Annotated in this window: 56 protein-coding genes and 1 riboswitch (2 of these 57 only partly in view); of the genes, 28 read left to right on the top strand and 28 right to left on the bottom strand. The window is 67.3% G+C overall.

The features are described from left to right. A protein-coding gene (locus DXK93_RS31210) for a tripartite tricarboxylate transporter substrate binding protein (protein ID WP_233564659.1) crosses the window boundary here: on the bottom strand, positions 1 to 475 show its 5' end (the start). It extends 518 nt beyond the left edge of the window; 475 of the gene's 993 nt are visible here — the first part of the coding sequence; it begins with the start codon at positions 473 to 475; its stop codon lies beyond the left edge, outside the window. A gap of 179 nt (positions 476 to 654) precedes the next feature. Next, positions 655 to 900: a hypothetical protein gene (locus DXK93_RS31215; protein ID WP_054455066.1), complete on the bottom strand. Its 246-nt coding sequence runs from the start codon at positions 898 to 900 to the stop codon at positions 655 to 657. Between the two features lie 197 nt (positions 901 to 1,097). Between DXK93_RS31215 and DXK93_RS31220 the strand changes: the two genes are divergently transcribed. From DXK93_RS31220 to DXK93_RS31275, 12 genes are all read left to right on the top strand, one after another. Then, a complete protein-coding gene (locus tag DXK93_RS31220) occupies positions 1,098 to 2,222 on the top strand; it encodes a cupin domain-containing protein (protein ID WP_119452164.1) in 1,125 nt (374 codons plus the stop codon). An 89-nt stretch (positions 2,223 to 2,311) separates the two neighbouring features. After that, entirely contained in the window at positions 2,312 to 3,223 is a 912-nt protein-coding gene (locus DXK93_RS31225; RefSeq protein WP_013391208.1) for a fumarylacetoacetate hydrolase family protein, read from the top strand. Between the two features lie 51 nt (positions 3,224 to 3,274). Beyond that, positions 3,275 to 4,459: an ABC transporter substrate-binding protein gene (locus DXK93_RS31230; RefSeq protein ID WP_054455062.1), complete on the top strand. Its 1,185-nt coding sequence runs from the start codon at positions 3,275 to 3,277 to the stop codon at positions 4,457 to 4,459. Then, positions 4,456 to 5,370, top strand: a complete 915-nt coding sequence (locus DXK93_RS31235; RefSeq protein ID WP_054455060.1) for a branched-chain amino acid ABC transporter permease — start codon at positions 4,456 to 4,458, stop codon at positions 5,368 to 5,370. The genes DXK93_RS31230 and DXK93_RS31235 overlap by 4 nt, the downstream gene beginning before the upstream one ends. After that, a complete protein-coding gene (locus DXK93_RS31240) occupies positions 5,367 to 6,353 on the top strand; it encodes a branched-chain amino acid ABC transporter permease (RefSeq protein ID WP_119452165.1) in 987 nt (328 codons plus the stop codon). Before DXK93_RS31235 ends, DXK93_RS31240 begins: the two co-directional genes overlap by 4 nt. Then, a complete protein-coding gene (locus DXK93_RS31245) occupies positions 6,343 to 7,113 on the top strand; it encodes an ABC transporter ATP-binding protein (RefSeq protein ID WP_119452166.1) in 771 nt (256 codons plus the stop codon). The genes DXK93_RS31240 and DXK93_RS31245 overlap by 11 nt, the downstream gene beginning before the upstream one ends. Further along, positions 7,100 to 7,792, top strand: coding sequence for an ABC transporter ATP-binding protein (locus DXK93_RS31250; protein ID WP_054455055.1), 693 nt, complete (start codon positions 7,100 to 7,102; stop codon positions 7,790 to 7,792). The genes DXK93_RS31245 and DXK93_RS31250 overlap by 14 nt, the downstream gene beginning before the upstream one ends. Before the next feature lie 72 nt (positions 7,793 to 7,864). After that, positions 7,865 to 8,638 (top strand): GntR family transcriptional regulator, encoded by a 774-nt coding sequence (locus DXK93_RS31255; RefSeq protein WP_119452167.1) that lies wholly within the window; start codon positions 7,865 to 7,867, stop codon positions 8,636 to 8,638. Beyond that, complete coding sequence (locus tag DXK93_RS31260) at positions 8,631 to 9,515, top strand: alpha/beta hydrolase (RefSeq protein ID WP_054455052.1); 885 nt, start codon at positions 8,631 to 8,633, stop codon at positions 9,513 to 9,515. Before DXK93_RS31255 ends, DXK93_RS31260 begins: the two co-directional genes overlap by 8 nt. 31 nt (positions 9,516 to 9,546) lie before the next feature. Beyond that, on the top strand, positions 9,547 to 10,461 hold the full coding sequence (locus tag DXK93_RS31265; protein WP_013391216.1) for a LysR family transcriptional regulator: 915 nt from the start codon (positions 9,547 to 9,549) through the stop codon (positions 10,459 to 10,461). A 150-nt stretch (positions 10,462 to 10,611) separates the two neighbouring features. Next, complete coding sequence (locus DXK93_RS31270) at positions 10,612 to 11,601, top strand: tripartite tricarboxylate transporter substrate binding protein (RefSeq protein WP_054455051.1); 990 nt, start codon at positions 10,612 to 10,614, stop codon at positions 11,599 to 11,601. A gap of 49 nt (positions 11,602 to 11,650) precedes the next feature. Next, entirely contained in the window at positions 11,651 to 12,595 is a 945-nt protein-coding gene (locus DXK93_RS31275; protein WP_119452168.1) for a succinylglutamate desuccinylase/aspartoacylase family protein, read from the top strand. A 15-nt stretch (positions 12,596 to 12,610) separates the two neighbouring features. Here the strand turns inward: DXK93_RS31275 and DXK93_RS31280 are convergent, their stop codons facing one another. The 3 genes from DXK93_RS31280 to DXK93_RS31290 form a co-directional block, all read right to left on the bottom strand. After that, positions 12,611 to 13,132, bottom strand: a complete 522-nt coding sequence (locus DXK93_RS31280) for a lipocalin family protein (protein WP_054455046.1) — start codon at positions 13,130 to 13,132, stop codon at positions 12,611 to 12,613. An 81-nt stretch (positions 13,133 to 13,213) separates the two neighbouring features. After that, a complete protein-coding gene (gene gshA, locus DXK93_RS31285) occupies positions 13,214 to 14,785 on the bottom strand; it encodes a glutamate--cysteine ligase (protein WP_119452169.1) in 1,572 nt (523 codons plus the stop codon). Positions 14,786 to 14,817: 32 nt separating this feature from the next. Beyond that, positions 14,818 to 15,711 carry an alpha/beta hydrolase gene (locus DXK93_RS31290; RefSeq protein ID WP_054455043.1) on the bottom strand — a complete coding sequence of 298 codons (894 nt, stop codon included), beginning with the start codon at positions 15,709 to 15,711 and terminating at the stop codon, positions 14,818 to 14,820. 60 nt (positions 15,712 to 15,771) lie between these two features. Between DXK93_RS31290 and DXK93_RS31295 the strand changes: the two genes are divergently transcribed. Then, positions 15,772 to 16,311, top strand: coding sequence for a hypothetical protein (locus DXK93_RS31295; protein ID WP_054455039.1), 540 nt, complete (start codon positions 15,772 to 15,774; stop codon positions 16,309 to 16,311). On the opposite strand, the gene DXK93_RS31300 is transcribed toward DXK93_RS31295, so the two are convergent. Continuing rightward, positions 16,301 to 16,540 carry a helix-turn-helix transcriptional regulator gene (locus DXK93_RS31300; RefSeq protein WP_082401106.1) on the bottom strand — a complete coding sequence of 80 codons (240 nt, stop codon included), beginning with the start codon at positions 16,538 to 16,540 and terminating at the stop codon, positions 16,301 to 16,303. The genes DXK93_RS31295 and DXK93_RS31300 overlap by 11 nt on opposite strands. Before the next feature lie 199 nt (positions 16,541 to 16,739). Here DXK93_RS31300 and DXK93_RS31305 point away from each other — a divergent pair, with 199 nt between their 5' ends. Next, positions 16,740 to 17,636 (top strand): AEC family transporter, encoded by an 897-nt coding sequence (locus DXK93_RS31305; RefSeq protein WP_054455035.1) that lies wholly within the window; start codon positions 16,740 to 16,742, stop codon positions 17,634 to 17,636. A 1-nt stretch (position 17,637) separates the two neighbouring features. On the opposite strand, the gene DXK93_RS31310 is transcribed toward DXK93_RS31305, so the two are convergent. The 5 genes from DXK93_RS31310 to DXK93_RS31330 all read right to left on the bottom strand — a co-directional run bounded on the left by DXK93_RS31310 (position 17,638) and on the right by DXK93_RS31330 (position 22,314). Then, complete coding sequence (locus tag DXK93_RS31310) at positions 17,638 to 18,645, bottom strand: Ldh family oxidoreductase (protein ID WP_119452170.1); 1,008 nt, start codon at positions 18,643 to 18,645, stop codon at positions 17,638 to 17,640. A 38-nt stretch (positions 18,646 to 18,683) separates the two neighbouring features. After that, on the bottom strand, positions 18,684 to 19,619 hold the full coding sequence (locus DXK93_RS31315) for a hydroxyacid dehydrogenase (protein WP_054455031.1): 936 nt from the start codon (positions 19,617 to 19,619) through the stop codon (positions 18,684 to 18,686). Positions 19,620 to 19,639: 20 nt separating this feature from the next. Next, a complete protein-coding gene (locus tag DXK93_RS31320) occupies positions 19,640 to 20,650 on the bottom strand; it encodes a tripartite tricarboxylate transporter substrate binding protein (RefSeq protein WP_054455029.1) in 1,011 nt (336 codons plus the stop codon). A 179-nt stretch (positions 20,651 to 20,829) separates the two neighbouring features. Continuing rightward, entirely contained in the window at positions 20,830 to 22,005 is a 1,176-nt protein-coding gene (locus DXK93_RS31325; protein WP_119452171.1) for a UxaA family hydrolase, read from the bottom strand. A gap of 27 nt (positions 22,006 to 22,032) precedes the next feature. After that, positions 22,033 to 22,314 carry a UxaA family hydrolase gene (locus tag DXK93_RS31330; RefSeq protein WP_042795507.1) on the bottom strand — a complete coding sequence of 94 codons (282 nt, stop codon included), beginning with the start codon at positions 22,312 to 22,314 and terminating at the stop codon, positions 22,033 to 22,035. 186 nt (positions 22,315 to 22,500) lie between these two features. On the opposite strand from DXK93_RS31330, the gene DXK93_RS31335 reads away from it, so the two are divergent. The 4 genes from DXK93_RS31335 (at position 22,501) to DXK93_RS31350 (ending at position 26,646) form a co-directional block, all read left to right on the top strand. Next, positions 22,501 to 23,256, top strand: a complete 756-nt coding sequence (locus DXK93_RS31335; protein ID WP_054455025.1) for a GntR family transcriptional regulator — start codon at positions 22,501 to 22,503, stop codon at positions 23,254 to 23,256. An 87-nt stretch (positions 23,257 to 23,343) separates the two neighbouring features. After that, positions 23,344 to 23,425, top strand: a riboswitch (SAM riboswitch). Next, the gene (locus DXK93_RS31340; protein ID WP_181953334.1) at positions 23,415 to 24,674 is read left to right on the top strand and encodes a homoserine O-acetyltransferase; all 1,260 of its coding nucleotides are present in this window, start codon (positions 23,415 to 23,417) and stop codon (positions 24,672 to 24,674) included. Its footprint overlaps the riboswitch before it by 11 nt. Further along, positions 24,671 to 25,285, top strand: a complete 615-nt coding sequence (metW, locus tag DXK93_RS31345; protein ID WP_054455023.1) for a methionine biosynthesis protein MetW — start codon at positions 24,671 to 24,673, stop codon at positions 25,283 to 25,285. Before DXK93_RS31340 ends, metW begins: the two co-directional genes overlap by 4 nt. A 104-nt stretch (positions 25,286 to 25,389) precedes the next feature. Then, positions 25,390 to 26,646 carry a muropeptide transporter gene (locus tag DXK93_RS31350; protein WP_119452172.1) on the top strand — a complete coding sequence of 419 codons (1,257 nt, stop codon included), beginning with the start codon at positions 25,390 to 25,392 and terminating at the stop codon, positions 26,644 to 26,646. A gap of 59 nt (positions 26,647 to 26,705) precedes the next feature. On the opposite strand, the gene DXK93_RS31355 is transcribed toward DXK93_RS31350, so the two are convergent. Next, positions 26,706 to 27,575, bottom strand: coding sequence for a universal stress protein (locus DXK93_RS31355; protein WP_054455020.1), 870 nt, complete (start codon positions 27,573 to 27,575; stop codon positions 26,706 to 26,708). 222 nt (positions 27,576 to 27,797) lie between these two features. On the opposite strand from DXK93_RS31355, the gene DXK93_RS31360 reads away from it, so the two are divergent. Together DXK93_RS31360 and DXK93_RS31365 are read left to right on the top strand one after the other, a co-directional pair. Further along, the gene (locus DXK93_RS31360) at positions 27,798 to 28,436 is read left to right on the top strand and encodes a trimeric intracellular cation channel family protein (protein WP_054455018.1); all 639 of its coding nucleotides are present in this window, start codon (positions 27,798 to 27,800) and stop codon (positions 28,434 to 28,436) included. A gap of 109 nt (positions 28,437 to 28,545) precedes the next feature. After that, a complete protein-coding gene (locus DXK93_RS31365; RefSeq protein ID WP_054455016.1) occupies positions 28,546 to 29,247 on the top strand; it encodes a GntR family transcriptional regulator in 702 nt (233 codons plus the stop codon). 25 nt (positions 29,248 to 29,272) lie between these two features. On the opposite strand, the gene DXK93_RS31370 is transcribed toward DXK93_RS31365, so the two are convergent. The 4 genes from DXK93_RS31370 to DXK93_RS31385 are packed head-to-tail and all read right to left on the bottom strand — an operon-like array spanning position 29,273 to position 32,233. Continuing rightward, a complete protein-coding gene (locus tag DXK93_RS31370) occupies positions 29,273 to 30,040 on the bottom strand; it encodes a LamB/YcsF family protein (RefSeq protein WP_054455014.1) in 768 nt (255 codons plus the stop codon). Between the two features lie 13 nt (positions 30,041 to 30,053). Next, the gene (locus tag DXK93_RS31375; protein WP_054455012.1) at positions 30,054 to 31,049 is read right to left on the bottom strand and encodes a biotin-dependent carboxyltransferase family protein; all 996 of its coding nucleotides are present in this window, start codon (positions 31,047 to 31,049) and stop codon (positions 30,054 to 30,056) included. Continuing rightward, on the bottom strand, positions 31,046 to 31,777 hold the full coding sequence (gene pxpB / locus DXK93_RS31380) for a 5-oxoprolinase subunit PxpB (protein ID WP_119452173.1): 732 nt from the start codon (positions 31,775 to 31,777) through the stop codon (positions 31,046 to 31,048). Before pxpB ends, DXK93_RS31375 begins: the two co-directional genes overlap by 4 nt. 24 nt (positions 31,778 to 31,801) lie before the next feature. Continuing rightward, on the bottom strand, positions 31,802 to 32,233 hold the full coding sequence (locus tag DXK93_RS31385) for a VOC family protein (RefSeq protein ID WP_054455008.1): 432 nt from the start codon (positions 32,231 to 32,233) through the stop codon (positions 31,802 to 31,804). A gap of 150 nt (positions 32,234 to 32,383) precedes the next feature. Between DXK93_RS31385 and DXK93_RS31390 the strand changes: the two genes are divergently transcribed. Then, a complete protein-coding gene (locus DXK93_RS31390; protein ID WP_119452174.1) occupies positions 32,384 to 33,250 on the top strand; it encodes a LysR family transcriptional regulator in 867 nt (288 codons plus the stop codon). A gap of 50 nt (positions 33,251 to 33,300) precedes the next feature. On the opposite strand, the gene serA is transcribed toward DXK93_RS31390, so the two are convergent. The 6 genes from serA to phoB form a co-directional block, all read right to left on the bottom strand. Continuing rightward, on the bottom strand, positions 33,301 to 34,500 hold the full coding sequence (serA, locus tag DXK93_RS31395; protein ID WP_054455006.1) for a phosphoglycerate dehydrogenase: 1,200 nt from the start codon (positions 34,498 to 34,500) through the stop codon (positions 33,301 to 33,303). A gap of 168 nt (positions 34,501 to 34,668) precedes the next feature. Then, positions 34,669 to 35,127 (bottom strand): DUF411 domain-containing protein, encoded by a 459-nt coding sequence (locus tag DXK93_RS31400; RefSeq protein ID WP_054455004.1) that lies wholly within the window; start codon positions 35,125 to 35,127, stop codon positions 34,669 to 34,671. 75 nt (positions 35,128 to 35,202) lie between these two features. Next, positions 35,203 to 36,603 (bottom strand): heavy metal sensor histidine kinase, encoded by a 1,401-nt coding sequence (locus DXK93_RS31405; protein ID WP_119452175.1) that lies wholly within the window; start codon positions 36,601 to 36,603, stop codon positions 35,203 to 35,205. Next, a complete protein-coding gene (locus tag DXK93_RS31410; protein WP_054454998.1) occupies positions 36,600 to 37,289 on the bottom strand; it encodes a heavy metal response regulator transcription factor in 690 nt (229 codons plus the stop codon). Before DXK93_RS31410 ends, DXK93_RS31405 begins: the two co-directional genes overlap by 4 nt. 45 nt (positions 37,290 to 37,334) lie before the next feature. Next, on the bottom strand, positions 37,335 to 38,642 hold the full coding sequence (phoR, locus tag DXK93_RS31415) for a phosphate regulon sensor histidine kinase PhoR (RefSeq protein WP_054454997.1): 1,308 nt from the start codon (positions 38,640 to 38,642) through the stop codon (positions 37,335 to 37,337). A 13-nt stretch (positions 38,643 to 38,655) separates the two neighbouring features. Continuing rightward, positions 38,656 to 39,354 (bottom strand): phosphate regulon transcriptional regulator PhoB, encoded by a 699-nt coding sequence (phoB, locus tag DXK93_RS31420; RefSeq protein ID WP_006227196.1) that lies wholly within the window; start codon positions 39,352 to 39,354, stop codon positions 38,656 to 38,658. A 161-nt stretch (positions 39,355 to 39,515) separates the two neighbouring features. On the opposite strand from phoB, the gene ubiE reads away from it, so the two are divergent. The 6 genes from ubiE (at position 39,516) to rfaE2 (ending at position 45,428) form a co-directional block, all read left to right on the top strand. Next, positions 39,516 to 40,292 (top strand): bifunctional demethylmenaquinone methyltransferase/2-methoxy-6-polyprenyl-1,4-benzoquinol methylase UbiE, encoded by a 777-nt coding sequence (gene ubiE / locus DXK93_RS31425; RefSeq protein ID WP_054454995.1) that lies wholly within the window; start codon positions 39,516 to 39,518, stop codon positions 40,290 to 40,292. Positions 40,293 to 40,468: 176 nt separating this feature from the next. After that, positions 40,469 to 41,473 (top strand): Tim44 domain-containing protein, encoded by a 1,005-nt coding sequence (locus DXK93_RS31430; protein WP_119452176.1) that lies wholly within the window; start codon positions 40,469 to 40,471, stop codon positions 41,471 to 41,473. 185 nt (positions 41,474 to 41,658) lie between these two features. Continuing rightward, positions 41,659 to 42,297 carry an SCP2 domain-containing protein gene (locus tag DXK93_RS31435; protein ID WP_119452177.1) on the top strand — a complete coding sequence of 213 codons (639 nt, stop codon included), beginning with the start codon at positions 41,659 to 41,661 and terminating at the stop codon, positions 42,295 to 42,297. A gap of 3 nt (positions 42,298 to 42,300) precedes the next feature. Continuing rightward, positions 42,301 to 43,854 (top strand): ubiquinone biosynthesis regulatory protein kinase UbiB, encoded by a 1,554-nt coding sequence (ubiB, locus tag DXK93_RS31440; RefSeq protein WP_054454990.1) that lies wholly within the window; start codon positions 42,301 to 42,303, stop codon positions 43,852 to 43,854. A 184-nt stretch (positions 43,855 to 44,038) separates the two neighbouring features. Further along, the gene (locus DXK93_RS31445; protein ID WP_054454988.1) at positions 44,039 to 44,917 is read left to right on the top strand and encodes a ferritin; all 879 of its coding nucleotides are present in this window, start codon (positions 44,039 to 44,041) and stop codon (positions 44,915 to 44,917) included. Between the two features lie 22 nt (positions 44,918 to 44,939). Further along, positions 44,940 to 45,428, top strand: a complete 489-nt coding sequence (rfaE2, locus tag DXK93_RS31450) for a D-glycero-beta-D-manno-heptose 1-phosphate adenylyltransferase (RefSeq protein WP_054454986.1) — start codon at positions 44,940 to 44,942, stop codon at positions 45,426 to 45,428. 18 nt (positions 45,429 to 45,446) lie between these two features. On the opposite strand, the gene DXK93_RS31455 is transcribed toward rfaE2, so the two are convergent. From DXK93_RS31455 to DXK93_RS31480, 6 genes are all read right to left on the bottom strand, one after another. After that, positions 45,447 to 46,778 carry a TolC family outer membrane protein gene (locus DXK93_RS31455; protein ID WP_054455867.1) on the bottom strand — a complete coding sequence of 444 codons (1,332 nt, stop codon included), beginning with the start codon at positions 46,776 to 46,778 and terminating at the stop codon, positions 45,447 to 45,449. 79 nt (positions 46,779 to 46,857) lie between these two features. Continuing rightward, entirely contained in the window at positions 46,858 to 47,538 is a 681-nt protein-coding gene (locus DXK93_RS31460) for a protein-L-isoaspartate O-methyltransferase (RefSeq protein ID WP_054454984.1), read from the bottom strand. Positions 47,539 to 47,636: 98 nt separating this feature from the next. After that, complete coding sequence (gene thiD, locus DXK93_RS31465; RefSeq protein WP_054454982.1) at positions 47,637 to 48,479, bottom strand: bifunctional hydroxymethylpyrimidine kinase/phosphomethylpyrimidine kinase; 843 nt, start codon at positions 48,477 to 48,479, stop codon at positions 47,637 to 47,639. Further along, entirely contained in the window at positions 48,476 to 49,279 is an 804-nt protein-coding gene (locus DXK93_RS31470) for a thiazole synthase (RefSeq protein WP_054454980.1), read from the bottom strand. Before DXK93_RS31470 ends, thiD begins: the two co-directional genes overlap by 4 nt. A 149-nt stretch (positions 49,280 to 49,428) precedes the next feature. After that, the gene (locus DXK93_RS31475) at positions 49,429 to 50,367 is read right to left on the bottom strand and encodes a cobalamin-binding protein (RefSeq protein ID WP_119452178.1); all 939 of its coding nucleotides are present in this window, start codon (positions 50,365 to 50,367) and stop codon (positions 49,429 to 49,431) included. A gap of 53 nt (positions 50,368 to 50,420) precedes the next feature. Then, on the bottom strand, positions 50,421 to 52,466 hold the full coding sequence (locus tag DXK93_RS31480) for a TonB-dependent receptor (protein ID WP_054454975.1): 2,046 nt from the start codon (positions 52,464 to 52,466) through the stop codon (positions 50,421 to 50,423). Between the two features lie 442 nt (positions 52,467 to 52,908). Here DXK93_RS31480 and metH point away from each other — a divergent pair, with 442 nt between their 5' ends. Further along, a protein-coding gene (gene metH / locus DXK93_RS31485; protein WP_119452179.1) for a methionine synthase crosses the window boundary here: on the top strand, positions 52,909 to 54,807 show its 5' portion. 1,875 nt of this gene lie beyond the right edge of the window; only the first 1,899 of its 3,774 coding nucleotides appear in the window; the start codon lies at positions 52,909 to 52,911; its stop codon lies beyond the right edge, outside the window.

Consider the following 54,807-nt stretch of genomic DNA (forward strand, 5'->3'; position numbering starts at 1 on the left):
TGCCGGGAGCCTGTTTGGCCGTCGCGATGAATTCCTGGAGATTGGTTGCGGGTACGCCCGGATCGGCCACCCAGACCGTCGGCGTATTGGCGATGTGGACGACGGGGGTCAGATCCTCGACGCGGTACGGCAAGCTGGGATAGAGCGCTGTCGCCACGACCAGGCTGCTGGTCGAGCAGAGTAGCAGGGTATATCCGTCGGGGCGTGCCCGGGCGACCGTCGCCGAGCCTATGGTGCCTCCTGCGCCTGGCCGGTTTTCGACGACCAGAAGCTGGCCCAGCGCCTGGCCTGTCGGGCCGGCGATCTGCCGGGCTACCGTGTCATTGCCGCCTCCGGGGGGGAAAGGCACGACCAGTGTCACGGGTTTGCTTGGCCAGTTGGGGGGCTCGGCCGAGTGCGCCGCAGGCGTCTGGGTGCAAGCCAGGAACAGGAGTCCGGCCATGGCGGAGCCGTGCAAGGGGAGTCGGCGGATCATGCTGCTGCTTGGTGGCAAGAGTGGGTAGGCGAAGCGCGTAACCCAACATCCTGCCGGACATCCTTGCCGTGGTGAAACTAGAAAATATTTAATTCAATCAAAGAAAGTTCATAACCCGGCCCTGCGACGATCAGGCGTCGCCGCTGGGTCGGGTTCGGCGCGGCAGGGCGGGTACGTGTTCAATCGTCCAGCGCAGGCACGGTCCCGATCTGCGCGAGGATGCGCGGCGATTCCATGTCGCCGGTTTCCTTGTCCACCAGCACTTCGTAGGCGGCAACGCCGGCGAACTTGGAGGCCATGGAGTTGGCGATGCGGATGGCGCCGAACTCGCTGCTGGCGGCGCGGATTTCACCAGGCGCGACGCCATCGGCGGCGGCGCGGTAGGGAACGACGATGTACTGAACGAGATGGGCAGCTTCTGACACAGGGTTCTCCTGGACGACAGTTTTTGGGCGAGCGAAATGTATCACGTTGTACTGTGTTTTTGTACAGTATTGTTTGACGCCGCGCCAACAATTTTCAATCAGCCTGGGAAAACCCCTAGCGCGCATTCATTGCCCGATTTTCCGCCGGCCTCTATTATTTTCGAAAATATTTAAATTTTTATAAAAAGAGGCAAGGGATGGAAGCGAACCGCTATGACGCGTACCGCGAGGACACCATAGGCCGCGCCAATGTGGCCGACTCGCCCGAGCTCATCGCCTACTACCAGGAGCTGGCCCGCCTGGAGACCGGCGCCCTGTGGACGGTGGCGAACAAGATCGAACCGTGGGCGCCGCGGTCGGCCTCGGTGCCGGTGGTGTGGCGCTACCAGGACCTGCGCGGCCACGTGCTGCGTTCTTCCGAGCTGGTTTCGCCCGAAGAGGCAGGCCGGCGCGTGATCTACCTGAACAACCCGGGCCGGCGCGACGTGGCCGCCGCCGTGGGCTGGCTGTACTCGGGCCTGCAGGTCATGAAGCCGGGCGAACTGGCTTCCGCCCACAAGCATTCGCATTCGGCGCTGCGCTTCATCATGGAAGGGCGGGGCGCCTTCACCGTGGTCGACGGCCACAAGATGACACTGGGCGCGAACGATTTCGTGCTGACGCCCAATGGCACCTGGCACGAGCACGGCGTGGCCGAAGACGGCACCACCTGCATCTGGCAGGACGGCCTGGACATTCCGCTGGTCAACGCCATGGAGGCCGGTTTCTATGCCGTGCATCCGGACCTGAACCAGACTGTGACCTATCCGGTGGACGACACCACCGCCGCCTGGGCCAACCCGGCGCTAAGGCCTCAGGTGGCCGGTTGGACCAAGCCGTACTCGCCGCTCTTCAAGTACGAATGGGAGCCCACCTACGAGGCGCTGCGCCGCTATGCGCGCACTACCGCCGGCAGCCCCTACGACGGCATCCTGCTCGAATACGTCAACCCGGCCACGGGCGGCCCGGTCATGCCCACCATCGGCGCCAGCATGCAGCTGCTGCGGCCCGGCGAGCACACCAAGGCCCACCGCCATACCGGCAGCTTCATCTACCAGGTGGCCAAGGGCAGCGGCTATTCCATCATCGACGGCAAGCGCTACGACTGGACCGAACGCGACATCTTCTGCGTGCCCTCGTGGGCCATCCATGAACACGTCAATCTTTCATCGAACGACGACGCCTGCCTGTTCAGCTTCAACGACCTGCCCGTGATGCGCGCGCTGGCGCTTTACCGCGAAGAAGCGGTCAAGGAAAACGACGGCCATCAAGTGCTGATCTAGCGCTGCCCGATCCCTCTTGAATTTTTCATCCGCCGCGCGGGCCGGGCCCGCGCGCTTGACTCAACTCGTCCTGAATTTATGGAGTTCTTATGCGCTTGGTAACTTTTCGCGCCCATCCCACCGCCGCTGCCCGCCTGGGCGCGCTGGCCGAAGGCTATGTGATTGACCTGGCCCTGCTGGGCCGCGCAGGCGGCGTGGACCTGCCCGACGACATGCTGGCTTTCATCGACCTGGGCCCCGTGGCGGTGGCGCAGGCCAGCAAGCTGATGGAGGCTTATCGCGGCAACTGGCCCGTGGGCAGCGCGCTGCCGCAGGAAAACGTCAAGCTGCTGGCGCCGATTCCGCGTCCGCGCAAGAACATCTTCGGCATCGGGCTGAATTACGTGGAGCACGTGGCGGAATCCAGCCGTACGCTGGATACCTCGGCCGACCTGCCCAAGCAGCCGGTGATCTTCTCCAAGCCGCCCACCACCGTCATCGGCCCGGGCGACGCCATCGAGCACAACGCCAAGATCACGCAGCAGCTGGACTGGGAAGTGGAGCTGGCCGTGATCATGGGCCGCCGCGCCTCGCGCGTGGCCGAAGCCGATGCGCTGTCCTATGTGTTCGGCTACAGCGTGATGCTGGACATGAGCGCGCGCGATTGCCGCCGCGCCGGCCAGTGGATCTATTCCAAGGGCCAGGACACCTATGCGCCCTTCGGCCCGTGCATCGTGACCGCCGACGAGATCCCGGATCCGCAGGTGCTGGATCTGTGGCTGACGGTCAATGGCGAGAAGAAGCAGGGCTCGAACACGCGCCACATGCTGTTCAAGGTGCCGTTCCTGATCTCGGACATCAGCGCGGGCATCACGCTGGAGCCGGGCGACATCATCGCCACCGGCACGCCTGAAGGCGTGGGCGCGGGCCGCAAGCCGCAGGAATGGCTGTGGCCGGGCGACGTGGTGGTGGCCTGCGTCGAAGGCATCGGCACGCTGCGCCATCCGGTGGTGGCGGTCTAGAAAACGCCTGGCCGCGCCGCGGCGGGCAACGCAGTCTCCAAGGGGAAAAACATGATCAAGAAACAGATACTGGGCGGCGCGTTGTCCGTCGCGCTGGGCGCCGCGGCGTCCATGGGAGCGGCCCATGCCGCGGAACCGGTCAAGATCGGCTTCATCGCCACCTTGTCCACGCCAGCGGGCTACATCGGCGAGGACGAGCGCGATGCGTTCAACCTGGCCATCAAGCAGGGCGGCGGCAAGCTGGGCGGCGTGCCCGTGCAGTTGGTGATCGAGGACGACGGCCTGAAGCCCGCCAACGCCAAGCAGGCGGCCGACCGCCTGCTGCAATCGGGCGTCAAGCTCTATACCGGCGTGAACTTCTCCAACGTGCTGGCAGCGGTCGTGCCCAGCGTGGTGAAGTCCGGCGCCTTCTATGTCAGCCTGAATCCCGGCCCGTCGAACTTCGCGGGCGAAAAGTGCGATCCCAATTACTTCGTGGCGTCCTACCAGAACGACGCCTTCCATACGGCCGGCGGCGTGGCGGCCAACGAACTGGGATACAAGAAGGTCGTGCTGCTGGCGCCCAACTACCAGGCGGGCCGCGACGCCATCGAAGGCTTCAAGCGCACCTACAAGGGCGAAGTGGTCGCCGAAATCTACACCAAGCTCGACCAGTCGGACTTCTCGGTCGAGCTGGCGCGCCTGCGTTCGCTGGCGCCCGACGCCATCTATCAGTTCCATCCGGGCGGCACGGGCATCAACTTCGTCAAGCAGTACGCGGCGGCCGGGCTGAACAAGAGCATCCCGATGCTGATGCCCAGCTTCTCGATGGATGCGCGCATGATCCAGGCCACGGGTGACGCGTCGGCCGGCGCCTACATCACCGGCATCTGGTCGCAGGACTTCGACAACGCGCAATCCAAGGCCTTCGTGCAAGCGTTCAAGGACGCCTATGGCCGTGTGCCGACGGACTACGCCATGCAGGCCTACGACACCGCGCAGCTGATTGGCGCGGGCCTGAAGGCTACCGGCGGCGACCTGTCCAAGGCGGCTGAGTTTCGAGCCGCGCTGCGCAAGCCCGAGTTCACGTCGCTGCGCGGCAAGTTCAGCATGAACACCAACCAGCATCCGATCCAGGATCTGTACCTGATGCGCATCGAGAAAGGCAGCGACGGCAGCCTGTCGCCGAAGCTGGTCCGCAAGCTGGTGTCCGATGACAAGGACGCCTACGCGCAACTCTGCAAGATGCCGTCATGACGCTCCTGTTTGAACAGCTGCTCAACGGGCTGCAGTTCGGCGCCATGCTGTTCATGCTGGCAGCCGGACTGACGCTGATCTTCGGCATCATGGGCGTGGTCAACCTGACGCATGGCTCGTTCTACATGGTGGGCGCCTACTGCGCGGCGTACGCCATCGGCACTACCGGCTCGTTCCTCGCGGGCGTGCTGGCGGCGCTGCTTGGGGCGGGCCTGTACGGCATTTCGGTCGAAGTGGTGGTGATACGCAAGCTGTACAAGCGGGATCACCTGTACCAGGTCCTGGCCACCTTCGGCCTGCTGCTGTTCTCGAACGAAGCGGTCAGCCTGATCTTCGGCCGGCGTCCGCCGCTGGTGGGCATCCCAAGCTTCCTGGAAGGCGCGGTGACGTTGGCGCCGGGATTCCAGTATCCGCTGATCCGCCTGTCGTTCATCGCCATTGGCGCGCTGGTGGCGGTGGGCCTGTGGTGGCTGGTCAACCGCACGCGCATCGGCATGCTGATCCGTGCGGGCGCCGACGACCGCGAGATGGTCGACGCGTTGGGCATAGACATCCGCAAGCTCTACACGCTGGTGTTTGGCCTGGGCGCCTTGCTGTGCGGGCTGGCCGGCGTGATGGCCGCGCCCTTGCTGGCGGTGGAAATCGGCATGGGCGAACGCATCCTGATCACCACCTTCGTGGTCATCGTGATCGGCGGGGTCGGCTCGGTGCGCGGCGCCTTGGCAGGCGCCTTGCTGGTGGGCATGGTGGACAGTCTGGGGCGCGCGTTCCTGCCGCAGCTGCTGTCGACGATGTTCTCGCCCGCCACCGCGGACCCGCTGGCCGCAGGCATGGCTTCGGCAAGCATCTATGTACTGATGGCGATCGTGCTGATCGCCAAGCCGGGCGGGCTGTTCCCGGCGCGAGGATGACGATGGCATACACACTTACGAACCGCGCCCGCTGGGGGCTGGGCGGCCTGGCGGTGCTGATCCTGCTGCCGGCTGCGGCGCTGGCCTCGGGTTCGCCGTTCCTGATCGGCGTGGTGACGCGCTTTCTGATCTACGGCCTGGCCGCGGTCAGCCTGGACCTGGTGATCGGCTACGGCGCCATGGTCAGTTTCGGCCATGCCATGTTCTTCGGGCTGGGCGGCTATGCGGTCGGCATCATCGCCTTCCATACTTCGGAAGCCGGTCCGATCTTCGGCTGGGCTGGCAGCAACGCGGCGCTTGTGGTGTGGCCGATAGCGCTCATCGTGTGCGCGTTGGCCGGCTGGCTGTTCGGCTATCTGGCGCTGCGCACGCGCGGCGTGCAGTTCATCATGATCACGCTGGCGTTCGGCCAGATGGTGTACTTCGTGCTGGTGTCGCTGCAGTTCTACGGCGGGGACGATGGCCTGATGATTCCGCAGCGCAATGAGCTGCCGGGCATCAATCTGGAAAGCCCCATGGTTTTCTACTACCTGTGCCTGGCGCTGCTGACCCTTTGGACGCTGCTGTGCATCCGCGTGACCAACTCGCGCTTCGGCATGGTGCTGCAGGCGCTGCGCCAGAGCGAGCGGCGCGCCATCAACCTGGGCGTGGCGCCCACGCCGTACCGGCTCAGCGCCTTCGTGCTGTCGGCGGTGGGCACGGGGCTGGCCGGCGTGCTGTGGGCCAACTATGCCGGGCTGGTGACGCCCGACATGGCGGCCTGGACCAAGTCCGGCGAACTCATGGCCATCGTCATCCTGGGCGGCGTGGGCACCTTGCTCGGGCCGATCGCGGGCGCGGCGGTATTCCTGGGGCTGGAGCAGATGCTGTCGTCCCTGACCGAGCACTGGCTGCTGTACATGGGGCCCATCCTGGTGCTGGTGGTGCTGTGGGGCCAGAAGGGCCTGTTCGGAAAGCTGCTGGAGACGCGCCATGCCGACTGACGCAAGCGCCAGCCTGTTGCGCCTGACGCAGCTGCGCAAGGCTTTCGACGCGGTGGTGGCCACCAACGGCGTGGACCTGGACGTGCGCGCCGGCGAGATCCACGCCATCATCGGCCCCAACGGCGCGGGCAAGTCCACCCTGATCGCGCAGATCTGCGGCGAGATCCGGCCGGACTCCGGGACCATCCATTTGGATGGGCAGGACGTGACCGCGCTGCGCGCCTTCGAGCGTGCGCGCCTGGGGCTGGGCCGCTCGTTCCAGATCACCGAGCTGTGCCAGGAGTACACCGCGCTGGAGAACGTGATCCTGTCGCGCATGCTCAAGGGCGGCCGCGCCTTCCAGGCCTGGTCCAATCCGCGTCATGACGCGGCGTTGAAGACCGAGGCCATGCAGTGGCTGACGCACGTGGGGCTGGAGGACCGCCGCCACGTGCGTTCGTCGGACCTGGCGCACGGCGAGAAACGGCAGCTGGAGCTGGCGGTGGCGCTGGCGCGTTCGCCGCGGCTGTTGCTGCTGGACGAGCCCATGGCCGGCATGGGGCCGGAGGAATCGGCGCGCATGACCCGGCTCTTGCAAGGCATGAAGGGCGACTACGGCATCCTGCTGGTGGAACACGACATGGACGCGGTCTTCGCGCTGGCCGACCGCATCAGCGTGCTGGTCTACGGCCGCGTGGTGTTCAGTGGTTCGCCAGAGGAGGTGCGCCGCCATCCGGAGGTGCGCGCGGCGTATCTGGGAGAAGAACATGTTGAAGGTTGAAGGGCTGACTGGCGGCTACGGGTCCAGCAAGGTCCTGTTCGGCATGTCGTTCGAGGCCAGTGAAGGCGAGGTGATCTCGCTGATCGGGCGCAACGGCATGGGCAAGACCACCACGATCAAGACCCTGATGGGCATGCTGCCAGCCACCGGCGGCGCGGTGCAGTTTCGCGGCCGCACGCTGGGCCGCTCCGCGCCCAGCAGCGTGGCGCGGCTGGGCGTGGGGCTGGTGCCGGAGGGCCGGCGCGTGTTCGGTTCGCTGACGGTGCAGGAAAACCTGGTGGCGACCTCGCGCGCCGCGCCGGGCGGATGGGATCTGGAGCGGGTCTACACGCTGTTCCCGCGTTTGAAAGAGCGCCGCGGGCAGTCGTCGCGCACGCTGTCGGGCGGCGAACAGCAGATGCTGGTGGTGGGGCGCGCCCTCATGACCAACCCCAAGCTCCTGATCCTGGACGAAGCCACCGAGGGACTGGCGCCGCTCATCCGCCAGGAGATCTGGCGTTGCCTGCGGGCGCTGAAGGCCGAAGGCCAGACCATCCTGGTGATCGACAAGAACCTGCCCGAAATGGCGACGCTGGTGGACCGCCACTACATCGTGGACAAGGGCCGGGTGGCCTGGTCGGGGCAGCCCGCCGAGCTGTCCGCCCAGCCCGAGCTGGCGCAGCGCTACCTGGGCATATGAACAGGCCGCGCGGGTAGAATGAGCCGCCTGTGCGCGGATACGCGCCCCGGCCGCTGACATCTGGAGACCATCTTGAAGCCTAGAATAAAAGCTTCCCGCCAGGACGATCCCGGATCGGACGGGAGCGCCGGCATAGAGGAAATCACGCTGTCCGAGCAGGTTTACCGCCTGCTTCGGCGCGACATCATGCGCGGCGCCTTCGCGCCGGGCCAGTCCTTGCGGCTGGAATTGCTGAAGCAGCGCTACGGCAGCAGCTTCTCTCCCATCCGCGAAGCCCTCAACCGCCTGCGCAGCGAGCGCATGGTCATCAGCACCACGTCGCGCGGCTTCAGCATCGCGCCCTTGTCGGTCGAAGAAATGTGGGACGCCTGTGAAACCCGCATCCTGATCGACTGCGACGCGCTGCGCCGCTCGCTGGCCAACGCCGACGACGCCTGGGAAACGCGCCTGGTCGGCGCGTACCATGCGCTGACGCTGGCCGCGCAGCGGGCCGACCAGGCCGCCGAGCCGTCGGAAGAATTGGACGAGCTGCTGGAGGCGCGCCACCTGGAGTTCCACCACGCGCTGATCGGCGCGTGCCGTTCCAACTGGCTGCTGGACCTGTCCACCCAGCTCTACGCGCAGACCGAGCGCTACCGCCGTCCGGCGCGCGCCGGCGCGACCGCCTACGGGCCTGAACGCAACGTCGACGACGAGCACCGCCAGCTGTTGGACGCCGCCATCTCGCGCGACGTGGAAGGCTCGGTCGCCATGCTCGCCGCGCACTACCGCAAGACCGCGCAGTTCATCGAACGCATCATCTCCCAGCCCCAATCGCAGCCAACATCGCAGGCCAGGCATGCATAACAGCGACATCGATCTCTTCTTTCCCACCATCGCCGAGCGCGAGGTGCAATACAACGCGCGCGAATCGGTGCCGGATTTCGACGCCTGCGTGCGCCGCTATGCCGAGTCCTCGGCGCGGGTGCGCACGCGCCGCCCGGGCGTGCTGGACCTGCGCTACGGCATGGGCCAGGATGAAAGGCTGGACCTGTTCCTGCCCGCCGCCTCGCAGGCGCGGGCGCCGCTGTTCGTGTTCATCCACGGCGGCTATTGGCGCGCGCAGCGCAAGGAAGACGCGCCCGTGATGGCAGAGGCCTTCAACGCCGCGGGCGCCGCCGTGGCTACCCTGGAATACACGCTGGTGCCCGAGGCGACCCTGGGCGAAGTGGTACGCGAAGTGCGCTCCGCCGTGGCCTGGCTGTACCGCAACGTGGCGGCCTATGGCGTGGACCCTGAACGGATCTACGTCAGCGGCAGTTCGGCGGGCGGCCATCTGGCCGGCATGCTGGTCGCGCCCGAATGGCAGGCACGCTACGGCGTGCCGGACGACGTGATCAAGGGCACGCTGGCATTGAGCGGGCTGTTCGACCTGCGGCCGCTGTGCGATATCCTGCCCAACACCTGGCTGCAGCTGACGCCAGAGCAGGCCGCGCACCAAAGCCCGATCTTCCATCTGCCGGAACGTGCAGGCCCGATGCTGCTGGCCGTGGGCGGGTTGGAGACGCAGGGTTTCAAGAACCAGACGGCGGCGTACGAAGCGGCGTGGAATGCTGCGGGGCTGGCCTCCACCCGTATTCCGACGCCGCACTGCAATCATTTTGACCTGGTCAATGAACTGGAAAATCCGGACAGCGATCTGACCCGCGCCACCCTGGCGATGATGGGGCTGGGCGCCAAGTGAACGGCTGGCCGATGGCGTAAGCTTGACGTCCATGGCCGACCTGAAACTCCTTGAAGACCTGATTGCCCTGGCGCAGACCGGCAGCTTCGTGCGCGCGGCCGAGCTGCGCCACGTCACTCATCCGGCGTTCGGCCGACGCATCCGCGCGCTGGAGGCCTGGGCCGGCGCGCCGTTGATCGAACGCCAGCGCCTGCCGGTGGTCCTGACCGCCGAAGGCGAGGCCTTGCTCAAGACCGCGACGCAGGTGGTGGAGCAGATGGGGCAGGTGCGCCATCGCATCCGCAGTTTCGGCGCAGGCGGGGAGGCGGTGCTGCGCATCGCCACCGGCCGCAGCCTGGCCCGCACGTTGGTGGCCGACTGGATCGCGCGCCTGCGCCACCGCACGCCCAAGGTGTTGACCGAGGGCACGCAGGTCGAATTGTCCACCGGCATGATGCAGGACATGGCGGCGCGGCTGGAGCAGGGCCGGGTGGACCTGCTGTGCTGCTACGAGCATCCGGCCCTGTCGGTGCAGCTGAGCCCGGGGCGCTACCGTTACATGACCCTGGGCACAGACAAGCTCGTGCCCGTCAGCCAGGCGGATTCCCGCGGCCGGCCCCGTTACGTGCTGCAGGAAGGCGGTCCGTCCGTGCCCTTGATCACCTATGCGGGCGGCCTCGCGATGGAACGCATTGTGGGCGACCGCCTGGAGGCCACGCCGTACGCCCTGGCGCCATTCTTGCGCAGCGACTCGCTGGACGCGGCGCATGGCGCGGTCGCCAAGGGGCTGGGCGTGGCTTGGCTGCCGTGGTCCATGGTGGCGGCGGACTGCCGCCGCGGCGCGCTGGCAGCCCTGGGCGGCCGTAGCGAGGAAATCTCGTTCGAGGTGCGGCTGTACCGTTCGCGGGCGCGCCTGGCGGACCTGGCCGAAGCGGCCTGGGAAGCGACGGCCAGTCGCAAGGCGTGAAATCCGTCAGCCGCGCGTCCGGCGTGTGCCGAATCCGCACGGCCATGTGTCGATTCAGCACGAAATATCCCTGGTGTACGCCCGAGAATAGCTCCCGAAACATTAAATGAGACGGCGCCGCCGTCCGCCTCAGCACCCCAGGGAGAAAACATGAAATCCGTCCTGCATCCATTGCGCGGCGCGCTCGCCGCTATCTGTGCCGTCTCGGCGCTGGCCGCGGCGCCTTCCGCCCACGCCGAGTATCCCGAACGCGCCATTTCTCTGGTGGTCGGCTACCCGGCGGGCGGCAGCGTGGACCTGACCGCCCGCCTGTTTGGCGAAGAACTGGCCAAGCGCCTGGGCCAGAGCGTGGTGGTCGAGAACGTGGGCGGCGCCGGCGGCACCATCGGCGCGCAGCGCGTGGCGCGCGCCGCGCCCGACGGCTACACGCTGCTGCTGGGCTCGACCAATGAGATGGTCATCGCCAGCATGATCAACAACGCGGTCAAGTACGACAGCGTGAAGGACTTTTCGCCGCTGGGCGTGATCGCCTCGCAGCCCATGCTGCTGGCCGCCAGCAAGAATTCCGGCGTGAAGACCGCCGCCGAATACCTGCAGAAGCTGCGCGCCTCCGCGCCCGGCAGCTTCAACTACGGTTCTTCCGGCGTGGGCACGACCCTGCACCTGGCCGGCGAGATGATCAACCAGTCGACCGGCACGCGCGCCGAGCACGTGCCGTACCGCGGCGTGGCGCCGCTGGTGACGGACTTGATGAGCGGTCAACTGGACTACGGCATGCTGGTGCTGTCCTCGGGCCTGCCGCAAGTGCGCGCCGACAAGATCGTGGCGCTGGGCGTGACCGAGAAGAAGCGTTCGCCGGTGGCGCCGGACCTGCCGGCCCTGGCCGAAACCCCGGGGTTCGAGTCCGTGGACATCAGCGTCTGGTTCGCGCTCTATGGCCCGGCCGGCTTGCCGGAGCCGGTGGCCGCCAAGCTGCGCAGCGCGCTGGCCGACACGCTGAAGTCGGAGCAGTTCCGCGCCAAGATGCAGGAAGCCGGCGGCGTGCTGTCGCAACCGGGCCTGGACCCGGCGGCCTATCAGGCCGAGGAAACCAGGAAATACGGCGCGCTGGTCAAGGCCGCCAAGATCGAAGCCCAGTGATCCGAAACCGGATCATCGCAACACCCTAGTACCGCAGCGGACGACATCCATGGAATTCAAGCTTCCCGTACCCGACCTGAGCGCCGAGCGCGCCGGCAATACCGGCACCCCTGGCGTGTGGCATTTCGATTCAGGCCTTCCGGGGCGCGCGTTGATGGTGTCCGCGCTGGTGCACGGCAACGAGTTGTGCGGCGCCTGGGCCTTGAAGGACCTGCTGGCGGCGGGCGTGCGGCCTCGCCGCGGCAGCCTGACGCTGGCATTCTGCAATCTGGATGCGTTCGACCGCTTCGACCACGCCAACCACGACGCCTCGCGCTTCGTCGCCGAAGACATGAACCGCGTCTGGAGTGCCGAACGCCTGGACAATCCCACGACGCCGGACCGCCGGCGCGGCGCCGAGCTGCGTCCCTGGGTGGAGCGCGCGGACTGGCTGCTGGACCTGCATTCCATGCATGAGCCGGGTGCGCCCTTGCTGCTGACCGGCGTCCTGCCGCGCAACATTGCGCTGGCGCGCCGCCTGAAGGCGCCGCAGCACGTGATCGTGGACGCGGGGCATAAGGACGGCGTGCGCATGCGCGACTTCGGCCAGTTCGGCGATCCCGCCCGAGAAGACGCCTGCGCCTTGCTGATCGAATGCGGTTTCCATGGCGAGCTGGCTGCGCGCGACGTGGCGCGCGACATGGTGGCGCGCATGCTGCTGGAGTCGGGCGTGGCGGATGCGGCGGACGTGCCGGCGGGCTGGCTGTTGCCGGATGCCGAAAACCAGCGCGTGCTGGAAGTGACGGACGCGGTGGTCGCGCCATCCATGGACCTGCGCTTCTCGCAGCCCTGGACCGGGTTGGAAACGTTCGAGCACGCCGGATCGACGATAGGCTGGGCCGACGGCCAACCCATCGTGACGCCGTACGATCAGTGCACGCTGGTCATGCCGTCCTTGCGCCAGCTGAAGCCGGGCGTGACGGTGGTGCGGCTGGCGCGGGACTACGCCGGTTAAGCGCTGCGGTTCGCTCTACTTCTGCGGCGTGAACCGCAATTCATCCAGCTGATAGCCTTGGGCCTTGGCCGCATCCAGGGCCTTGTCCAGTTCTTCCTTGGGCAACTGCGGCGAGCGCGACAGGATCCACAGGTATTTCCGGTCCGGGGTGCCGACCACCGACCAGCGGTATTCGGGGTCCAGGCCGATCACCCAGTAATCGCCCTTGAACGGCTTGAAGAACGAAACTTCGAGCTTGGCGTTGTTGCTGCCTTCCACCACGGTGGCGGTGCCCGAGGCCGAATCGATGTCGCCATCCTTGGTGCGGCAGCGGTTGTTCACGCCGACCGTGCCGTCGGCATGTGCGGTGTATTCGGCGGTGGTGTCTCCCACGCAGTCGCGCTGGAAGAACATGGGGAAATTCGCGATTTCGTACCACATGCCTGCGTAACGCTTCAGGTCCACCGATTCCACGGTTTGCATGGGCGGCGGCGCGGCATGGACTATCCCCGCCACGCTGGTGGCCAAGGCCAACAGGAATGTTGCGGTGCGGCGCATGGGGGAAACCTCCTGATGTGACAGAGCGGTCCGCGCCGGCCGGAGGGCCGGCGGCGCGGATCAAAACCCTAACGATACGCCTTATTTGCGCGGGGCCTTCAGCGCGGCGTGGTAGCGGGCCACATAGGTATCGAAATCCTCGGTGTCCGATTGCTCCAGGCGCAGCTGTTCCGCCGTGGACTGCGCGGCGGCCTGTTCATAGGCTGCCGCCAGGTCGGCGGGCAAGGCCTGGGCGCGCAGCGCGTCGGCATGCTTGCGGCTGAGGTCCAGCGAATAGTCATGGAACGACAGGCCGCTGTCGGTCAGCGAAGCCAGCAGGCGCGCCGACGGCGTGGAGTCGGGCTGATCGAGCTTGGCGCGCTGGGCCGCCAGGGCCTCGGCATAGGCGCTGCCGCCCATGGCCGAGTCGAACAGCGCGGCGTAGGGCGCGATCTGGTCCAGCAGTTCGTGGCCCCATTGCGCCAGCCCGATGGGCTGGCCTTCGCGATCCAGCATGAGGCCGGGCTTGCGACCTTCCTTGACCACGGTCGAGAAGTTGTCGGCGCTGCGCTGACAGTAGCCGTTGGCGGGGAAGAAGGGGCTGTCGGACGCGGTGCAGAACAGCAGGAAGGCGTCGACGAAGCGGCTGGTGCTGGCGTCGATGCCGACCGGCGAGTTCGGGTCGATATCCAGGCAGCGCACTTCAACGTACTGCACGCCGCGTTCTGCCAGCGCCGTGATCGGGCGTTCGCAGCGGCCGGTGGCGCGCTTGGGGCGGATGCTGGAGTAGTACTCGTTTTCGATCTGCAGCACGTTGGTGTTGAGCTGGATCCATTCGCCGCCGCGGTGCGTGCCGATCTTCTGGTAGTCGGGCCAGGGCTGGCTGACGGCGTCGTACAAGCGGCCCAGGAACGTGTCCAGGTCGTTGTAGCAGAGCTTGAGCTGCGACTGCGCCTTGTTCTGGTAACCCAGGTCGCTCATGCGCAGGCTGGTGGCGTAGGGCAGGTACAGCGTGCTGTCATCCAGCTTTTTCAGCGGATGTTCGCGCCCGCGCAGGAAGTCGCTGGACAAGGCCGGGGCGGCGCCGAACAGGTACATCAGCAGCCAGGAATAGCGCGTGAAATTGCGGATCAGGCCGATGTAGCCGCGCGAACGGCGGTCCTGGGGGCTACCCGGCTGCGTGTCCAGCACGGACCACAGGTCTTCGGCCAGCGAGAAGTTGTAGTGCACGCCGGCGATGCATTGCATGGTCTTGCCGTAGCGCACGGCCAGGCCGCGGCGGTACACGTGCTTGAGCATGCCGGTGTTGGACTTGCCGTACCAGGCGATGGGGATGTCGGCTTCGGGCGGCAGCGTGGCGGGCATGGACTGATTCCAGATCAGTTCATGGTCCAGCACGCTGTAGACGTGGCGATGGGTGTTGGTCAGTTCGGCCAGCAGCGCGTCGACGTCCTTGTGCGTGCCTGTGATGAGTTCAAGCAGGGATTCGGAGTAGTCGGTGGTGACGTGTTCGTTGGTCAGCGCCGATCCCAGGCCGGCGGGGTGCGGCTTGCGGGACAGGACACCCTGTTCGTCCACGCGCAGGCCTTCCTTTTCGATGCCCCGCAGGGTCTGGGTCAGCAGCGATCGGTTGGCCTCCAGGCGGGAGAGGCGGTTGGCGGCAGTATCAGTCACGGGTTCTTCTCGTTTGGGTCTGTCGCCGGATTTTACGGGGTGCCGGCCTCCTGTGCCGAGGGAGTCAATACTGGGGACAGGGACAATGCCTGAGCGGTGCGCGCCAGCCACTCGTCCAGGTCTGCGTAGACCGGATCGGCGATGGGGGCGGTTTCATTGAAAATCTCGTGCCAGGCGGTGTCGTACCAGCGCAGCGTCAGCAGTTCGGCGGGTGCGCGCTGGGCGAACTGGCGGCTGCCTTCGGCAGCGACGATGGAATCGTCGCCCGCCACCATCAGCAGGGTGCGGCAGGCCAGCAGCGGGGCTTCACGCAGGGACTCGCGGCCGCCTTCGTCCACGAAGCGCGCCAGGCGTCCTGTCATTTGGCGCCGCACCAGCGGATCGCTGCGGTAGGCCTTGACCACGGCCGGGTCGTGGGAAATGCGGGCGGGCGCCAGGCCGTGGGGCACGCGCAGGTCGGGCGCATGCAGCGACATCCAGGTCAGGGTGCGCCGCACCCACGGCGGCACGTGCACCACGAACGGCGGCGAACTGAGCACCAGGCCGTCGATCTCGGCCAGGCGGCGCAGGGCGATCCGCACCGCGACCAGCGCGCCCAGGCTGTGGCCCAGCAGGATGGGCGGCCGTCCATGGGCCGCGGTCCAGGCCCGCAGGCGGTCGACCGCATCGACGACCAGATCGTCCTCATGGTTCAGGGTGGCGGGCCGCCCGCCGGAGCGGCCATGGCCGCGGTGGTCATGGGCGCCCACCGTCCAGCCGCGCGCGGTCAGCCAGCGCGCCAGGCGGTCATAGCGCCCGGCATGCTCGCTAAGTCCGTGCAGCAGGTAGATACTGGGGGTGCCCAGGCCGGCGATCGGCGGGGGCACGTTGGGCGCGGCTGGCCACACATAGTTGGCCAGTGGCGTGCCGTCGGGCGCGGGGGTCATCGAAATCGGCGACAATTTCTGGCTTCCTCGAAATGAATAGACAGTCCAGGTCCTCGGGTAATGACGATTTCATCGCTGTTTCGTTTCATGTTCAAGAAAGCCGGCGCAATTGTCGCGCTGGCCCTGCTGATCACGGCCTGCTCGCCCAGTTACAACTGGCGCGAAGTCGACGTGGCCGACGGCCACGCGCGCGCCGCGTTTCCGGACCGGGTTACGACCGACACCCGCGACCTGAAGCTGGATACCCATACCTTGCGTTTTACCCTGGCCAGCGCCACCGTGGGCGAGGCGGTCTTCGCCGTGGGATCGGCGCCGCTGCCACCCGACATCGCGAAGGATCCGGCCGCCAAGCAGGCGCTGGGCATGGCGCTGATGCATTCGCTCTACGCCAACATGCAATCGCCGCCGCCCAATGAATGGCCTGCCTACGGGCAGGACATCGAGGTCCAGGGCAAGGCCATGGGCAAGCCGGGCTGGCTGCGCGCCAGGGTCTGGGTGACCGACACCATGTTGATCGAGGCCGTGGCAGCCGGCACCGTGGAAAGCCTGCCGGCCGAGCGGGCGCATGAGTTCCTGCGTTCCGTTGTCATCAAGCCGTGACGGGCGCGATCAGGCCCAGTCTCAATGCCGCGACCACTGCGGCGCGGCGGCCGCGCACGCCGAGCTTTTCGCAGGCGTTGCACAGATGGAAATTCACCGTGCTTTCGCTGACGCCCAGGATGCGGGCGGTTTCCCAGCTGGTCTTGCCCATGGCGGCCCAGTGCAGGCAGCTGGCCTGGCGTTCCGACAGGGGTTTGATGGGCCGGGCCGGACCAGACGCGGCGTTCAAGGTGGGATTCGCGGCCGGGTTTGTGGCCACGTGTGTGGCCAGATGCGGGGGCGTGGCGGAGTGTGCGGTGGCTGACATGGCGGTTGGGGGCAGAAGCCCGGCGATTGACGAGTTGCTCCATGCTGCCGCCCGGGCGCGTTGCCCGGCAAGCGATGATGCCTTCATGCATCAAACCTCTTATCTCTAACGGAATAAGCGCATGTCTGCCGTCGTGCAGTTCTATTTTTCATCGATCGTGCTGATGCTGCCTTTGCTCTTTTGCGCGGGCATAGGGGTGTATTGGGGCAAGCGGGACCTGCCGTTCGGCGGTTCCTTCATCACCATGCTGGTGACGTCGGTGACCACGCCGGCCCTGGTGTTCCACACTTTCGTCACCACCCACCTGGACGACCGCGCGTTGGCCGACGTGGCGGTGGCGACCCTGCTGGCGCTGCTGCTGTGCGCCCTGGTGTGCGCGTTGTTGCTGAAGGCATGGAAGCTGCCCGTGCGTACGCTGCTGCCCACGGCCTTCCTGCCCAACGCCGGAAACCTCGGGCTGCCGATTTCGCAGATGGCCTTTGGCGACGCGGGCCTGTCGGTGGCGGTCGCGTTCTTCGCGGTCAGTTCCTTTGTCATGCACACCATCGCGGTGCGCCTGTTGCCGGGCGTCAACACCAAGGGCAGCTGGAAGAGTCCGATTTTGCTGGCTTCGCTGGTCGCCGTGGCCCTGCGTCTCATGCACGTGCCGGTGCCCGCATGGCTGATCGAGACCTCGCGCATGCTGGGCGCGGTAACCGTGCCGCTGATGCTGCTGAGCCTGGGTCACGCGCTGGCCTTGATTCCGTCCAACGGCTTGCGCGACGGCGCCAAGGTCGCCGCCATCCGCCTGGCCGTGGGCCTGGGGGCGGGGCTGGCGGTGGTGTGGGCGCTGGATCTGGAACCGGTGCTCGCCGGGGCGCTGAGCCTGCAGATGGCCATGCCCTGCGCCGTGGTGAGCTACATGTACGTCAAGCGCTACACGACGCAGGGCGATACCGCGGCTGGCGCGGTGCTGGTGTCGACCGTGGCGTTCCTGTTGCTGGCGCCGGTGATACTTTGGTTCAGCCGCGGGGTTTGACCTACCCCGCGCCCGACATCGTGCGCAATTGCGCCATCAACGCATCGGGAATCTCCACGCCATGCTTGAGCGCTTCGTCGCGCAGCTTGCGGCGGCGATCACCCGGCAGGCGCACGCCTTCATCTTCCAGCATGGCGTCGACCAGGACCTCGACGCGATCCAGATAGGCGTTGTTGCCCGCCAGGGCGCCTGGGTCGATCGCCATGAAGGCCTGGCCCAGCCGCGCCGGGCCGCCTTCGTCGACAAAGAAGGACTCGGTCTCGAAACCGAAGTGCGAGCCGGTCAGCGCGCAAGCCAGCAATTCGATGATCAGCGCCAGCATCGCGCCCTTGACGCCGCCCGCGGGCAGCATGCTGCCCGCCAGGCCGGCCTTGGGATCGGTGGTCGGCTGGCCGTCGGCGTCCAGCGCCCAGCCCAGGGGGATGGGCTGGTTGTCGCGGGCCGCGATCATGAGCTTGCCGCGCGCGACCTGAGACAGCGACAGATCGATCACCAGGCGCGCGCCGCCGCGTCGCGGAAAGACCGCGGCGATGGGGTTGGTGCCGAATAACGGACGCTTGCCGCCCCAGGCGGGCATGGCGGCGGGCGAGTTGCTCAGCGCCAGTCCCACCAGCCCGAGGTCGGCCAGGGCTTCCAGGTGGTAGCCGGCTTCGCCGAAGTGGTGGCTGTTGGCCACGCCGATGAAGGCTACGCCATGCTCGCGGGCGCGCAGGCCGGCCTGTTCGATCGCCATGGCGCAGGCGGGAAAGGCCAGGCCGGACCCGGCATCGATCAGTGCGGCGCCGCCGCGCTCATGCACGATGCGCGGCACCGCCGTACCGATGGCGCGGCCGGCGCGCAGGTGTCCGGCATAGAAAGGCACGCGCGACAGGCCGTGGGAGCTGAGTCCCTGGCTTTCGGCGAAGACCAGCGCACGCGCCGTGCTGTCGGCCATGGCCGGGTTGGCGCCAGCGGCGGCCAGGCCGGCCGCGGCCAGGAGTTGCAGTTCGTCCAGATAGATGTGAGCCATATCCTTCTCTTCAAGGGCGCGCGCCGGGCCGTGTGGCTTCATCGGTCGCCGCCGGTAAGCGCCATTGTCACCCCGGCGGCCACCATGTCAGAAACCCGGGTGTTGGCTTCCTGCGTCAGCCCGGCGATATGCGGCGTCAGGATCAGGTTGGGCGCGCCCGCCAGCGGGCTGCCGGCGGGCAGGGGTTCCTGTTCGAACACGTCCAGCGCCGCGCCGCGCAGATGGCCCGTGCGCAGGGCATCCGCCAGCGCGGCCTCGTCCACGATGCCGCCGCGCGAGGTGTTGATCAACACGGCGCCGGGCCGCATGCGCGCGATGCGGCCGGCGTCCATCAACCGCCGCGTGCCGGGCGTGAGCGGCAGGTGCAGGGTGATGGCATCGGCCTGGGCCAGCAGCTCGTCCAGCGGCAGGGCGGTGACGCCGGTCTCCCGCCACGCGGGATGGTCTGGCGGCAGCGCGGCGTCGCAGCCGGCCACGCGCATGCCCAGTCCTTGCGCCAGGCTTGCGGTCAGCCGGCCTATGCCGCCGAAGCCCACGATGCCCAGCATGCGGTTGTGCGCCTCCAACCCCTGCGAGAGCGCGTTGCGCGGCCATGCGCCCGCCGCGACCTCGGCCGTCGACCCGTAGGCGCCGCGCAGCAGCATCAGCATGGCGCCCACGACGTACTCGGCGACAGCGCGCGCGTTGGCGCCGGTGGCCGGTATCACCGCGATGTTGCGCGCGGCGCAACCGTCCAGGTCGATGTTGTCCAGCCCTACGCCCAGGCGGCCCACGGCCCGCAGCCGCGGGGCCGCCTGCAGCAGGGCGGCGTCGACCTTGCTGCGGTTGCGCACGATGAGGGCGTCGGCGTCGGCCGCCGCGGCCAGCAAGGCATCGCGCTGCTCCACCAGTTCGGGCTCGTACCGCACCTTGAACCGCTGGCGCAGCGCGTCGACCGCGGGCGCGTCCATGAACTCGGAAATGAGGATATGCATCGGTTGGGACTCCACGGTGCTCAGGCGATCTGGATGTTGGCGTCGCGGATGATCTTGGCCCAGCGGTCGACCTCGGACTTCAGGTAGGCGCCGAACTCCGCGGGGCCGCGCGGCTGCGGCACGAAGCCCAACTGCAGCAGCGCCTGCTTCATGGCGGGCTGCGAGACCTGGCGCACGATGGCGTCGCCGATGCGCTGCACCAGCTCCGGCGGCGTGCCCGCGGGTGCCAGCACGCCGGTGAAGTTCTCGACGATCAGGTCCGGCAGGCCGGCTTCCTTCACGGTGGGCACGTCGGGCAGGTCCGCGCTGCGTTCGCGGGTGGTGATGGCCAGCGCCCGCAACGAGCCGTTCTTCACGTGCGAGAGCGATTCCGGATAGTTGGAGAACACCACGTCCAGGTGGCCGCCTATCAGGTCGGTGAGGGACGGCGCGCCGCCCTTGTAGGGAATGTGCATCATCGGTACGCCGGTGAGCTTCTGGTACAGCGCCAGGGTGAGGTGCGGCGGCGTGCCGTTGCCGCTGGAGCCGGCCGACAGCGATTTCGAGCGGGCGGCCTTGGCCAGATCGGCCATGCTCTTGATGTCGCTCTTGGCGTTGACCACCACCATGATGGGCGAGGAAGCCAGGCCGGCCAGCGGCGTGAGGTCGCGCGTCAGGTCGTAGCCCGCCTTGCCGGCAAAGAGCGTCGCGTTGGCGGCGTGCGACAGCGTGATCGCCAGCCAGGTGTAGCCGTCCGGAGCGGCATGGGAAACGTGGGCGGCGCCGATGTTGGCGCTGCCGCCGGGCTTGTTTTCCACCACCACGTTCCAGCGTTCGGCGTCGCTTAGCGCTTTGCCGACCTGGCGCGCGGCCACGTCGGTCAGGCCGCCGGGCGGAAAGGGCACCACGTAATTGATCGGACGTTCGGGCCAGGCTTTCTGCGCCAGCGCGCGCTGCCAGGGCGCCAGGGCACAGAGGCCGGCGGCGCCCAGGGCGGCAAGCAGGCGCCGGCGTTGCGCGGCGTCGGGATGGTGATCGTGTTCGCTGTTCATCTGTCTTCCTCCTTGGGGGACGCCCGGGTAGGAATGCAACCGCCTGTGCTGCCGTGGCGGATGTCGCCCGGGTCTGCTGGTGTGGTTCTGAGACGATGCTGCGGGGAAATGCTGGCGGCAGGACGGCGCGTCCGCAATCCTGCTTGCGGACGCGCCGTTGCCAGGGACGACAGGCGCGATTAAGCGCTTTCGAAGATGCGGGTCAGGACGAATTCGCGGTGGCCCAGCGCTTCGGCCGCGGTCCAGCGGCCGTTGGCGGTGGCCAGCATGCATTCCAGCAGCTTGTCGCCGGCCTGGTTCAGGTCGATTTCACGCTGCAGCAGGCCGCTGGTGTCCACGTCGATGTGTTCGGACATGGTGCGCACCGTGCGCGGATTGGCGCAGATCTTGATGACCGGCAGTATCGGGTTGCCGATGACGTTGCCCTGGCCGGTGGGGAAGAAGTGCACGGCGTAGCCCGAGGCCGCGCACAAGGTCACCATTTCGGCCGCGGCGGAGGACGAGTCCATGAACCACAGGCCCGGGCCGTCCGGGATCTCGGCCTTGTCGATCACGCCGTCCACGCGGCATTGCTTGCCGATCTTCTGGATGTTGCCCAGCGCCTTTTCCTCGATGGTGGTCAGTCCGCCCGCGATGTTGCCCTTGGTGGGCTGGGATTCGGACAGGTCGCTGGTCTTCCAGCGGTCGATCATGGCCTGGTAGCGGTTGAACATGAACATGAAGCGCTCGCGCACCGCGTCGTTGGCGCAGCGCTCGGCCACGATGTGTTCGCCGCCGGTGAGTTCCGAGGTTTCACCGAAGACCAGCGTGGAGCCCAGCGCGTACAGCTTGTCGAAAGCGTTGCCCACGGTGGGGTTGGCGCCACAGCCGGAGGTGGTGTCGGATTCGCCGCATTTGGTCGACACCCACAGGTCGGCGATGGGGCATTCGCTGCGCGTCAGGGCCGTGGCGTAGTGCACGAATTCCTTGGCGCAGCGCGAGGCGCGCATGATGGTGTCGTGGTCGCCGTGCAGTTCGATGCTGAAGCCCATGACCGGCTTGCCGGTGGCGGCGATGCCGTCCACCACGCGCTTGGTCCAGCCTTCCTCGATACCGATTACCACCACTGCGGCGACGTTGGGATTGCAGCCGGTGCCGATCAGGGTGCGGAAGTGCAGCTCCAGGTCCTCGCCGAATTGCAGTCGGCCATAGGGATGAGGCAGGGCCATCGTGCCCTTGATGTTGTTGGCCACGGCTTCGGCTGCGGCATTCGAAATATCGTCCACGGGCAGGACGATGACGTGGTTGCGGACGCCGACGCGGCCGTTGTCGCGGCGGTAGCCCTGGAAGGTGGTCGAGGCGGTGAGGATGGACATGGCGGATTCCTGTGCGGGGTGGGGGGCTTACCAGCGCTTGGTCTTGATGTTGTGCACATGGGCGTGCTGGCCGGCCTTGATGGGCTCCACCACGCGGCCGATGTCGACGCCGTACTTGAAGACGGTGTCGCCCACGGCCATGTCCTTCATCGCCACCTTGTGTCCGATGGGGATGTCCTGCGATGCGCGCACGTGGATGATCTTGTCTTCATCCATGATCCAGGCGTTCAGTTCCGTTCCGGCGGTGACTCCTTCCACGACGGCGACCGCCACCGTGTCCTTGGCATCGTGCAATACGGCGTGAATCATTTGTCTTCCTCTCTTGGGCTTGGGGGCGCCCGGCTGGTGCGGCGGCAGGGCGCGGATCGCTACGGCCAGGAAATCTTAGGACCGCGCTTCGTGCGTGTCAACTAAATCATATATATGAATTGTATGACTTGAGCAGGTTCCGTCCCCGCCGCTACACTGTGGGCTCCTGATTTTTGCGATGCACCCATGAACACCAGCCTGTCCTCGACCGTGCCTTTGGGCAGTCCTCTGTACGCGCAGGTCAAGCAGGCCGTGCTGGCCGCGCTGGCGCAGGGCGAATGGAAGCAGGGCGAGGCGATCCCGCCCGAGAAGCTGCTGGCGGAACGTTTCGGCGTCTCCATCGGCACCTTGCGCAAGGCCATCGACGAACTGGCTGCGGAGAACATCCTGGTGCGGCATCAGGGCCGCGGCACCTTTGTGGCCGTGCACACGCGCAACCACCATTTCTTCAAGTTCTTCCGCATCGTGCGGCAGGACGGCGACAAGTCCTATCCCGCGACCGAGCTGCTGCGCTTTCGCCGCGTGCGGGCCTCGGCCATCGCGCGCGAGAAGCTGAACCTGCCCGCCGGCGCCATGGTGTTCGAGTTCCTCAACCTGTTGTCGCTCAATGGCGACGTGGTGATGATGGATGAGATCTGCCTGCCGGAAGCATGCTTTCCGGGCATGACCGAAGCGCACCTGCGCGACCGCGCCAGCACGCTGTATGCGCTGTACCAGGACGTATTCGGCGTCAATGTGATCGCCACCGACGAGCGGCTGCGCACCTGCGTGGCCGAACGCACGCAGGCGCGGGCGCTGGGCGTGGCCGAAGGCAGCCCCTTGCTGGAGATCCGCCGCGTGGCGTTTTCCTACAAGCGGCAGGCGGTGGAATGGCGCATCTCGCGCGTCAACACCGAACGCTACGAGTACCTGGGCCAGGAGCCCTGGGAGGCCGGCGCCTGAATGGCCGCCGCGCGCGCCAGGCGGACCGGATGGGCCGCCGGCCGTTGCGGCGCGCGTCAGCAGTGCTAGAATTCCTGCCGCAGTACAAAATTTTTCGGCGCCGATTTGCCTGATCCGCTTGCGGGCGCCTTCCAATAAATCCAGCTAAAGAGGTCCGTATGACCACTCCTGCCCAAAATTTGGCCGGTGATTCGGCCAGCGGGTTCGTACCCGCAACCGTCACGACTTCCGCTTCCGCTGATCCCGGTTCGGTCGGTCTCGTTGCCCCCACCTTCATCCGTTTCGATGAGCCCCTGTCCTTGCAGAGCGGCCAGTCGCTGGCTGCCTACGAACTGGCGGTCGAAACCTACGGCACGCTCAATGCCCAGCGCAGCAACGCGGTGCTGATCTGCCACGCGCTGAACGCTTCGCACCACGTGGCGGGGCAGGCGGCCGACAATCCCAGCGACGTGGGGTGGTGGGACAACATGGTGGGGCCCGGCAAAGCGGTGGACACCAACGTCTTCTTCGTCATCGGCGTCAACAACCTGGGCTCCTGCTTCGGCTCGACCGGCCCGGCCAGTATCAATCCGGAAACCGGCAAGCCCTGGGGCGCCGCTTTTCCGGTGCTGACCGTCGAGGACTGGGTAAGGGCGCAGGCCAGGGTCGCGGACCACTTCGGCATCGAACGTTTCGCCGCCGTGATGGGCGGATCGCTGGGCGGCATGCAGGCGCTCAGCTGGGCCATTACGTTGCCCGACCGCGTGGCCAATTGCGTGGTCATCGCCAGCACGCCGCGCCTGTCGGCGCAGAACATCGGCTTTAACGAGGTGGCGCGCCGCGCCATCATCACCGATCCGGATTTCCACGGCGGCGACTACTACGCGCAGGATACCGTGCCGCGCCGCGGCCTGTCGGTGGCGCGCATGCTTGGCCACATCACCTACCTGTCCGACGACGACATGGCCGAGAAGTTCGGCCGCGCCCAGCGCGCGCCGGCCGAGAACGGCGCGTACCACTACGGCTACGACGTCGAGTTCGAGGTGGAGTCGTACCTGCGCTATCAGGGTGAGAAATTCACCCGTTATTTCGACGCCAACACCTATCTGCTGATTACGCGCGCGCTGGACTACTTCGACCCGGCGCGCACCACCGGCGGCGATTTGGCCCGCGCGCTGGCTCCGGCCAAGGCCGATTTCCTGCTGGTGTCGTTCTCGACCGACTGGCGCTTCCCGCCGGAGCGTTCGCGCGAAATCGTGCGTGCGTTGCTGAAGAATGCCAGCCCCGTGACCTACGCCGAGATCGACGCGCCGCACGGCCACGACGCCTTCCTGCTGGAAGACGCGCGCTACCATGCCGTGGTTCGCGGCTATTACGAACGCATCGCGCGCGAGCTCGGGCTCGGCGTTGCCGCCCAGACCGAAGGACGTTCCGCATGACTCCCGTGACTCCCCGACCCGCGCACAGCGTCTTGCGGCCCGACCTGGCGCGCATCGCCAGCTGGATCGAGCCCGGCAGCCGCGTACTGGACCTGGGCTGCGGCGACGGCGCGCTGCTGGCGCATCTGCGCGACCACCGGCAGGTGCGGGGCGCGGGCGTGGAACTGGACGACAACTGCGTCATCGCCTGCGTGCGGCGCGGCGTTGAAGTGATCCAGCAGAACCTGGAAGACGGGCTGGCGCTGTTCGACGACAAGCAGTTCGATACCGTGGTGCTGTCGCAGACCCTGCAATCGATGCATCGCACCGAGCACATCCTGCGCGAAATGGCACGGGTGGCGCGCTACGGCGTGGTGTCGTTTCCCAACTTCGGTTACTGGCCGCACGGCTGGGCCATCCTGCGCGGCCGCATGCCGGTGACGGGCCAGATGCCCTACCAGTGGTACAACACGCCGAACATTCACTTGTGCACGCTGCGCGACTTCGAGCAGCTGGCCGGCGAATTGCGCCTGTCCATCCTGGAACGCGCCACCTTCAACGAAGGACGCGAGGTCAAGCTGCTGCCCAGCTGGCGCAGCACCCTGGCGGTGTACCGCTTCGCGTCGCCCTGACATTCCGACACGCCTGCTGCCTGCGGCGCGGGCGCATAGGCCCTAAAATGCCGCAAGCCTGCGGCCGCCAGCGGTGCGCTGGCGCGTTGTTTTAGGAGACCGTCATTACCGCTGCATCCAACGTCTATACCAGCCCCCGCGTGGCCCCCTTGCTGGTCCTGGGATTCGCCAGCGGATTGCCTCTGGCCCTGACCAGCGGCACCTTGCAGGCCTGGGCCACGGTGGAAAACGTGCCGCTGCAGCAGATCGGTTTCCTGACCCTGGTGGGCAGCGCCTATACCCTCAAGTTCCTGTGGGCTCCCTTGGTGGACCGCTACGCGCCGCCCTTGCTGGGGCGGCGGCGCGGCTGGATGCTGCTGACGCAGTTGCTGCTGGCCGTGGCCATCATGGCGATGGGCGCCTTGTCGCCTTCGTCCGCCTTGCAGACGCTGGCTCTGCTGGCCGTGCTGGTGGCGTTTCTGTCGGCCACGCAGGACATTGCTTTCGATGCCTATTGCACGGACGTGCTGCGCAAGGATGAGCGCGGCGCCGGCGCGGCCATCAAGGTCATGGGCTACCGGCTGGCGATGATCGTGTCGGGCGGGCTGGCGCTGATCCTGGCGGACCAGTGGATAGGCTGGGGCAATACCTATGTGCTGATGGGCGGGCTGATGCTGTTGTGCGCGTTGGCGACCTTCTGGGCGCCCGAACCCGAGCACGTCGCCCGACCGCCGCGTACGCTGCGCGAGGCCGTGGGCGAGCCTTTGCGGGAATTCTTCACGCGGCGCGGCGCGCTGGCGGTGTTGCTGCTGATCGTGCTGTACAAGCTGGGCGACGCGTTCGCGGGGGCTTTGTCCACCACCTTCCTGATCCGCGGCGCGGGCTTCACGCCGACGGAAGTGGGTACGGTGAACAAGGTGCTGGGGCTGGCCGCCACCATCATCGGCGCACTGGCGGGCGGGTCGCTCATGTCGCGCTGGGGCCTGTACCGGTCGCTGATGGCGTTCGGGCTGCTGCAGGCGGTGTCGAATCTGGCGTACTGGCTGATCGCCGTCAGTCCCAAGAACCTCTGGCTGATGGCCGCGGGCGTGGGAATCGAGAACCTGTGCGGCGGCCTGGGCACGGCGTCCTTCGTTGGCCTGCTAATGGCGTTGTGCCGCCAGCAGTTTTCGGCGACCCAGTTCGCGCTGCTGTCGGCGCTGTCGGCGGTGGGCCGGACCTACCTGGCCGGCCCTCTCACGCCGCCGCTGGTGGAAGCCATGGGCTGGCCGGGTTTCTTCCTGCTGACCGTGGCCATCGCGTTGCCGGGCCTGGTGCTGCTGCATCTGCTGCGCGGCACGATAGAAACCATGGAGAAGCAGGGCGATCAGGCCCCGGCTTGAAGCCGGCGGGTCCAAAAAAACGGCGCCGAGGCGCCGTTTTTTCATGGCCGGACCGGGGTTTATTCCTCGCCGAGCAACCTGACGATCAGCACGTCGCTGGGCAGCGACTCCAGCAGCCGTTCGGCCACGCTGCCGATGGCGGTGCGCAGGATGCCGGTGCGGCCATGGGTGCCCGTCACGACCAGATCGGAACGGTGGTTGAAGGAGTATTCCGACAGCACGGTTTCCGGCTGGCCGCATTCCAGCACCACCTTGGGTGCGGCGACCTGGGCGAGTTCGGGCGTTTCGGCGATGAAGTCCTGGGCGCTCTGCTCGGCCGCCTTGTAGAAGCTGCGCGTGATGGCGTCATCCGGCGTGTTCTTGCCCTGGAAGGGGACGTCGTAGGAGTGGAACAAGGTCAGGTCCGCGTTCGGCACCAGGTGCAGCGCGGCGCGCAGCGCCTGGCGCGAGCCGGCGGAGAAGTCCGTGGCGACCAGCACGTCGCGGTAGGGCCGGCGCGGACGGGTCTTGACCACCAGTACGGGCTGGCGTGCCTGGCGGGCCAGCTTTTCGACCGTGGTGCCCAGCAGCAGGCGGCCCAGGGTTTCATCGCGCGCGGTGCCGGTGACGATCAGCGAGCAGCCGTAGCTGTCGGCGGTTTCCATGATGCGGACCAGCGGATCGCCGCTGACCACCACCACTTCGGTCGCCACGTCGGCGGCGGCCAGGTCCTCGGCCAGCTCGCGCTCGGCCAGCGCCTTGTGGTCCGTCGACAGGCGCCGCCACACGGGCGTGGTCAGGCGAGCCGGCGTGGCATGGGATTCCATGACATGCAGGACGATGAGCTTGGTGTTGAGTTCCTTGGCCAGCTGCAGCGCGCGGTCCAGGGCGCGGTCGCCGCGCGCGCTCAGGTCGGTCGCCAACAGGATGGGGCCAGTTTGCTGTGTCATACGTTCTCTCCCGGTTGTGGTTGGACCGCCGACTCCCGCGTGCGTCGCTCCAGCCGTTCCGCCCTCGCGGGCCTTATCCCCATTCTCGCGCGGCTGCGCGGAAGGGGACTTGATAGATATCAACGCAAAGTCGAGGGTAAGGGATGGCGGGCGCGCAGGCAATGGCCGTCCGCTACCCCGCCGCCTTAATACAATGGGGCCAGTTCAACTCCCTGCCTGCCCATGTTTCCGGATCTGTCTCCCGCCTTGCTGCACACGCTGTATCTTGTCGCCATCGTGGCGGAAGCGATGACCGCGGCGCTTTCGGCCGGCAGGCGCGACATGGACTGGATGGGCGTCTGCATCATTGCCTGCGTGACGGCCCTGGGCGGCGGTTCCCTGCGCGACGTGCTGCTGGGGCATTACCCGCTGACCTGGGTGGTCCATCCCGAGTATCTCTGGATGACAGCGGGCGCGGCGATCTTTACGGCCCTGATCGCGCCGGTCATGCGGCGCCTGCGCAGCCTGTTCCTGCTGGCCGATGCGCTGGGCCTGGTGGCGTTCACGGTCATCGGCTGCCAGGTGGCGCAGCTGATGCAGCTGCCGATCACGGTGGTGCTGATCAGCGGCATGATCACCGGCTGCGCCGGCGGGGTGCTGCGCGATGTGCTGTGCAACGAGGTGCCGCTGCTGTTCCGCAAGGAGCTCTATGCCAGCGTGTCCTTCGTGACCGGCGGGCTGTACCTGGGCTCGCAGGCCTTGGGCCTGTCCGCCAACGCCGCGGTGCCGATCGCGCTGGCCGCGGGCCTGGCGGTGCGCCTGCTGGCCCTGCGCTTCAATTGGCAGATGCCGAAGTTCGTGTATCGGGACGACTGGGACTGAAGCAGGGCGGCAGGGCGCTCTGCAACAATTTTCTTATTTATGTTTCAAGAGATTTCTAGTATCTTCACGAAGTCTCATACCATGCATTGCGCAGTACAAGGGGAGCCGATTGGACGTTAAAGCGCCCGCCACGATTCCGTATTTCCTGCAGGAACAGATTCGTGAATTGATCGTGGACGGCACCATCCGTCCCGGCCAGCCGCTGCGCGAACAGGAGCTGGAGCAGCGTTTCGGCACCAGCCGCAGCCCGATCCGCGAAGCGCTGCGCCTGCTGGAGCTGAGCGGCCTGGTCACCCATATCCAGCGCAAGGGCTTCAGGGTCACCCTGTACACCGAGGCGCAGATCCGTCATCTGTACCAACTGCGCGCCGAACTCGAGGCCTATTGCATCCGCCAGGCGGCGGAAGCGGCCGACCAGGCGCCGCTGCTGGCTGAGCTGCGCCTTCATGACGCCGCCATCGGGGCGGCATTGGCGTCGGGTGATGGACGCGCCGCCATTGCCTCGGCCTGCGCGTTCTATCTGGCTGCGGCCCGCAGCACGGGCAATACCCCGCTTGCGGGCATGCTCAGCAAGCTTTACGAACAGATCGAACCGTTGCGCTACCTGTTGGCCAGGCAGGCGCTGCCGTTCACCGGCATCCAGGCCTGCACCAGCGGCGTTATCGAAGCGTTGGCCGGCCGCGACGTCGAGCGCGCTGCCAACCTGACGCGCAGCTATCTGGCGGACGTGCTGCCCAGCGTGGCGCAGGCGTATCGCCAGGCCGCGCTGCAGGACGCGGAAGAACCGCAGCCGCGCTACGCACGCGCCTGAGCCGGCCGCGCCTCGCCAGCCGCGCCTATTCCCTCGGTGGGGTGCGGACTTCTATGCCGGCCTGTTCCAGCGCCTTGCGGATGCCGTCGGCGAAGATCAGCGCGTTCGGCTGGTCGCCATGGATGCACAGCGTGTCGGCCTGCACCGCCACGTCCTTGCCGTCCACCGAACGCACCTTGCCTTCGCGCACCATGCGTACTACCTGCGCCACCGCCTGATCCAGGTCTTCGATCATCGCGCCAGCGCGGCTGCGCGGCGTGAGCGAGCCGTCGTCCTGGTAGGAGCGGTCGGCGAAGACCTCGTTGGCGGCGGCCAGGCCGATGGAACGGGCCGCGTCGATCAGTTTGCTGCCGGCCAGTCCGTACAGGATCAGCGAGGCGTCCACGTCCTTGACCGCCTGGCAGATCGCGCGCGCCAGCCCTTCGTCCTTGGCGGCCATGTTGTAAAGCGCGCCGTGCGCTTTCACATGGTGCAGCCGCGCGCCTTGCGAGGCGGCCACGCCGGCCAAGGCGCCGATCTGGTAGACCACGATGTCGTAGGCTTCGTCGGGGCTGATCTGGATGACGCGGCGTCCGAATCCGGCCAGATCCTGCAGGCTGGGGTGCGCGCCCAGCGCCACGCCGCGCGCCAGCGCGGCCGCCACGGTCTTGCGCATGGTGGCCGGGTCGCCGCCATGGAAGCCACAGGCGATATTGGCGGAGCTGACGAACTGCAGCACCGCGGCGTCGTTGCCCATGGTCCAGGCGCCATAGCTTTCGCCCATGTCGCAGTTCATGTCGATGCGGGTGGTCATGGCAAATTCCTTTCTAGGCGAGGAGCGCGCGCAACGGCGCCAGCGCGTCCTGCAATTGCGTGAAGGCGCGCTCGCGTTCGCCGTCCAGGCGCTGCGCTTCTTCCAGTTCGATCAGCTGGAAGCGCAGCGTCTGGCCCGGTGCGCACTGCGCCAGGACGGGCAGGTCCACCGTGGCGATCTGCGCGATCTTGGGGTAGCCGCCGGTGGTCTGCCGGTCGGCCATGAGGATGATGGCCTCGCCGCCCGAAGGCACCTGCACGGTGCCGAAACACGCGGCTTCCGACAGCATCTGACGCGGCTGGCTCATGGCCAGCGCGGGGCCCAGCAGGCGGTAGCCCATGCGGTCGGACTGCGGGCTGATGCGGAACTCCGCGCCGCCGCCAAAGGCCTGGCGGGTGGCCTCGGAGAATTCCTCCCAGTGCATGCCGGGCAGGAAACGGATGAACTCGCGGCGCTTGGCGCCCAGCGCCGCCGGCAGGTAGACGCGCTGGTTCCACAGCGCTTCCTGCAAGGCGTCGAGGTCGCGGCCAGCGGCCAGCGGCGCATGCAGCGGCACCTGGTCGCCCTTGGCCAGCGCGCGTCCCTGGAAGCCGCCGAAGCCGCTGCGCAGGTAGGTGCTTTCGCTGCCCATGACGCGCGGCAGCGCAAAGCCGCCGTGCACCGCGAGATAGCCGCGCACGCCCACGGCCGGCCTGGCGCCGAAGGCCAAGGTGTCGCCCGTCCGCGCCACCAGCGGGCGGTGGACGGGAATGTCCTGGCCGTTGAGCGTGGCGCCAAGGTCGGCGCCAGCCAGCGCGAAGCAGGCCGCGGCGTCAAAGCGCAGGGTAGGACCCGTCAGGGTTATTTCCAGCGTGGCGTGTTCGTCTTGATTGCCGGCCAGCGCGTTGGCCAGCCGGTGCGCGCGCTCGTCCATGGCGCCCGCGGCGGGGATGCCCTGATGCTGGTAGCCCTCGCGGCCGCGGTCCTGGAAGCTGGACAGCATGCCGGGCTTGATCACGGTCACGCTCATGGCCGGGTTCCCCGGATGCGGTTGAAGTCCTCGGGGCTGATGGGCACGAAGCGGACCGAGTCGCCGGGTTGCAGCAGGGCGGCGGGTTCGCGGGCCGGGTCGAACATGGTGAGCGGCGTGGCGCCGATGATGTTCCAGCCGCCGGGCAGGCGGTTCGGGTAGATCACGGTCTGCCGGTTGGCGACCGCCACGGCGCCGGGCGGCACCGCGGTGCGCGGCGAGGCGCGGCGCGGGATATTCAGTTTTTCGTCGTGCACGCCCAGATAGGCGTGGCCGGGCGCGAAGCCCAGCATGAAGACCATGCTGCGCGGCTGGCTGTGCAGCTGGATGACGCCTTCGGGAGTGAGGCCGGCGGCGTCGGCCACTTCGGCGAGGTCGGGGCCATGTTCGCCGCCGTAGCAGACCGGGATGTCGATCTCGCGTCCGCCCAGGGCGTCCGCGGCGATGCCTTCGGACAATAGTTGTCCGATGCGCTCGGCCAGTTGCGGGTAGGTGGGGCCGCCGCTGGCGCCGGGGCGGTAATGCACCGCCACCGCGACGAAGGAAGGCACCACATCGGTCACGCCGGCAAGCCGCGCGTCGCGCAGCTTGCCGGCCGCGGCCAGACAGGTCCTGCCGACATCGGCGTCGATCTGGTCGCCAAAGGAAACGATCAGGCAGCGGTCACCCTGGGGCAGGATGCGCCAGGAGGTTTCGGCCGGAGAAGGAGGTTCTGAATTTGCGTTCAACGACACGAAACCTGTAGAGACGGATTACTTGGCGAACAGGGAATCCAGGTTCTTGAACGCCTTGAATTCCAGCGCGTTGCCCGACGGATCCAGGAAGAACATGGTGGCTTGTTCGCCCACTTCACCCTTGAAGCGGATGTAGGGCTCGATGACGAATTCGGTGCCGGCGTCGGTCAGACGCTTCGCCATCGCTTCCCATTGTTCCATGGAAAGCACCGCGCCGAAATGGCGCACCGGCACATTGTGCGAGTCCACGGCGCTGGTGGCCTTGTGGCCGCATTCGCCGGGAGCCAGGTGGGCGACGATCTGGTGGCCGTAGAAGTTGAAGTCGATCCATTCGGGCGAGCTGCGGCCCTCCGGACAGCCCAGTTTTTCGCCATAGAAGGCGCGGGCTTCGGCCAGGTCGCGGACCGGGAAGGCGAGGTGGAACGGCGGCAGGTTGGTTTGAGCGGTCATGGAAGGCTCCGGGTCAGGCAAAGAAAAAATGATCAGTCAGATTGCGAGCCATCGCAAGTTTGGACGGCCTAGCATCGATGGGTAGTTTAGGTATTGTTTTTTTGATTGAAAAACGATATTTTTTGCTACTTAGCATCGAAATAACTGATCGTGATCAAAGAGTTCAAGACCTTCATCGCCGTGGCGCGGGACGGCACCTTTACCGGCGCCGGCGCCCGGCTGGGCCTGACCCAGTCTGCCGTCAGCGCCCAGATCAAGCGCCTGGAGGATTACCTGGGCGGGCCGCTGTTCGACCGTAGCGCGCGCGCCGCGGTGCTGAATGCGCACGGCCGCGAAGTGCTGCCGCAGGCGGAAGAACTGGTCGCCATGGCCGAGCGGATGATTACCGCTGGCGGGGCGGGCCATGTCAGCGGCTTGCTGCGCATCGGCGCCATCGCGTCGGTGCAGCAGGACCTGCTGGCGCGCGCGCTGGGCGGATTTCGCGCGGTCTATCCGGATGTGCGGGTGCGCATCGTGCCAGGTGTGTCGCTGTCGCTCCTGGGGCAGGTGGATGCGGGCGAGGTGGACATGGCCATGCTGATCAAGCCGCCCTTCGCTCTGCCGCCCGAACTCGGCTGGCAGCCCCTGCTGCGTGAACCGGTGATGCTGGCCATGCCCGCTTCCATGCCCATCGCGCCCTGGCGCGAACTGCTGGCAAGCCAGCCCTTCATCCGCTACGACCGCGCGTCATTCGGCGGGCGCGTGGTGGACCTGTTCCTGAAGAAGCATCGCATCCCGGTGCGCGAGGCTGTGGAGCTGGACGAGATCGACGCCATCGCCAACATGGTGCGGTTGGGGCTGGGCGTGGCGCTGTTGCCGCAGCTGCGGCGGCTGGACATGACCGGCTTGCGGCTGTTGCCGCTGGGGGAGGCGGCGTTCCACCGCGAGATCGGCCTGATAGGCCGGCTGCCGTTCGATGCCGGCAGCGTGCAGGAGAAGATGGCGGAATGCCTGGCGGCCGCCGCGGCAGAGTCTTGAGCCGTTTGGCGGGCGGCGCATGACGCGCTGCCCGCCACGGCGGCGGTGGCTTACAGCCGGTCGCAGCGGACCGTGATGGGGTGGCTGCGCAGCGTGGACATCACGACGTCGTTGACTTCGCCTTCCACGTCGGTGATCACATAGCCGATCTGGCCGCGGGTCTGCAGGGTCTGGCTGACGATGTTCAGGCCGTGCTGCGCCATCAGGTTGTCCAGCGTGCCCAGCGCGCCCGGGGCGTTGCGGTGCACGTGCAGGATGCGCGTGCCGCCGGCGGGCTCCAGATACGGCAGCTCGGGGAAGTTGACCGCGCCCTTGGTGGTGCCGGCCTGCAGGAAGCGCACCAGCTTCTCGGCCACTTCCCGGCCGATGTTCTCTTGCGATTCCTGCGTGCTGCCGCCGATGTGCGGGGTCAGGATCACGTTGGGCAGGCCGATCAGCGGGCTGGCCAGCGGCTCGTCCGCGCCCTTGGGCTCGGTCGGGAACACGTCCAGCGCGGCGCCGGCCAGATGGCCGGATTTCAGCGCCGCATGCAGCGCGTCGATATCCACCACCGTGCCGCGCGAGGCGTTGATCAGGATGGCGCCACGGCGCATGCGGCCGATGGTTTCCGCGTTCATGATCTTTTCGGTGGTCTTGCCGCCCGGCACGTGCAGGGTCACCACGTCGGCCTGCTCCAGCAGCTCGTTGAGCGTGGCGGCGGGCCGGGCATTGCCCAGCGGCAGCTTGGCTTCGACGTCGTGATAGACGACGCGCATGCCCAGGCCTTCGGCCAGCGTGCTGATCTGCGAGCCGATGTTGCCGTAGCCCACGATGCCCAGCGTCTTGCCGCGGGTCTCGAATGCGCCCGCGGCGCTCTTGTCCCAGTGGCCCAGGTGCACGCGGGCGTTCTTTTCGGGAATGCGGCGCAGCAGCAGGATGGCTTCGCCCAGCACCAGTTCGGCCACCGAGCGGGTGTTCGAGAACGGTGCGTTGAACACCGGGATGCCGCGCTGCATGGCCGCGTCCAGGTCGACCTGGTTGGTGCCGATGCAGAAGCAGCCCACGACGCGCAGGTCGGGGTTGCCGGACAGCAGGGCGGCATCCAGGTGCGTGCGAGAACGGATCCCCGCCACCTGAGCGCCGCGCAGGGCGTCGCTCAATTGCGACGCCGGCAAGGCGGCCGCATGCGTGACGATGTCGGAGTAGCCGGCGGCTTCAAAAACAGCGCGGGCGCTCGGGTGGATGTTCTCGAACAGGACGATTTGTGCCATGACAGCCTGAGGGGTGGGTGAGGAATCCGTTTTATTGATTGTGGCCCATTTTTGCTGCAGTGCAAGGAGTAGCCATTGAGGCGGCATGGATGAATTGTTTCAGGCGCACAAACGATACGGGCATCGCCACAAAGAGCGATGCCCGGACAGAACCTGAAGGTTCGCGCGTTAACGGTAGGCCTGGAACACCTTGGCGCCGCCCTGCTTGTCCACCAGGACCACGTCATGCGGCGTCTTGCGGCCGCCGTATTCGGGGCCGTCCATGCCGGGGGAGCCCAGCGGCATGCCTGGCGCGGCCAGGCCGGCTGCGTCGGGCTTTTCGAGCAGCAGGCGGCGCACGTCGCTGGCCGGGACGTGGCCTTCGATCGCGTAGCCTTCGACGGCCGCGGTGTGGCACGAACCGTAGTTGGCCATGCCGGCGTTGCGGCGGATGGGGCCAGTGTCCTGGACGTCGTGGGTGGTGACGGCGAAGCCGTTGTCGCGCATGTGCTTGACCCAGTCTTCACAGCAGCCGCAGGTCGGGGTCTTCCAGACCTCGACCTTGACGGGCGTCTGGGCGGTGGCGAAAACGGGCGCGCACAGGGCCGCGGCAAGGGCCAGGCGGCGCGTAAGACGGGAAAGGTTCATGATGCTCCGTTGCGGGACGATGTGATTGCAAGCGTACTGTAGAGGAACGGGGGTGACCCCATTCTGTCCCGCACATTACGATTTTGTAATGTTGTCCGCGGTGGCATGGCCCTCCGGCGCGCGCAGCGTGATGCCGACCACGGTGCCATGCGCGCCCGAGGCCGCGTCGACCTCGCCGCCATGCATGCGCGCGATGGCGCGCACGATGGCCAGGCCCAGGCCGTGGCCTTCGCTGCGCGGCGCGCGCGCCTGGCTGGAGCGGAAGAAGCGGTCGAAGATGCGGGGCAGGTCCGTCGGCGGGATGGGCGGGCCTGGGTTGCGCACTTCCACCCGCGCGCCCGCGGGCGAAGCCGAGCAGGTCAGCACGATTTCGCCGCCCCGGGGCGTGGCCTTGATGGCGTTGGAAATCAGGTTCGCCAGCGCGCGCCGCACCAACCCGGCGTTGGCGGCCACGGTGGCGTCGCCTGCGCAGCGCAGATGCACGCCGCTTTCTTCCAGCGTGGCTTCGTAGTATTCGGCCACGCGTCGCGCTTCGGCGGCCAGCGATACTGGCGCCAGGTCCGCGGCCCGTTCGCCGCGGTCGGCGCGCGCCAGGAACAGCATGTCGTTGACCAGGGTCTTCAGGTCTTCCAGCTCTTCAAGGTTGGATTCCAGCGCATCGCGCAGTTCTGCCGCGTCGCGCGGCGACGACAGCATGACCTGCGTGCCGTTGATCAGCGTGGCCAGCGGCGTGCGCAGCTCGTGCGCCACGTCGGCATTGAAGCCTTCCATCTGCTGGTAGGCGGCCTGCAGGCGTTCCAGCGTGCGGTTGAAGGAACGGACCAGCTCGTGCAATTCGCGGTCGGTGTCTTCCAGCGGCAGGCGCCGCGCCAGATTGTCGGGCTGGATGCTGGCCGCCTGCTCGGACAGCCTGCGCGCCGGCGCCATGCTGCGCCTGACGGCCCAGGCCGCCAACACCACGGTCGCGCCGACCCACAGCGCGCAGATCAGCACCAGCGCGGTGCCATAGGCATACAGGAACTGCGAACTGGTGCGCGTGCTGACCGCCACGGTCAGTTGCGCGCCGGGCAGGATGCGGTCGTTCATGGCGACCCGCAGGCCGCGCATGCGGCCGCCGTCGGCGGTCTGCAGCACGACCTGCCTGCCGTCGCCGGTCGCCAGCGTTTCGGGAGCGGGGCCGCCGTACACGGAGTGGCCGTGCGCATCCACGATCCAGATGCCCAGCTGGCCTTCGCCCGCGCGCATCTCGTCGAAGGTGGCGGCCAGGTCTTTCAGGCCGCGGGCGTTGTTCTGCATGTCGATCAGGTGATCGATCAATTCCAGCTTGCCGCTGACTTCGGTGATTTCCTGCCGTTCCACTTCGCGCTTGAGCGCCCAGAACAGCGTGGCTCCCGCCAGGCTGGACACAAGCAGGGCGATGGCGCCCAGCAGCAGCGTCAGCCGCGCCTGCATGGAACGCATGCGCAGCGGCTTCATGCCGGGCGGCTATCCGCGGGGCGCGATTCCAGCACGTAGCCCATGCCGCGCACTGTATGCAGCAACTTGGTGTCGTAGGGGTCGTCCAGCTTGCTGCGCAGCCGCCGCACCGCCACGTCGATGACGTTGGTGTCGCTGTCGAAGTTCATGTCCCAGACCTGCTCGGCCAGGGTGGTGCGCGACAGCACCTGGCCCTGGCGGCGCAGCAGCAGGGCCAGCAGATTGAATTCCTTGGCGGTCAGGTCCAGGCGGCGGCCGCCGCGTTGGGCGCGCCGGCGGGCCAGGTCCAGTTCCAGGTCGGCCAGGCGCAGCAGGGTGGGTTCCTGAGAACGTCCGCGGCGTAGCAGCGCCTGCACCCGCGCGAGCAGTTCCGAAAAGGCGAAAGGCTTGACCAGGTAGTCGTCGGCGCCGCCTTCCAATCCGCGCACGCGGTCCTCGACGGCGTCGCGCGCGGTCAGCATCAGGATGGGCGTGTCCTTCTGTTCGCGCACCGCGGCCAGCACGCCGAAGCCATCCACGCCCGGCAGCATCACGTCCAGCACGATCAGGTCGTAGACGCCTTCCAGCGCCAGATGCAGGCCGTCCACGCCGTCGCGAGCCAGGTCCACGACGTGGCTTTGCTCCGACAGGCCCTTCTTGAGGTAGTCGGCCAGTTTGGGTTCGTCTTCGATGACCAGGATGCGCATGGCAGGAAATTTACCATCCGCGCTGCGTCAGGTCCGGCGGACGGCTCAGGCCGGGCTGTCGATGGCGATGCGGTCGGGCGGAAAGCGCAGGGCGAACACGCTGCCCTTGCCGGGTTCGCTGGTGATCAGCAGTTCGGCGTCGTGGCGCATGGCGATGTGCTTGGTGATCGCCAGCCCCAGGCCGGTGCCGCCCACCGCGCGCGAACGGCCGCGGTCCACGCGGTAGAAACGCTCGGTCAGGCGGGGCAGGTGGCGCGCGGGGATGCCGATGCCGGTGTCCTGCACGCTGTAGCGCGCGCCGCCGTCTTCCTCGCGCTCCCAGCGCACGGTGATGGTGCCGCCGTCCGGCGTGTAGCGCACCGCGTTGGTCAGCAGGTTGGACAGGGCCGAGGTCAGTTCGGTTTCGGCGCCCAGCACGTCCAGGGATTCATCGATGTGCCACTCCAGCACGTGGCGGCCGCCCGACAGGGCCTCGATCTGCTGGCGCGCCTTCTGCAGCAGCGCGCCCATGTTGACCGCGCGCGGGTCGCTGCCCGGCGAGGATTCCAGCGTGGACAGGGTCAGCAAGTCTTCGACGATGGCCTGCATGCGCTGGGCCTGCTCGTGCATCATGTCGATGTACTGCTCGCGTTGTTCGGCGGGCAGGGCGTCGGCGGGCATGTCGCGCAGGGTTTCCAGAAAACCCGCCAGTACCGTCAGCGGCGTGCGCAATTCGTGCGAGACATTGGCCACGAAGTCGCGGCGCGTGGTTTCCAGGCGTTCGATCTGGGTGACGTCGCGCGTGATCAGCAGGCGCTGGTTGCTGGCGTAGGCCGTCAGTTGCATCATCATCAGCCGCTCCTGGCCTTGCTGGCCCAGGCGTACCAGTATGGGCTCGGGCCAGGACGGACGGTGCGCATATTCGACGAATTCGGGCGCGCGCAGCAGGTTCAGCAGGTTATGGCCGCGGTCGGCCGGCAGGCGCAGGCCCAGGTGCTGGCGCGCCATGCGGTTGCACCAGTCGATCTGGAAATCCTCGTTCAGCGTCACCGCGCCGTCCGGCAGCGCTTGCGCCGCGGCCAGCATGCCCTGCATGGTGTTCTGGGTTTCGTTCAGTTCGCGGGCCCGGGCGCGGGTGTAGCGGTACAGCGGCGCGAGGATGTCGTCCCAGGGACCGACCGAAGCCGGCGGCGAGGTATCGGGGTGGTTGGCCCAGTGGGACACCAGGTGCAGGCGCCAGCTGCGCCAGAGCAGCATGGCGGCCAGCGCGAAGGAAAACAGTATCCAGCCCGCCGGGTCTCCTATGAGCCATTGGGCCAGTAATGCGGCAACCGCCCACAGGGCGACCAGGAAAAGAGTGCGCAGCCAGATCATCGTGCGGGAGTTTTTACCGCGTCGGGAGCTGGGCAGTAAACCGGTAGCCGCTGCCGCGGACCGTTTCCACGTGCGCGTCGTGGCCGCTGGGTTCCAGCGCTTTGCGCAGGCGGCGGATGTGTACATCGACCGTGCGCTCTTCCACGAAGACGTGGTCGCCCCAGACCTGATCCAGCAGCTGGGAACGCGAGAACACGCGTTCGGGGTGCGTCATGAAAAAGTGCAGCAGGCGGAATTCGGTGGGGCCGATCTGCAGCGACTGGCTGTTGCCCGACAGGCGATGCGTCACCGGATCCAGCTTCAGGCCGCCCACGTCGATCACGTCGTCGGTCAGCTGGGGGGCGCGGCGGCGCAGCACGGCCTTGATGCGCGCCATCAGCTCCTTGGGCGAGAAGGGCTTGGTAATGTAGTCGTCGGCGCCGGCTTCCAGGCCGTCGACTTTGTCCTGCTCGGAACCCTTGGCGGTCAGCATGATCACCGGCACGGCGCGGGTGCGCTCGTCGTTGCGGAGTTTGCGCGCCATGGCCAGGCCGGAGGTGCCGGGCAGCATCCAGTCCAGCAGGATCAGGTCGGGAAGTTCGGCGCGGATCAGGGTCTGGGCCTGGTCGGCGTCGAAGGCGCGCAGCACCTTGTGTCCGGCGAAGGACAGGTTGACGGCGATCAGTTCCTGGATGGCGGGTTCGTCTTCGACGACGAGGATGGTGCTGGACATGGCGGATTGGGCACACTTCTGAGCGCCGGCGCGGCGCGAACATTGCGATAGTATGGCCGCAATATTTCAGGTATGTGACCGCCGGGCGTCATTGTCCGCGTCCGCCGGCCGCCCGCGGGAGCCCGATAGGCTACCATTGAACGATATATCGGGAATTCACCATGCAAAACCCCTCCGAATCGCAACATTCCGCGGATTCCGCCTCGCAATCGACCCATTTCGGCTTCCAGACGGTGCCGGAAGGCGAAAAGGCCCGCAAAGTCGCCGAAGTATTCCATTCGGTCGCCCAGCGCTACGACGTCATGAACGATTTCATGTCGGCCGGGCTGCATCGCGTCTGGAAGGCGTTCACCATCGGCCGCGCCGCCATCCGCCCCGGCATGAAGGTGCTGGACATTGCCGGCGGCACGGGCGATCTGGCAAAGGCCTTCGCCAAGCGCGCCGGCCCCACGGGCGAGGTCTGGCTCACGGACATCAACGACTCCATGCTCCGCGTGGGCCGCGACCGCCTGACCGATGCCGGCCTGCTGGTCCCCACCGCCGTGTGCGACGCCGAGCGCCTGCCGTTCCCCACCGGCCATTTCGACCGCGTCAGCGTGGCTTTCGGTCTGCGCAACATGACCCACAAGGACCGCGCCCTGGCTGAAATGACCCGGGTGCTGAAGCCGGGCGGCAAGCTGCTGGTGCTGGAATTTTCGCGCGTGGCCAAGCCGCTGGCCCCCGCCTACGACTGGTATTCCTTCAATGTGCTGCCCTGGCTGGGCAAGAAGGTCGCCAAGGACGAAGCCAGCTACCGCTATCTGGCCGAATCCATCCGCATGCACCCCGACCAGGAAACCCTGGCGGACATGCTGCGCACGGCCGGGCTGGAACGGGTGCAGTACTTCAACCTGACCGCCGGCATCGCCGCTCTGCACGAAGGCGTGAAGCTGGGCTGATCCGCCCCGGCCATCCGGATTTTTCGCCGCCCTGCGGGAACTTGTGGGGCGGCGTCTTGTCCGTTATTCTTACGGTATTCAGATTAATGTAAGAAAAGTCGCGACGAAGGTCCCGCGGTCCGTGGGACTTCCTGCTGCTCGGGGCGGCAGGAGCGCGAGTACGAGGGAGCAAACCTATGTCCAAATTCTGTCTTTCGCGGTTTGTCGCCGCGGCGCTGATCGCCGTTTCCGGCGCGGCACTGGTGACGGCGTCGTTTGACGCCGAAGCCCGCCGTGCGGGCGGCGGCAGCAGCGTCGGCCGACAATCCTCCAACGTGACCCAGCAGCGCCAGGCGACCACGCCGCCGACCGCCGCCAGCAACACGGCGGGCGCTACCGCCGCTCCGGCAGCCGCCGGCGCGGCCACGGCCGGCGCTGCCACTGCGGGCGCCGCCGCCAAGAGCGGCGCTTCGCGCTGGCTCGGCCCCATCGCCGGCATCGCCGCCGGCCTGGGTATCGCCGCGCTGCTCTCCAGCATGGGCCTGTCGGGCGCTTTCGCCGAGTTCCTCGGCTCCGCGCTGCTGATCGCCGCGGTCGTGTTCGCCGTCATGTTCATCATCCGCCGCCTGCGCGGCGCCGGTCCGCGCACTGCCACGCAGGGCGCGTTCGGTGGCGCCAACAACGCGCCGGGCCAGCAGCAACAGCAGCCGATGTGGCGTGAAACGCTGAAGCCGGCGGCTCCTGCTGCAGCGGCTCCGGTTGCCGCCGCCGCGGCGCCGGCCGCGATGCCCAAGATGGGCGACGACAACAACTGGTTCGTGCCGGGTGACTTCGATACGCCCAACTTCCTGAAGCAGGCCAAGGAGCAGTTCGTGCGCATCCAGGCCGTCTGGGACAGCGGCAGCACCGATGGCCTGCGCGAGTTCCTGACCGACGACCTGATCACCGAGCTCAAGCCGCAGCTGGCCGAGCGCGGCGCGGCGCCCAACAAGACCGAAGTGGTCCTGCTGAACGCTGAAATGCTGGGCATCGAAACCGTGTCCGACGGCCACCTGGCCAGCGTGCGCTTCTCCGGCATGCTGCGCGAAGCGCCGGGCGCCGAGGCCTTCCGCTTCGAGGAAGTCTGGAACCTGTTCAAGCCCGCCAATGGCGGCTGGCTGCTGGCAGGCATCCAGCAGATCCCGGTGGATCTCGCCAGCTAAGCCTGGCCGGCCGGGGCCGATCCCCACCTCCGTTGCGGATGCCGCAAGGCATCTGTTTGAACCGGCCCTTACAGGGCCGGTTTTTCCATGTGCTTGCGCAAAACACCCAGCCATCTAACCCGTTACACTCCCGATTTACCCATTAACTTCCGCAACCCCCGCAATCGGGGCCGTTGCAGACCGCCATGCTGCCTCTTCCGTTCCTGCCCACCCCCTCGCGACTGGCTGTAAGCGCGCTCAACGCCCTGTTGCGGCGCGAGGACTGGGCGCGCGCGCGCCTGGTCCGGCATGCGGGCAAGACGGTGCGTTTCGCGCTGGGCGGCTTCAGCCTGGGCCTCACCATCGATAGCGAAGGCCTGGCGGCCCAGGCCGATGCGGCCGTGGTGCCCGACGTGACCCTGACGGTCGCGCCCGAAAAACTGCCGCTGCCGCGCCTGGGCGCGGACCGCGAGCGCCCCGATTTCGCCGAGGCCACCCATATCTCGGGCGACGCGGCGCTGGCGCAGGTGGTGTCGGACCTGTCCACGCAGCTGCGCTGGGATCCGGAGGACGCGCTGGCCCGGGTGGTGGGCGACATCGCCGCGCTGCGCCTGGTGGGTGGCGCGCGCGCGGCCGCCGGCGGCGCGCGCACGGCCAGCCTGAGACTGGCCGAGAACGTGTCCGAGTACCTGTCCGAGGAAAGCGGCATGCTGGCCAGCCGGCCCGCGCTGGAGCAGTGGCGGCTGGACCTGGCCGAGCTGAACGCCCGCGCCGATGCGCTGGCCCGCTCGGCCGCCGCGCTGCAAACCCGCCTGGCATCCGCCAGCGCAAAGCGGGGCGCCTGATACATGTTTCCCCTGCTGCGCCTTTTCCGCATCATTCTGGTTTCGCTGCGCTACGGCCTGGATGAGCTGGTGCTCTCCAGCCTGAACCATCCGCTGGCCACCTGCCTGCTGCGCGTCATCCGCCTGGGCACGCGTCCGCGCAAGCCGCGCGGCTTGAGGCTGCGCCTGGCGCTGGAGTCGCTGGGCCCCATCTTCGTGAAGTTCGGACAGGTGCTGTCCACCCGCCGCGACCTGATCCCCGCCGATATCGCCGACGAACTGGCGCTCTTGCAGGACCGCGTGCCGCCGTTCCCCTCGGCGCAGGCCGCGGCCTGCATCGAGGCGGCGCTGGGCGCGCCGCCCGAGAAGCTGTTCGCGCAGTTCGAAGTGGATCCGGTGGCCTCGGCCTCGATCGCGCAGGTGCACTTTGCCGTGCTGCACGACGGCCGCGAGGTCGCGGTCAAGGTGCTGCGCCCGGGCATGCTCAGCATCATCGAGAAAGACCTGTCGCTGCTGAAAGTGGTGGCGCGCATCATCGAACGCCTGGGCGCCGACGGCCGCCGCCTGAAGCCGCGCGAAGTGGTGGCCGAATTCGACAAGTACCTGCACGACGAGCTGGACCTGGTGCGAGAAGCGTCCAATTGCAGCCAGTTGCGCCGCAACTTCGGCCCCGAGTCCGGCCGCGGCGACATGCTGATCGTGCCCGAGGTGATCTGGGAATACACGGCATCCACGGTCTTCACCATGCAGCGCATGTACGGCATGCCGGTGGGCCAGGTGGAGCGCATGCGCGAGGCCGGCATCGACATCCCGACGCTGGCGCGCACCGGCGTGGAGATCTTCTTCACCCAGGTCTTCACCGACGGCTTCTTCCACGCCGACATGCACCCGGGCAACATCTACGTGTCCGACCGTCCGGAAACGCTGGGCAGCTACATTGCCCTGGACTTCGGCATCGTGGGCTCGCTGTCCGAGTTCGACAAGAATTACCTGGCGCAGAATTTCCTGGCCTTCTTCCACCGCGATTACCGCCGCGTGGCGCAACTGCACATTGAATCGGGCTGGGTGCCGCCCGATACGCGCGAAGAAGAACTGGAGGGCGCCGTGCGCGCCGTCTGCGAACCGTACTTTGACCGGCCATTGTCGGAGATCTCGCTGGGGCAGGTGCTCTTGCGGCTGTTCCAGACCTCGCGCCGGTTCAATGTGGAGATCCAGCCGCAGCTGGTCCTGTTGCAGAAGACCCTGCTGAACGTTGAAGGATTGGGCCGCCAGCTCGATCCCAACCTGGATCTCTGGAAGACCGCCAAGCCCTATCTGGAACGCTGGATGCGTCAGCGCGTCGGATTCAAGGGGCTGCGGCAGAGCCTGGAAAAAGAAGCCGCGCAGTGGTCGCAAATGCTGCCTGCTTTGCCCAGGCTGGTCCATGACCACCTGAGCCGTCCCAACGTCTCGCCCGCCTTGCTGGCCGAGATGATCCAGTTGCGGCGGGCCCAGGAACAGAACAACCGGCTGGTTGCAGCGCTGGTTGGGGTGGCCGCGGTTGCCATCGGGGTCGCGATATGGGCCTTGACCCGATAGGCGGCGCGATGATCTAGACGGTATCTGTCATGTTTCATTCATGAAACGGTCATCATAGCTTCGCGGTACACGGCGAAAAATAGCGCTGCGGTGGATGAATGCAGCGCCCTCGCCGGCAGCGCGCGCGCCATTCTTAATCTCTATATCTATAGCCCCACTAGCGGGACGAATACAAGGGCAGACCATGCTTTATCCTGAACTCTTCAAGACCATGGAAGCCGTGCGCTGGAACATGGCGCATGACATTCCCTGGGGCGACTTCGATCGCAGCAAGCTCTCGGACGAGCAGGCACACACGATCAAGATGAACGCCATCACGGAATGGGCCGCCTTGCCGGCCACCGAAATGTTCCTGCGCGACAACCGCGGCGACAGCGATTTCTGCGCGTTCATGTCGGTGTGGTTCTTTGAAGAGCAGAAGCATTCGCTGGTGCTGATCGAATACCTGCGCCGCTTCCGTCCGGACTTGGTGCCCACCGAGGAAGAGCTGCACAACGTGCGCTTCGAGTTCGACGCCGCGCCCGAACTCGAAACCCTGATGCTGCATTTCTGCGGCGAAGTCCGTTTGAACCACTGGTACCGCCGCGCCGCCGAATGGCACACGGAACCGGTCATCAAGGCCATCTACAAGACCGTGGCCCAGGACGAGGCCCGCCACGCCGGCGCCTACCTGCAGTACATGCGCCGCGCGCTGCACGACCGCGGCCAGGACACGAGCGAGCAGGCGCGCCTGGCGTTCTCCAAGATCGGCGTGCTGATGGCGTCGGCCGGCCGCACGCAGCAGGCCCTGCATCCGACCAACCTGCACGTGAACAAGGACCTGTTCCCCAACGACACGGTGCAGTCGCGCCTGCCGGAACCCGGCTGGCTGGAGCACTGGCTGGACACGCAGATCCGCTTTGACGGCGTGTGGGAGCAGAAGGTCGCCACCCGTATCCTGCACATCCTGTCCAAGCTGATGGACCGCAGCTTCGAAACGGTGAAGGACCTGAACCGCTACCGCAAGGAAATGACGGCCCTGATCGTGCCCAAGGAAAAGCAGATCATCCTGGGCGGCGCCTGAGCCGGGGCGATACAATCGCCGCATGCCTGCCGCCCGTTTCGAATCCAAGGTCCTGTCCCGCGACGAATGCGTCGCTGCCGTCGCCGACGGCCGCTATCCGCGGCCGCTGGTGTTCACCAACGGCGTCTTCGACATCCTGCACCGGGGCCACGCGACCTACCTTGACCAGGCCGCCCAACTGGGCGCGACCCTGGTGGTGGCGGTGAACACCGACGAGTCGGTGCGGCGCCTGGGCAAGGGCGCCGAGCGTCCGCTGAATCGCATGGAAGACCGCGCCGCCTTGCTGGCGGCGCTGGGCTTCGTGACCGTGGTCACGTCCTTCCATGAAGACACGCCCGAAGCCCTGATCGGCCAGCTCAAGCCTGACCTGATCGTCAAGGGCGGCGACTACGACATGGAAAAGCTGCCCGAGACCGCCCTGGTCAAGAGCTGGGGCGGCCGCGCGGTGGCGATTCCATTCGAGTTCGAGCGCTCGACCACGGCGCTCGTGAAGAAAATCCAGAACAAGTAAACCGGGCCCCGTAGCGGCTCAGCGCGGTTCCCGCAGCAGGCGGTTGATTGCTTCCAGGTCCGCTTCGGCCAGGATGCCGCTGGTGGCCTTCAGGCGCAGGCTGGCGAGCACCGTGCTGTAGCGCGCCAGCGCCAGGTCGCGCTGGGTGGCATAGAGCTGCTGCTGGGCGTTGAGCACGTCCAGGTTGATGCGCACGCCGACCTCGTAGCCGGTGCGGTTGGCCTCGACCGCGGCGCGGCTGGATTTTTCGCCTGCCTCCAGCGCCTGGATGCGGGCCAGGCCGCTGGTGACGCCGGTGTAGTACTGGCGCGCGGCCTGCACGGCCTGGCGGCGCGCTGCCTCATAGTCATGGCGCGCCTTCTGTTCCAGCTGGACCTTTTCGGTCACTTGCGACGACACCCCGCCGCCCGAGTACAGCGGGATCGACAGCACCACGCCGATGGTGCTGTCGATGGGCTTGCCGGGCGCGGCATTGCGCATCACGGCGTCGCTGGCGCTGCCGCTGCTGGCGCGCAGGTTCAGGGTGGGATAGTGGCCGCTTTTGGCGATCTGGATCTCGCGGCCGGCGATGCGCGTCAGAAGCTGCGCGCGCAGCACGTCCAGGCTGGAGGACTCGGCCTGGTTGCTCCAGTCGGCCACGCGGGCGGGCTGCGGCGCGGGCAGTTGCACGCCATAGGGCAGTTCGGACAAGGCGCCGGGAGGCATGCCGATGATCTTGGCCAGTTCATCGCGGCGGACTTCCAGATCGTTCTGCAGGCGCAGTTCCTGCGCCACCACCAGGTCGTAGCGCGCCTGCGCCTCGTAGGTGTCGGTGATGGTGGCGTTGCCGAGTTCGAAGTTGCGCTTGGCGGATTCCAGCTGCCCGGCCACGGCGGCCTTCTCGGCCTCGGTGGCGGTCAGCGTGTCCTGGGCGTAGAGCACGTTGAAATAGGCATCGGCCACGCGCAGCAGCAAGTCCTGGTAGGCCTGTTGCAGCTGCACTTCGACGTCGGCGACGATCAGCTTGGACTGTTCGAAGTTCTGCCAGCGGCCCCAGTCGAACAGCGGCTGGGTCAGGGACAGGTCCCAGACGCCGCGGCCGCCGCTATAGGCGATGCCCATGCCGCGAGTGCTGCGGGTTTCCTGGTAGGCGCCGCCGGCTTCGGCGGAAATCAAGGGCAGGAGCAGCGAACGGGCCTGGGGCTCTTTTTCCAGGCCGGCGCGATAGTTGGCGCGCGCTGCGGCGTAGATCGGGTCATTGCCCAGCGCCGATTGCCAGATCTGGATCAGGTTCTGCGCGCGGGCAAGCGTCGGGCCGACGCTTGCGGCGCAGGTAAAAACCAGTAAAGCCGTTAGCAATCGGAAACGCATGGTGGTCAACGATACGCCGGGCCGCCCGGGGCGCGGCGGCCCCGTCAAGGAGGCAGGCGCCGGGCGGCAGGGTTGGGGATCAGAACTTGAACTGGGAGACCGTGACGCCGCGCAGCGGCTTGATGACGGTTTCGAACAGGTTCACCGTTTCGAAGCTGGCCGCGGTGGTGCGGGTGATGCGACAGGCCGTCATGACGGGCGCCTGGCCCACGATCACGACCAGGCGGCCACCCACGCGCAGCTGGTACTTCAGCGCGTCGGGGACGGTCGGCACGGAACCCGTGACGAGGATGGCGTCGTATTCGGTGGAGCCCCAGCCGTTGCGGGCGTCGCCGGTTTCGACCTTGACGTTGGTGACGTTGTTCATCTGCAGGTTCTGCTGCGCGAACGTCACCAGGCGGCTGTCGATTTCGACCGAGGTGACCTGCTGCGCCAGGTAGCCCAGCAGCGCGGCCTGGTAGCCGGAGCCGGTGCCGATCTCCAGCACGCAGTCGGACTTGGTCAGCTGCAGCTCTTGCGCCAGGCGGGCTTCCACCTTGGGCGCCAGCATGTTCTGGCGGGTGTTGACCGCGTTGATCTCAAGCGGCAGTTCCAGGTCGGAAAACGCCAGCGCGCGCAGGGCCGGCGGAACGAATTGTTCGCGGCGCACATCGAACAGCGCTTGCAGCACGTTGGCGTCCAGAACGTCCCACGGGCGGATCTGCTGTTCCACCATGTTGAAGCGGGCTTGTTCTACGTCGGGCAGGGTCGAAGCGTTCATGACGGTCAGAAAAAACAGAGGAATCAACAGACCATTGTACCGATTCGTAGCGTACTGTGACGCCCGGCCCCGCCGACAGATGTTTCAGACGCCCGGATCTACCACCAGGCGTGGAAGTGGTGCACCGGGCCGTGGCCCGACCCCACCGACAGGCGCTCGGCGTGGCGGATGGCCTCCGTGAGGTAGGCCTTGGCGCGACGCGCCGCCTCGGGCACGTCCCCGGTTTGCGGCAGCAGGGCGGCCAGCGCCGCCGACAGCGTGCAGCCGGTGCCGTGGGTATTGGCGGTTTCGATGCGGTGGCCGGGCAGCTCGATCATGCGGTCGCCGTCGTGCAGCAGGTCGATGGTCTCGTTGCCGGGCAGGTGGCCGCCCTTGACCAGCACCCAGCGCTCGCCCGAATGGGCCAGCTTGTTGCGCAGGCGTTCGGCCACGCGCCGCATTTCCTTGACCGTCTCGACCGGGCGCTCTTCCAGCAGCACGCCGGCTTCGGGCAGGTTGGGCGTCAGCAGGGTGGACTGCGGCAGCAGGGCTTCGCGCATGGCGCCCACGGCATCGCGCTCCAGGAGCAGGTCGCCGCTCTTGGCCACCATGACCGGGTCCAGCACCACGTGGGCGGGGGTCCACTTGGCGAGCTTCTCGGCCACCACCTGGATCACCGGCTGCTGGCCCAGCATGCCGATCTTGACCGCGTCGATGCGCACGTCCGCGAACAGCGTGTCGATCTGCTGGCCGACGAAAGCGGGCGGCACCGCAGAGATGCCGGTGACGCCCTGGGTGTTCTGCGCCGTCAGCGCGGCGATCACCGCGCAGCCGTAGGCGCCCAGCGCGCTCATGGCCTTCACGTCGGCCAGGATGCCGGCGCCGCCGGACGGGTCGACGCCGGCGATGGTCAACGCGTTGGGGATGGGGCGGCCGCTGGCGGCCTGCTGGCGACCGTTCATTTGGGGGCGCCTGCCGTGATCAGGCCTTCGTTGGGCGAGCTGGGAGCGCCGCTGTACAGCTTCTTGGGCATGCGGCCGGCCAGGAAGGCCTCGCGGCCGGCTTCCACGCCTTTCTTCATGGCGCTGGCCATCAGGATGGGATCGCGCGCGCCGGCGATGGCGGTGTTCATCAGGACGGCGTCGCAGCCCAGTTCCATGGCGATGGCGGCGTCCGACGCGGTACCCACGCCGGCGTCCACCACGATGGGCACGCGGGCCTGTTCGATGATCAGGCGCAGGTTCCAGGGATTCAGGATACCCATGCCCGAGCCGATCAGCGAGGCCAGCGGCATCACGGCGACCGCGCCCAGGTCTTCCAGCATGCGGCACTGGATGGGATCGTCGGTGCAATACACCATGACCTTGAAGCCTTCGTCCACCAGGGTCTTGGTGGCCTTGAGCGTCTCCGGCATGTTGGGGAACAGGGTCTGCGGGTCGCCCAGCACTTCCAGCTTCACGAGGTCATGGCCGTCCAGCAGTTCGCGCGCCAGGCGCAGCGTGCGCACGGCCTCGTCGGCGCTGTAGCAGCCGGCGGTGTTGGGCAGCAGCGTGAATTTGGACGGCGGGACGTAGTCCAGCAGATTCGGTTCACCGGCGTTCTGGCCGATATTGGTGCGGCGGATGGCGACGGTGACGATCTCGGTGCCGCTGGCGTCCAACGCCGCGCGGGTCTGTTCGAAGTCCTTGTACTTGCCGGTGCCGACGAGCAGGCGCGACGAGTAGGCGCGGCCGGCGATGGTGAGGGTGTCTTGAGTGGTCATGGCGGAGGTTCAAAGGGCGGGTGCGCACGATGCGAGACCCGCGGGGACTGGCGATTCGTTGGACGAATGATAAAGCACGGCGCCGCGCGGCAGGCCCGTCCGGTGAAATGTAGCGTTCCACTATTTGCAGATCGCGGCGCGGACGCGGTTCAGCGCAGGCGGTCCAGATCGGCGCAGATCGCCTCGGCGGCGTCGATCAGGCGCGGACCCGGGCGGTACAGGGCGTCGGCGTCCACGCCGTACACGCGCCCCAGCCGCGCGGCGGGCAGCCCCAGCGCCTGCCAGGCTGCCAGGTTGCGGGCGCCGTCCTCGGGTCGGGACGTGCCGGCCAGCACGGCCTCGGGCCGCGCCGCCAGCACGCTTTCCAGCGTGACCTGGGGCGCCACCACGGGGGCCTGGCCGAAGACATTGACGCCGCCGCAGACGCGCAGGGCGTCACTGACGATGCTGCTGTCGTTCAGGGTGTAGATGGGATCCAGCCCCGCCTGCACGAAGACGCGCACGGGGCGGCGGCCGGCATAGCGGGCGGCCAGGGCGTCCAGCCGCGCGCGCAGGGCCTGGGCCGCGGGCCGCGCCTGCGCTTCGGTGCCGAACAGCGCACCCATGCGTTCGACTGCATCGGGGATGGCGGCCAGGGTCTGCGGATCGCTGTAGAACACCGGCACGCCCAGCTTGTCCATCACCCGCGCCAGCGGCGCGGCGGCGGCGGGCTGCCAGGCGATCAGCAGGTCCGGGCGCACGGCCGCCACGCGTTCGGGATCGGGCTGGGTGCCGTCGCCGATGACGGGCAGCTGGCGAGCGGCGGGCGGATAGTCGCTGCCGCGGATGGTGGCGATGAGCCGGTCGCCCGCGCCCGCGGCAAAGACGAGTTCGGTGGCGTGCGGGGCCAGGGTGACGGCGCGCCGGGCGGGGGCGCCCAGCGAGACCTGGCGTCCCTGGTCGTCGCGGACCTGGATGGCCGCGCCGGCCGCGGCACTGGTTGCCGGACCTGCCAGGGAACTTGCTGCGGCGGGTCCCGCAGACAGCAGCGCGCCCAGGGCCAGGAACAGCTCCGGAGCGATGCGAGGGAGGGTGCGTGCGCGGGTCATGCAGGAGACCGATATAGCCAGCGGGGAACGCCGACTATATCGGAATGCCGCGATCAGTAGCGCAGCGTGAGCGACGCGTAGAAGTTGCGGCCAGGCGCGGGGTACAGGCTGTAGTTGGCGACCGGGCCCAGCATCTCGAACGAAGCATTGCCGCCGCGGATGCCGTACGTGGCGTACTGGCGGTCGAAGATGTTGTTCACGCCGATGGCGCCTTCGATGTTGCGCGTGAACTTGTACGCCACCTTGGTGTTGAACAGTACGTAGGCGTCCAGTTCCTTGGCGAACTGGTTGGCCTGGTCGTTGTCCATGCGCGACTTGCCCACGTATTGCGCCGTCACGTTCCACAGGAACGCATCGGTGGGACGCCAGGTCACGCCGGCGTTGGCCAGCCACTTGGGCGCCAGCGGCACGGTCTTGCCAGCCAGGTCCACGCCGGCGTAGGTGCCGGAGCGGAATTGCGCTTCCATCCAGGTCAGGTTGGCGTCCAGCGACACGCTGCTGGAAATGGCGGTGTGGCCTTCCAGTTCGATGCCTTGGCGGCGGGTCGGATCCAGGTTGGTGTTGGCGCCCGTGCCCGGGCCCCAGATGCCGTCGGCCAACGGGTTGTACTGGATCTCGTTGGTCAGGTCATAGCGGAAGTACGACAGGCGGGCGCTGCTGCTGGCCGATTGCCAGGTCACGCCGATTTCCTTGTCGGTGGAGGTCTGCGGCGCCAGCGGGGTCTGCACCGACAGCAGTTCATCGGCGTTGGGCAGGCGGAAGCTGCGGCCGACCTTGCCATACACGCCGAAGCCGGCGGGCAGGTCCTGGCGCACGCCCAGCTGCCAGGCGGTCAGGTGGTTGCTGCGGTCCGACGCCGTGCCCGAGCCGGAAATCACGTCGAGGTCGTCGGAGGCGTACTGGCGGCGCACGCCGGCCGTCACGTAGGTGGTATCGGTGGCGCGTACCTGGCCTTCGGCGAACAGGCCGTACTGGTGCTGGCGCGACTGCCACTTCGAGGGCTGGAAGTCGTAGTAGGCGTTCTGGTTGGCGGTGGTCTTGGCTTCCTGGCCGTCGGCGCCGAAGACGATGCTGTGGCCGCCGTTGATCGGCAGGCGGTAGCGCACGCTGGCGATGTTCTCTTCCAGCTTCTGGTCGCGCAGGATGTCGCCGAAGCCGTCGTAGGTCAGGCCGTCGAGCTTCTTTTCGCGGGTCGACAGGTCGGCGTACAAGGTGCCGGCGCCGATGGCCTGCTCGAGCTGCAGGCCGAAGGTGGTGGTGGTGGTCTTGACGTAATCGACGTCGTTCTTCGAGCCGCGCGGATCGTCCTGGTATTCGTTCAGGCCGGTCTTGGGGTTGATCGTGCGCGGGCCGGGCAGTTCCAGCTTCTGGGTGGTGGTGCGGCCGTACAGGCGGATCGAGCCGTCGTCATGGCGGAAGGTGATGCCGCCGCCGCCGCCCTCGCGCCGCTCGCCGCTGTGATCGCGGTAGCCGTCGCTGTGCAGCGACTGCATGTAGGCGTCGATGCCGACCTTTTCATTGTTCATGGCCACGGCGGCGTCATACTGGCGCAGGCCGTAGCTGCCGAAGGTGGCGGTGGCGCGGGCGCTTACCGGTTCCTTGGCGAAATCAGGGCGCGTGATGATGTTGATCACGCCGCCGGTGGTGCCGCCGCCGTATTGCACCGAACCGCTGCCGCGCACGATTTCAATGCGCTCGACCTGGTCCAGCGGCACCACGCCCAGGCTCGGGGCCGACAGGTCGTTGGTGTTCTGCTTCACGCCGTCGATCAGGATCAGCGTGTTGCTGGCGCCGGTGATGCCGAAGCCGCGCAGGTCGACGATGGAGTTGTCGCTGGAGCTGCTGGTGTTGATCAGGTGGATGCCGGCCTGGGTCGACAGCACGTCCTGCATGGTGCGGGCGCTGGACGCCGCGATGTCCTCGGCGGTGATGATCGAGATCGACACCGGCAGCGTGCGGCCGTCGGTGGGCACGCGCTGGGCGGTGACCGTGATGGCGTCGAACTGGGGAGTGTCGGGGGCGGCTTGCTGGGCGGCGGCGACGGCCGGGGCGGAGCAGAGCAGGGCGCCGGCGTAGCGCCGGATGGAGCGGGTTTTCATCTACGTAACCTCGATGCGACCCGCGACCCCGCAGGCCATTCACGATGGGGAGGATGCCCAAGCCGCGGCGGGCCGGTGAGGGCCTGGCGGCATTGCATGGACTTCCTGGCGATCGAACAGGCCGGTATCGGGCTGCCATGGGCGCATTGCGCGCATGGGGACCGTTGCGGGGGCAGCACAGGCTGGAGCCAGGGTTTGCCGGCGCCTTGTGGGGCGGCAGTCCTGGGAGGTTCTTCCTGTTTCCCGTTTACCTTTCGCGCGCGGCTGGCAAGTGTTGCGTTCTTGCCTGCCCAGTGCGCCGAAAGCACCGGTTCGGGGCCGAAACTGTATCACCGGGAGGCGCGGATAGGCCCATTTTGTTACGATCAGGGCTTGTTTTTGCGGCGTTTTTCGCTTTTTCGCCACATAGCGCCGCCATCGCCAACTCCATCCGGACCTGCCCGTGTCGTATCCCCGCCTGCCTTACCCGCCCGAAGCCTATACCCACGGCAGCGAATTCGCCCGCCTGCTGGGCAAGCGCATCCTGATCCTGGATGGCGCCATGGGCACCATGATCCAGCGCTACAAGCTGGGCGAGGCGGATTTCCGCGGCGAGCGCTTCGCCGGCCACGGCAAGGACGTCAAGGGCAACAACGAGCTGCTGTCGCTGGTGCGTCCGGACGTGATCTCCGAGATCCATCGCCAGTACCTGGAAGCCGGCGCCGACGTCATCGAGACCAACACCTTCGGCGCCACCACCATCGCGCAGGGCGACTATGAACTGCCGGAACTGGCCTACGAACTGAACCTGGTGTCCGCGCGCCTGGCGCGCGAGGCCTGTGACGCCTACAGCACGCCCGAGCGGCCGCGCTTCGTGGCCGGCGCGCTGGGACCGCAGCCCAAGACCGCGTCGATCTCGCCGGACGTGAACGATCCGGGCGCGCGCAACGTCACCTTCGAGGAATTGCGCGTCGCCTATGTGGAGCAGCTCAACGGCCTGTTGGACGGCGGCATCGACATCGTCCTGATCGAAACCATCTTCGACACCCTGAACGCCAAGGCGGCCATCTTCGCCACCGAGGAAGTGTTCGAGGCGCGCGGCGTGCGCCTGCCCGTGATGATCTCGGGCACGGTGACCGACGCGTCCGGGCGCATCCTGTCCGGCCAGACCGTGGAAGCCTTCTGGAATTCGGTGCGCCACGCGCGCCCCATCACCATCGGCCTGAACTGCGCGCTGGGCGCGGCGCTGATGCGGCCCTACGTGGCCGAGCTGGCCCGCATCTGCGACACCTACGTCTGCGTCTATCCGAACGCCGGCCTGCCCAATCCCATGGCCGAGACCGGCTTTGACGAAACCCCGGCCGATACCTCGGCGCTGCTGGAGGAATTCGCCCGCGCCGGGCTGGTCAACATGTCGGGCGGCTGTTGCGGCACCACCCCGGACCACATCCGTGAGATCGCGGCCAAGGTCATGTCGCTGACTCCGCGCGCCGTGCCGGACATTCCGGTCAAGACCCGCCTGTCGGGCCTGGAGCCGCTGAACATCGACGAAGACACGCTGTACGTCAACGTCGGTGAACGCACCAACGTGACGGGCAGCAAGATGTTCGCCCGCCTGATCCGCGAAGAGAAATACGACGAGGCGCTGGCCGTGGCCCGCCAGCAGGTCGAGAATGGCGCGCAGATCATCGACATCAACATGGACGAGGCCATGCTGGATTCGGTGGCTTGCATGCGGCGCTTCCTCAACCTGATCGCCTCCGAGCCCGACATCGCGCGCGTGCCGATCATGATCGACAGCTCCAAGTGGGAAGTCATCGAAGAAGGCCTGAAGTGCGTGCAGGGCAAGCCCGTGGTGAACTCGATCTCCATGAAGGAAGGGCTGGAGCCCTTCCGCCACCATGCGCGCCTGTGCCGCCGCTACGGCGCGGCCGTGGTAGTGATGGCGTTCGACGAACAGGGCCAGGCCGACACGCTGGAGCGCCGCAAGGAAATCTGCGGCCGCGCCTACAAGATCCTGGTCGAGGAAGAAGGCTTCCCGCCGGAAGACATCATCTTCGATCCCAACGTCTTCGCGGTCGCCACCGGCATCGACGAACACAACCACTACGCCGTGGACTTCATCGAAGGCACGCGCTGGATCCGCGAGAACCTGCCCTACGCCCGCATCTCGGGAGGCGTGTCCAACGTCAGCTTTTCGTTCCGCGGCAATGAGCCCATGCGCGAGGCCATCCACACGGTGTTCCTCTATTACGCCGTCAAGGAAGGCATGACGATGGGCATCGTCAACGCCGGCCAGCTGGGCGTGTACGCCGACCTGGATCCCAAGCTGCGCGACCTGGTCGAGGACGTGGTGCTGGAC

The organism is Achromobacter sp. K91, from assembly GCF_003576205.1.
Lineage (GTDB): Bacteria > Pseudomonadota > Gammaproteobacteria > Burkholderiales > Burkholderiaceae_B > Achromobacter > Achromobacter aegrifaciens.

What these genes read in the sequence shown, in the direction of transcription:
- DXK93_RS31220 (WP_119452164.1), top strand. Translation starts at nt 1,098, where the DNA reads ATGGAAGCGAACCGCTATGACGCGTACCGCGAGGACACCATAGGCCGC.
- DXK93_RS31225 (WP_013391208.1), top strand. Translation starts at nt 2,312, where the DNA reads ATGCGCTTGGTAACTTTTCGCGCCCATCCCACCGCCGCTGCCCGCCTG.
- DXK93_RS31230 (WP_054455062.1), top strand. Translation starts at nt 3,275, where the DNA reads ATGATCAAGAAACAGATACTGGGCGGCGCGTTGTCCGTCGCGCTGGGC.
- DXK93_RS31235 (WP_054455060.1), top strand. Translation starts at nt 4,456, where the DNA reads ATGACGCTCCTGTTTGAACAGCTGCTCAACGGGCTGCAGTTCGGCGCC.
- DXK93_RS31240 (WP_119452165.1), top strand. Translation starts at nt 5,367, where the DNA reads ATGACGATGGCATACACACTTACGAACCGCGCCCGCTGGGGGCTGGGC.
- DXK93_RS31245 (WP_119452166.1), top strand. Translation starts at nt 6,343, where the DNA reads ATGCCGACTGACGCAAGCGCCAGCCTGTTGCGCCTGACGCAGCTGCGC.
- DXK93_RS31250 (WP_054455055.1), top strand. Translation starts at nt 7,100, where the DNA reads ATGTTGAAGGTTGAAGGGCTGACTGGCGGCTACGGGTCCAGCAAGGTC.
- DXK93_RS31260 (WP_054455052.1), top strand. Translation starts at nt 8,631, where the DNA reads ATGCATAACAGCGACATCGATCTCTTCTTTCCCACCATCGCCGAGCGC.
- DXK93_RS31265 (WP_013391216.1), top strand. Translation starts at nt 9,547, where the DNA reads ATGGCCGACCTGAAACTCCTTGAAGACCTGATTGCCCTGGCGCAGACC.
- DXK93_RS31270 (WP_054455051.1), top strand. Translation starts at nt 10,612, where the DNA reads ATGAAATCCGTCCTGCATCCATTGCGCGGCGCGCTCGCCGCTATCTGT.
- DXK93_RS31275 (WP_119452168.1), top strand. Translation starts at nt 11,651, where the DNA reads ATGGAATTCAAGCTTCCCGTACCCGACCTGAGCGCCGAGCGCGCCGGC.
- DXK93_RS31280 (WP_054455046.1), bottom strand. Translation starts at nt 13,132, where the DNA reads ATGCGCCGCACCGCAACATTCCTGTTGGCCTTGGCCACCAGCGTGGCG.
- DXK93_RS31290 (WP_054455043.1), bottom strand. Translation starts at nt 15,711, where the DNA reads ATGACCCCCGCGCCCGACGGCACGCCACTGGCCAACTATGTGTGGCCA.
- DXK93_RS31295 (WP_054455039.1), top strand. Translation starts at nt 15,772, where the DNA reads ATGACGATTTCATCGCTGTTTCGTTTCATGTTCAAGAAAGCCGGCGCA.
- DXK93_RS31305 (WP_054455035.1), top strand. Translation starts at nt 16,740, where the DNA reads ATGTCTGCCGTCGTGCAGTTCTATTTTTCATCGATCGTGCTGATGCTG.
- DXK93_RS31310 (WP_119452170.1), bottom strand. Translation starts at nt 18,645, where the DNA reads ATGGCTCACATCTATCTGGACGAACTGCAACTCCTGGCCGCGGCCGGC.
- DXK93_RS31315 (WP_054455031.1), bottom strand. Translation starts at nt 19,619, where the DNA reads ATGCATATCCTCATTTCCGAGTTCATGGACGCGCCCGCGGTCGACGCG.
- DXK93_RS31320 (WP_054455029.1), bottom strand. Translation starts at nt 20,650, where the DNA reads ATGAACAGCGAACACGATCACCATCCCGACGCCGCGCAACGCCGGCGC.
- DXK93_RS31325 (WP_119452171.1), bottom strand. Translation starts at nt 22,005, where the DNA reads ATGTCCATCCTCACCGCCTCGACCACCTTCCAGGGCTACCGCCGCGAC.
- DXK93_RS31330 (WP_042795507.1), bottom strand. Translation starts at nt 22,314, where the DNA reads ATGATTCACGCCGTATTGCACGATGCCAAGGACACGGTGGCGGTCGCC.
- DXK93_RS31335 (WP_054455025.1), top strand. Translation starts at nt 22,501, where the DNA reads ATGAACACCAGCCTGTCCTCGACCGTGCCTTTGGGCAGTCCTCTGTAC.
- DXK93_RS31340 (WP_181953334.1), top strand. Translation starts at nt 23,415, where the DNA reads ATGACCACTCCTGCCCAAAATTTGGCCGGTGATTCGGCCAGCGGGTTC.
- metW (WP_054455023.1), top strand. Translation starts at nt 24,671, where the DNA reads ATGACTCCCGTGACTCCCCGACCCGCGCACAGCGTCTTGCGGCCCGAC.
- DXK93_RS31355 (WP_054455020.1), bottom strand. Translation starts at nt 27,575, where the DNA reads ATGACACAGCAAACTGGCCCCATCCTGTTGGCGACCGACCTGAGCGCG.
- DXK93_RS31360 (WP_054455018.1), top strand. Translation starts at nt 27,798, where the DNA reads ATGTTTCCGGATCTGTCTCCCGCCTTGCTGCACACGCTGTATCTTGTC.
- DXK93_RS31370 (WP_054455014.1), bottom strand. Translation starts at nt 30,040, where the DNA reads ATGACCACCCGCATCGACATGAACTGCGACATGGGCGAAAGCTATGGC.
- DXK93_RS31375 (WP_054455012.1), bottom strand. Translation starts at nt 31,049, where the DNA reads ATGAGCGTGACCGTGATCAAGCCCGGCATGCTGTCCAGCTTCCAGGAC.
- DXK93_RS31385 (WP_054455008.1), bottom strand. Translation starts at nt 32,233, where the DNA reads ATGACCGCTCAAACCAACCTGCCGCCGTTCCACCTCGCCTTCCCGGTC.
- serA (WP_054455006.1), bottom strand. Translation starts at nt 34,500, where the DNA reads ATGGCACAAATCGTCCTGTTCGAGAACATCCACCCGAGCGCCCGCGCT.
- DXK93_RS31400 (WP_054455004.1), bottom strand. Translation starts at nt 35,127, where the DNA reads ATGAACCTTTCCCGTCTTACGCGCCGCCTGGCCCTTGCCGCGGCCCTG.
- DXK93_RS31405 (WP_119452175.1), bottom strand. Translation starts at nt 36,603, where the DNA reads ATGAAGCCGCTGCGCATGCGTTCCATGCAGGCGCGGCTGACGCTGCTG.
- DXK93_RS31410 (WP_054454998.1), bottom strand. Translation starts at nt 37,289, where the DNA reads ATGCGCATCCTGGTCATCGAAGACGAACCCAAACTGGCCGACTACCTC.
- phoR (WP_054454997.1), bottom strand. Translation starts at nt 38,642, where the DNA reads ATGATCTGGCTGCGCACTCTTTTCCTGGTCGCCCTGTGGGCGGTTGCC.
- phoB (WP_006227196.1), bottom strand. Translation starts at nt 39,354, where the DNA reads ATGTCCAGCACCATCCTCGTCGTCGAAGACGAACCCGCCATCCAGGAA.
- ubiE (WP_054454995.1), top strand. Translation starts at nt 39,516, where the DNA reads ATGCAAAACCCCTCCGAATCGCAACATTCCGCGGATTCCGCCTCGCAA.
- DXK93_RS31430 (WP_119452176.1), top strand. Translation starts at nt 40,469, where the DNA reads ATGTCCAAATTCTGTCTTTCGCGGTTTGTCGCCGCGGCGCTGATCGCC.
- DXK93_RS31435 (WP_119452177.1), top strand. Translation starts at nt 41,659, where the DNA reads ATGCTGCCTCTTCCGTTCCTGCCCACCCCCTCGCGACTGGCTGTAAGC.
- ubiB (WP_054454990.1), top strand. Translation starts at nt 42,301, where the DNA reads ATGTTTCCCCTGCTGCGCCTTTTCCGCATCATTCTGGTTTCGCTGCGC.
- DXK93_RS31445 (WP_054454988.1), top strand. Translation starts at nt 44,039, where the DNA reads ATGCTTTATCCTGAACTCTTCAAGACCATGGAAGCCGTGCGCTGGAAC.
- rfaE2 (WP_054454986.1), top strand. Translation starts at nt 44,940, where the DNA reads ATGCCTGCCGCCCGTTTCGAATCCAAGGTCCTGTCCCGCGACGAATGC.
- DXK93_RS31455 (WP_054455867.1), bottom strand. Translation starts at nt 46,778, where the DNA reads ATGCGTTTCCGATTGCTAACGGCTTTACTGGTTTTTACCTGCGCCGCA.
- DXK93_RS31460 (WP_054454984.1), bottom strand. Translation starts at nt 47,538, where the DNA reads ATGAACGCTTCGACCCTGCCCGACGTAGAACAAGCCCGCTTCAACATG.
- thiD (WP_054454982.1), bottom strand. Translation starts at nt 48,479, where the DNA reads ATGAACGGTCGCCAGCAGGCCGCCAGCGGCCGCCCCATCCCCAACGCG.
- DXK93_RS31470 (WP_054454980.1), bottom strand. Translation starts at nt 49,279, where the DNA reads ATGACCACTCAAGACACCCTCACCATCGCCGGCCGCGCCTACTCGTCG.
- DXK93_RS31475 (WP_119452178.1), bottom strand. Translation starts at nt 50,367, where the DNA reads ATGACCCGCGCACGCACCCTCCCTCGCATCGCTCCGGAGCTGTTCCTG.
- DXK93_RS31480 (WP_054454975.1), bottom strand. Translation starts at nt 52,466, where the DNA reads ATGAAAACCCGCTCCATCCGGCGCTACGCCGGCGCCCTGCTCTGCTCC.